The sequence below is a fragment of the Pseudoalteromonas prydzensis genome, from assembly GCF_011050055.1.
GTDB lineage: Bacteria > Pseudomonadota > Gammaproteobacteria > Enterobacterales > Alteromonadaceae > Pseudoalteromonas > Pseudoalteromonas prydzensis_A.
Genome location: NZ_DRGM01000173.1, coordinates 1 through 56,750, shown reverse-complemented (window position 1 = coordinate 56,750; position 56,750 = coordinate 1). Strand labels below are relative to the sequence as shown.

Here is a 56,750-nt window from a genome sequence, read left to right as displayed (position 1 = left end):
TTGCTACGTTGATTACTTCTTCCACTTTAATTGGTGGCAATGCTTTACCGTTTGCGTCTGTTTTTCCTGAAGGCTTGTATTCAATAAATACAGTAGCCATCCGCTTACCAATCGCACGTTTAGTAAAGGCATTCATTTTTGCGCCGCCTTTACTATCAAGGCTAATACTTACTTGCGGGCGTTGGTATTCATCAGCTCCAGATTGCGCGCCAGTAATATGGCTACCTTCTAGAATGATGCGTTTTTTCAGCACCACAGGATAACCATCGCGGCTCATGATCATTTCTGTGCCAGCAGGAATACGCCCCTGTGCCGCAGCTGAAGGATCTGCATTTTCGTCTACTTCACGAAACTCAAGGGTAGCTGTGGCACCTAAGATCTCTTTCGCTCGGGCAGTATCTTGCACACCAGGTAGTTGCACGATAATACGCTCAGCACCTTGGCGCTGCACGTTCGGCTCAGCAACACCTATTTGGTTGATACGGTTACGAATAATGGTTTCGTTTTGCTTGATTGCATAGTCACGAATTTCCTTTAGCTTTTGGTCACTAAGGCTGGCATAAAATGCATTATCGTTTGAGCTATCATCAATGAAGATGTGTAATGGGTAACGTGACTGTAAGAAGCGCTCTGCGGCGTCTTTATCTGCTTCGTTACGCATTTCAACGCGAAGACGTTCAGTGCCGGCTACGCGACGCACGGTACGATAACGCAGTTTTTCTTCACGTAGGTCACTTTTGTAATCTTGATCCATTTGCTCCAGCGCGTTATCAACCGCTGTCACCATGTCGATTTCCATCGTAAAGTGAACACCGCCACTTAAATCCAAGCCCAATTTCATTGGATTGCCACCAAGGGCTTTTAACCAATGAGGTTGCGCCGGGGCCATGTTAATGGCTGAGATGTAATCGTCGTTCAATGAATCACGCAATAAATCTTGCGCTTTAAGTTGCTCTTCAACGTTTTTGAAACGGATCAACACTTGGCCGTTTTCTAAAATTACTGACTTAACGGTAACGTTGTGTTTTTTGAGGGTCGCGTTTACTTTGTCTACGACACTGAGATCGGCATCGGTTCCTTTAGTACCTGAAATTTGTATGGCCGGATCACGGCCATACAAATTAGGTGAGGCATATAAAAGACCTATCGCAATCACAGCTAGAACAAGTAAATACTTCCATACTGGAAACTTGTTTAACACGTGGGCGTCCTTATTTTTATTATTATAGCGACTTCATTGTGCCTTTTGGCAATACTGCTGACACTGCTGATTTTTGTACAGTTACTTCAGCTTGATCGTTAAGTGAGATAACGATGAAGTCTTTATCTTCAGAGATTTTAGCAATTTTACCCACTAAACCACCTTGGGTTAATACTTCATCGCCTTTAGCCATCGCGTTCATTAGCGCTTTATGCTCTTTTACACGCTTAGCTTGCGGGCGGTAAATTAAGAAGTAAAATACTAGACCAAAAATAGCTAGCATAATCAACATCTCATAACCACCACCGGCTGGAGCTGCACCTGCCGCACTTGCGTGGGCGTTTGAAATAAATAAACTCATAACACTTCCTCTTTAATTTTTAAAATTTAATTTGTGGTATCTGCAAGCTCTGGCACTGCTTGGCCGCGGCGTGCATAAAAATCATTTACGAATTCATCTAACTTGCCTTCGCTGATCGCATTACGCAAACCTTCCATAACACGCTGATAATAACGTAAGTTATGAATTGTGTTTAGTCGTGCACCTAAAATTTCGTTACATTTATCAAGATGATGTAGGTACGCACGGGAATAATTCTTACAAGTATGGCAATCACACTCTGGATCCAGTGGACCAGTGTCTGTTTTATGCACTGCATTACGGATTTTCACAATGCCACCGGTTATAAATAAATGACCATTACGAGCATTGCGGGTTGGCATTACACAGTCAAACATATCGATGCCGCGACGAACAGCCTCAACTAAATCTTCTGGTTTACCTACGCCCATCAGGTAACGCGGTTTGTGCTCTGGCATTTTATACGCACAGTGATCAAGAATGTTAATCATCTCATTCTTAGGTTCACCCACAGATAAACCACCCAGTGCATAACCATCAAAACCAATTTCTTCTAATCCGGCTTGTGATTGCGCGCGTAACTCAGGGTACATACCGCCTTGGATAATACCAAATAAAGCGGATGGATTATCACCATGGCCTTCTTTTGAACGTTTCGCCCAACGCAGTGATAACTCCATTGACTCTTTAGCTTCTTTTTCGGTGGCTGGATAAGGCGTACATTCGTCAAAAATCATTACGATGTCTGAGCCTAAATCGCGCTGCACTTGCATCGCTTTTTCTGGCGATAGCATGATTTTTTCACCGTTTACGGGTGAACTAAATAACACACCTTCTTCAGAAATTTTCCGCATTGCACCTAAACTAAAAACTTGGAAACCGCCTGAATCAGTCAGGATAGGGCGATCCCAGTTCATAAAGCCATGTAAACCACCATGCTGTTTGATGATTTCAGTACCAGGGCGTAACATTAAGTGAAACGTATTACCTAAGCAAATATGCGCACCAGTGTCTTTTACTTCATCCGGGGTCATGCCTTTAACCGTGCCGTAAGTACCTACTGGCATAAATGCTGGCGTTTCGACTACGCCTCTATCAAAAATCAAGCGGCCGCGGCGGGCTTTACCGTCTGTACAGTCTAATTCAAACTTCATATCATCCTCAAATGTCAGAAAAACAGTCCAACAAGCTATAATTTAACCGCTCGATTCTATCATTAGTTAACGCAGCAATACTATTAATTGGGCTAAAAGCGATAATTAAAAGTGTAAAAAGTAAAACTAAAAAGCCCAACATCAAGCTGGGCTTTAAAATAATCAGCTGCGGTGCTTATTTGCGGGTTAAGAACATCGCATCGCCGTAGCTAAAAAAGCGGTATTTTTGTGCAATTGCGGTTTGGTATGCACTCATAATATTATCTTGCCCAGCAAACGCGCTAACCAGCATGATCAATGTCGATTCCGATAAGTGAAAATTAGTCACCATGGCATCAACCACATTAAATTGGTAACCCGGATAAATAAAGATATCAGTATCGCCAAAGTAGCTGGCTAATTGGCCGCCGTGTATTTTAGCCGCTGATTCTAATGAACGAACAGACGTCGTGCCTACCGCAATCACTCGCCCGCCGTTAGCTTTAGTTGCTGCAACAGCTGCCACAACATCATCGGGTACTTCAATGTACTCTGAGTGCATTATATGATCATCAACCGAATCTACTCGCACCGGTTGAAATGTCCCCGCGCCAACATGCAAAGTAACAAAGGCCATGTTTACGCCTTTCGCTTTCAATGCCGCCATGAGCGAGTCATCAAAATGCAGGCCTGCGGTCGGTGCTGCAACCGCACCTGGTTTTTCACCATATACGGTTTGATAACGTTTGCGGTCTTCATCGGTGTCTGGGCGATCAATGTACGGCGGTAAAGGCATATGGCCAATATCATTTAAAATCTCCAGCACGTTTTGCTCAGCTGTAAATTCCAATTCAAACAATTCGCCATGACGGCCAACCATAGTCGCTTCTGCTTTGCCTTCGAGAATAATAGTGGTGCCTGGTTTGGGCGATTTACTGGCGCGTACATGGGCAAGCACCCGATGCTCATCCAGCACTCGCTCTACCAGTACTTCAAGTTTGCCGCCAGATGCTTTTTGGCCATACATTCGCGCAGGGATCACTTTAGTATTGTTAAATACCAACAAGTCATTTTCATTTACTAAATCAAGAACATCGCTAAATATTTTATGCTCTACAGTGCCACTTGGGCCATCTAAAGTCAGTAAACGGCTGCTAGTTCGCTCCTGCTTAGGAAAACGAGCAATTAATTCATCAGGTAGGTCAAAGCTAAAATCAGCCACGCGCATAGGATATATCCAGATCAAAAAAGTCGCGCCAAGTTTAACTGTATCGCGCTATTAGCTCAACCAACGGCTTTAATAAAAATACCCTGCAATGTTCTCTTGTGGTTCAGGACAAATGGCATTATTCTACTGAACTGAATTAAAGCTGGGTTGAAAAGAGGTATGACATAATGGCTAAGCAGCTAACTTTGCTGATATTAAATGCCAGTGTCGCTGAGCGTCAGGCAGTTAAGTCAACCTTAAATCGACTCAATGTGTTTACGTTTCTTGAAGTAGCCGATAGCCAGCAAGCCCTCGAAATTCTAAAATCTCAAGCTGTTGATGTCATTATTACTGGGCTCAATGTTGGTAAAATCGACGGTTGGCGGTTCTCGCGCATGATCCGCTCAGGGCTATTAAAAACCCCAAAAAACACCCCCATTGTACTCACCCCCCCTATTTATTGTGAGCGCATAGCAGAGACAACCGCACGTAGTTATGGCATAGATGCGGTGCTGCCTTTTGAACGCCAAGACATGCTGCCGCAAGTGTTAGCCAATGTGTTATCCACGCATTTAGAAAAAAGCAGTCGTTTAGACTTATTGCTGCTTGAAGCCGATAGCGTTAAAGCGGCTAAAATAGCAGAACAATTACAGCTTAACTTTGCCTGCACCCATGTTGCTAATAATAAACAAGCCTTATCTATCTATTTACAGCAAAAGTTTGCCATTGTGCTACTTGATGCAACCGCAGCGTATGCGGGAGCTGCAAGCCAATTAGTTGAAGAAATTTTACAGCATAATCCAAAGCAAGCCATTGTAACTATTATTGATACAAAAGATGCAAACCATGCTGAGCAACTGTTACTTTCTGGCGTCACGGACTTCATTCGCGCGCCCTACGAACATTCATTGCTAACCAAAGTATGCGACCATGCGGCGCGGCGCGAAGATTTTATGGTCAGTTATGCTGAATTTGCACAAAAGGTTGAACAACTAAGTCAAAGTCAGAACCGTTATAAAGAGCTGTTTTCAGCCCATCAGCGGATATTGCTGCATCTTAATACTGTGGTGCTTGAGTTTGATCAACAAGGCCGAATTCGTTTTATCAACCCTGCGTGGGAGGCGCTCAGTGGTTTTGGTATAAAACAAACCTTGAGCAAAGCACTCTCTGACTTTTGTATTAATGACTGTAAAGACAAGCTACTTGATACCATTAGCAGTATTTTGCAAGGCGGCGCTTTGCAACAGCAAGTAGAAGTGCAAATTATTCATAAAGATGGCCGCGCTATCTGGGTTGAATGTCGGTTACAGTTGATCAAAAACAGTAGTAACGCTGCAACGATTACCGCCACTATCGATAATATTCATGAGCGCAAACAAGCTGAATTACAACTGCGCCATTTAGCCTTACATGACACTTTAACCGGTTTACATAATCGCTATTATTTTGATCAGCAACTGAATCGAATTTGCCAATCACAACGCACCTATGGCGACATAGAGCATGCCTTAATTTATATTGACCTTGATCACTTTAAAATAATTAATGACAGTAAAGGCCACCAACAAGGCGATATTGTTCTTAAAGAAGTTGCGCAGCTATTTACCGCCAACATCAGTAATGAACATTTAGTGTGCCGTATTGGTGGTGACGAATTTGCCGTGATCTTAAAAAATATGAATTTGCTTGATGCGCACTTAATCGCAGAAAGCATTTGTATGGCGATTGAAGGTCACCAGTTTAAATCTGCAGAACAAATTTATTCTATCAGCTGCTCAATTGGCTTAACGCAAATAACAGCCGCCAACCACGATCCGAGTGAATGTTTAAAACAAGCCGATATTGCCTTATATGTTGCAAAAAGCTTGGGCCGTAATTTAGTGCATTGTTACTCAAAAGAAGATGCTAACCATAACACCTTGCAAGCTGGCTTAGAGTGGGGACACAGTATTCGTCAAGCACTGCAGCAAAACCAAATTGAATTGCATTACCAGCCAATTTGGGACTTTAAACAAGGTGGCGTTGCTTATTTTGAAGCTTTGTTGCGCTTAAAACTCGACGGCGAACTCATCTACCCCAATCAATTTATTCCGTCATTGGAATTATTAAACGATACTTATTTGATGGATCAATGTGTGATCAGTAATGCAATAGCTGCCATCGCTGCCAATCCTGAACTAAATCAAGTAGCGATTAACCTCTCGGCGCAATCGTTTTTAGATGAACGCTTATTACCGCATATCGAATCCACCCTTGAAAAATGTCAGGTCGTGCCGACTCGGGTTATTTTTGAAATTACCGAATCAGCCAGTATTAATAATCTAGCGGCAACAAGAACAATGATTGAAAAACTCAATCGCTTAGGCTGCCACTTCTCAATTGATGACTTTGGAACTGGCTTTAGTACCTTTAATTATCTTAAGCAACTACCTGCGCAGCACGTTAAAATAGATGGCTCGTTTGTTCGCGATATGCTCAATGATCCTATTGATTTAGCGCTAGTTAAAGCAATTAATGATATTAGTCGCTCGCTGGATAAGCGCTCAGTAGCTGAATATGTGGAAAGCAAAGAGATTTTTTTAGCGCTGAAAGAAATTGGCGTTGATTATGGCCAAGGCTACTTTATTTCTCGTCCAGTGCCGGTAGAAAAAATAAAACATCAATTACAAAAAATTTCTGAAAACAAAACTTTTTACGAACAACCACCTAGCTAAAACGATTACATTTTCACACCATTCAGCGTGTTTTTTTACTTCCATCTTATGATAACTCATCTATACTTTGCCTATCGGCCGATCAATGTCTTGCTATTATGATGATTTTCAAAAAATAACATGACATCACCGAATGACCACAACATACTACGGAACAACTAACATGTTGTTATTAGTATTATTGTCAATTTATGGAGTGAATTATGACGCAACTAATCGTGCTATTACTAGTGGTAAACTTAGGGATAACTTACCAATGCTACCGTTATGCCGAACGTAAAGGCTACCCGGTAACAACATTTACTTGCTTAGGACTGATCCCCTATTTTAATTTAGTGGTGTGGGTGTATTTATTGTTCTTACCCGATATTACGCCTTTCAATAAACAGTTTGAATATGAAGTACATAATGAAAAGCAGCCTTTGTAAACGGCTGCTTTGTTGGTCAGGGATAGTTGTTAATTGAGCGCAGTTAATCAAAATTGATAGCTAATTGCCTTAAGGGCTAAATCACCGGCTTTAATGTCGCCTACTACGCACTTTTTGATATCGGCTTTATTGAATACTTTGATCAAACTTTTGTTTTTATCAGCCAAGCCTTTGAGTACAAAACTGACATGCTCATCGTTTGGTAAACTACGCAAGCCGCTGCCATAGTCACAAAGCGTTAAACTAATACTGTGATTGACCTGTGTGAGCAGCTTTTGCTGCTCTGCGGCTTGCTGTTTTTCACGCTCAGCTTGCTTTGCGTTTATATCTTGGCGTAATTGCTGTTGCTGTTTAGTAAGTGTGGTTTGTTGCTTTTCAAGCTTAGCGATCTCTTTTTCGAGTGTTTTTTTACGTTGTTCAAGCTCTTTGGCTTCGACGCTATTATCATGGCGGCTAGCAAATTCTAAATCTCGTTTTTCACGCTCCAAATCACGTAAGTCACGGCTAACATCACGCTCTTGCTCAGCAATGTCGCGCACTCGCTCTGCACCTTCACGCATAACTTCCATCGCTTGTTGGTAAGCTTCTCTTGATGACTCAACGGCTTGCTCACTTAATACTTCAACATGATCACTAATGAATTCAACATTCACATTTGAAAAATCAATATCGGGTAAAGGTGGCAACGGCGCATTTGGCGCGTGACTAAAAATTGTCTGCCAACGGCTTGCGCCTCGCACATCCAACTCAAATACCACACCTTGATCAACAAAGTAATTAGCTGAAATTGCGCGGATTTTTTTATCCGTGTCCTGCTTTAAGGCGCTGCTTAAAATGTTTTCCATAATACCGACTTCACGCTGGATAGCGGCCAATTCTGCAGGGGTTTTTGCCTGTAGATTGCCAGCGGCACAACCAATAACCGCCATGATAACGCTGCTGATAAGTTTTTTATTCATGCTCTTTGCTCCTAGTTTTTCGCAATCGCGGCCATTGGCTGCTCTTGTACTTGTTCGGCTAAGTCGTTTAGCTGCATCCGCAGATACGCTTGATCTTGAGCACGCTGGGTTTTGATATAGGTAATTAAGCTATTAAGGTCTTCTTGGCGTTCAACGCGCCCAGTCGTTATAGCCTCTTTAGCTAGTTGATACATTTGCTGCTGCTGTAATTCATTTTGCGCCGTGATAATTTTTTGCAGCTGATCAATTTGCTTTTGTTGTGACTCTAATAGCTGCGTTTGTTTCGCGACCTGATCCAGTAATTCTGGTGCCTGTTGCTGCGGCATAACTAAAAAGGCTAGCGCACAAATCATGACTGATGCTGCAACAGCCCACACACTGGCTATACCAAATACGCCCACAGACGCAACCTGTGGCATTGTTGATTGACGATCCCATTGTGGTACTGGTACTGTTTTATATTCGCTGCTATGTTGCTGCCAAGCCTGTGCCTGACTCATCAACGCACGATATTCTGGGTCATTTTCAAGCTGCTGTAATTGCGCATCACTCAAAACGTTACCCTCTAACCATTGCTCAAAAAGTGCCTCTAAATTAGCCATCGACGGCCTCCAAATGAACTTTTAATTTACCTAATGCACTGTATAACCGTGACTTGGCGGTGTTTGTGGAAATATCGAGTTGCTCAGCAATCTCTTCAAAGGTGCAATGTTGAAAAAACTTTAGCTCGACCACTAAACGTTGCTCCCACGGTAAGTTATTTAACATCGTTGTTAATTGTTGATGTTGAACTTGCACTAACTGATTGCTCTCCAGCTCGCTGTGCTCACATGCCTGTTCAGGCACTTCATCAAGACTCTGGAAATGCTTGCGACGACGATAATACTCAACGCTACGACGGTGTACTATTTGGAACACCCAAGTGTTAAAACTCGATTCACCACGAAAACTTGGCAAACTTTTATACACAGAGATAAACACTTCTTGCATTAAATCCATGGCATCATCAGGATTACTGAGCATCCGCAAGCAATAGTTATAAACTTGGCTTTCATGCTGTTGAACCAGCTTAAGCCAGGCGCGTTTATTTCCTTGCTGTGCTTTGCCGATTAATGTTTCTAGTGATTGAAAAAACACGGTTCTCGATGCTTAGTTATATTACTTATTAGGTTAGTCGATAGAGCGAGGAAGATAGTTTGCAAAAGATGAAAATAAATTAAAATAAATGAAAAAGCTCACGCTAATGAGCTATTCCTGCGAAGTTAACCGGCATTGCTGTTTTAAAAAACTCTCTAGCATTTGGCTAAATAAACGAAAGTCGCGAATGCGTCCGGTGGTTTTGCGCCATAAAATACCAATATCACGGTATGCGTCACTTTGCGATGGCGTTGCCAGCATATCCTTGTTCGCTAAAATACCGGCGTTAATTGCCATTTGCGGCAAAAACGTTACTCCTAGCTGATGCTCAACCATACTCAGCAATGTATGCAAACTGGCTGCTTCAAATGGATTGATACAACTCGAACGGTTTAAGTGGCACGCACTGAGCGCATGCCCCGTCATACAATGCTCTCGCTCTAATAAGAACACGCTGGCTTCCGGTAACAAGTTAAAATCTTCGATGTTCTTAGCAGGTAAGTAATCTTTATGATGCACTAAACAAAAATGATCTTGTGCGAGCACTTGAGTATGGAACTTATCGGTGTCGTAAGGTAACGCCAATAATGCCATATCGATATGGCCATGCTCTAACTTATCCAGCAAGCTATCGCTGGTATCTTCTACCAGAACCAGCTCTAAATCAGCAAATTGCTGCTGACAAAGGTGATATAAAGGTGCCGCAATAAAACTAGCAATCGTTGGAATAACACCGAGTGTGAGCTTACCGCTTAGCGGTGTTAAATGGCTTTTGGTCAGCTCTCTAACGCTGAGCGTATCGTCAATAATTTTGCGTGCCCGTGCTACCACTTCTTCGCCGATGGCGGTGAACATCAAGCTGCGATTTTCACGCTCGATGAGTTGGCAACCAAGTGTTTCTTCAAGGGTTTGAATCGCACTACTGAGTGTTGACTGCCCGATGAAACACGCACTTGCTGCGCGGCCAAAATGCTGATGCTGATGAACTGCCAATAAATACTGCAGCTGTTTAATACTTGGTAAGTTCGTCATACTTTCTTTATCCACAAATAAAAAGACCCCAACACCAAGGGCGTTGAGATCTTTTCAAGCTAAAAGTCTGTGATACTCAAAAGCTGCTGGATTTAAACTCCAAAGGCAGTTCTCAGTATGTAGAAAATAACAATAGCAAGGGCAGCGCCAACTGGCAATGTAATTACCCAAGAAACTACAATGTTTCTGATCACACCCATGTTAAGTGCAGCAATACCACGAGCCATACCTACCCCTAACACCGCGCCAACTAAGGTTTGCGTGGTAGAAATTGGTAAACCAGTACCTGATGCAATAACAACTGTAGATGCTGCGGCTAATTCAGCAGCAAAACCACGACTTGGTGTTAAATGCGTAATGCCTTCACCAATGGTCTTGATTACTTTCTTACCTAAAATTGCAAGACCAGCAACAATACCGAAACCACCTAGTGGTAAAATCCACCATGCGATTGTCGCTTGTTTAGCTATTTCGCCATTGTTTTCAACAATGTTTACAACTGCCGCTAGTGGACCAATGGCGTTAGCCACGTCATTCGAACCATGCGCAAAGGCCATACAACATGCAGTTAATACCATTAAGATAGCAAATACTTTCTCAACGTTATTAAATTGCATTTTCTTATCCGCTTTTGGATCAATCTTTAAGCGAGAAATAACGATTTTACCAATAATACCAACAATCACTGCAATACCGATTGCTAATAAGTAACCTTCGACAGCGCCGATATTAATGCCAATGTGCTTTAAGCCTTTTTTGATCGTAACCAAAGACATAATAAAGCCCGCTAAACCCATATAAATAGGTACGAAACGTTTGGCATTTTTAAGTGGTGCATCGGTATCAAAAATCAGTTTTTGCGCACTCATGAAGATCAAATACGCGATAAAGCCTGAAATAGCAGGGGTTACGATCCAACTCCCAACAATGCCAGCCACTCTATTCCATTGAATCGCTTCGCTGCCAACCGCAACTAATGCAAAACCAATAATAGCACCAATAATTGAGTGTGTTGTTGATACCGGCCAACCTAAGAAGGATGCGATTAACAACCAACTACCGGCTGCAAATAATGCCGAGATCATACCCAATACCATCAGTTCAGGAAGCTCTAAAAATGGTGTTGAATCGATAATACCTTTACGAATTGTCGATGTTACTTCACCGCCAGCTAAGTAGGCGCCTGCAAATTCAAAAATCATCGCAATAAAAATTGCTTGCTTAATGGTTAATGCTTTGGAACCTACCGATGTGCCCATCGCATTAGCAACGTCATTCGCGCCAATACCATAAGCCATAAAAAAACCGACTGCTGCGGCAATTAAAATTAATACCGTGCCATAAGATGCAATGATATCCATTGTGTAACCCTAATCTTTCGTTATTGAACTGAGTGTAAATTAACGAGCTAACATCAGCTCAAGACGTGAACCTACGCGCTCTGCAATATCTGCCAGTTCGCCGACCCATTCGATGATTTTGTATAAAAACATTACATCAATTGGATTTAGTCCATCTTCAACGGCGCGTAATTGGCGACGTATTATGATTTGCATATCATCCGTGTCTTGTTCAATTGCATCCAATTCAACGAGCATTTTTTCGACTAAGGTCACCTCGCGACCTTTAAAACCAGTCTCTAATAACTCATCTAGCTCATTAATTGCATTTGATGCTTGTTTAGTGGCATCAACACAACGAGTCACATAAGCTAGAAAATCAGCTTGAATTTCTTTTGGTATGGTCATCTCACGACCAATTACACGACCAGCAATGTCTTTTGCTTTATTAGCAATTTTGTCTTGCTGGGTGACGAGTTCGAGCAGATCTGTACGCTCTACCGGCATGAATAAACCACGCGGCAGTTGTAAACGTATATTTCTTTTCATGTCGTCGGCTTCACGTTCTAAAGTACGAATGTTCAAGCGAATCTCTTCTGCTTGTTGCCACTCTTCTTTAAATACATGATTGAAAAAAGGGATCAAAGCTTTACTTGCTTGATGTACCTTCTTGATGTGATCTTCCATTGGCTTTATAGGAGATTTTGCGAATACTCCTAAAAATGCGTTTGTAGGCATAACTGACCCTTAAATCAAATTAGTATGCTTTGCGGCGTGAATTTTACAGCATTCACCGCGATTGTGAATGCTTTTATTACATCACAGCTGCCGCTACAGCATTATAATTATAACGAAAACATGAAAAGCGGCAATTAGCCGCTTTAATAAAACCAGGCGGTATCAAAAAATCTATAACGATTTTTCTATATCCTCTTGAGATGTATGACGAATATCTTTGCCATTAACAAAGTAAATAATATATTCAGAGATATTTTGGCAACGATCGCCAATCCGTTCCAATGAACGTACCGACCAAACTAAATCCATAATTTTTGGAATTGAACGCGGGTCTTCCATCATATAGGTCATAATTTGGCGAGTAATTGCTTCGTATTCGCGGTCAACCTTGGCATCTTCTTTATGTACTTCAAATGCTTTTTGCACATCCATACGCGCGAAAGCATCGAGTACATCATGCAGCATTTTAGAAACTTGGCGACCCATATTTTCAATATTAACCAATAAATCTTGCTGATCTTTAGTAAATGAATCGAGGGCGACTTTAGCAATCCGCTCAGCTTCATCACCAATACGCTCTAAATCTGCAATGGTTTTTGCGATCGCAACCACTAAGCGTAAATCACTGGCCGCCGGCTGACGACGCGCAATAATACGGGTACATTCTTCATCAATGTTCACTTCCATGGCATTGACTTTATAGTCATTTTCCCGCACTTTTCGGGCTAATTCAGCATCGCCATTACTTACTGCATCAAGTGCGCTGTTTAGTTGCTGCTCAACTAAACCACCCATACTTAATACATGATTACGAACGTTTTCTAGCTCTTGATTAAAGCGGCCAGAAATATGCTTATTAATATTGTGTTCCATTGTCTACCTTCTTATCAAAATCGTTCACGCCACCCGAAAATAGTATGCCTGATCACTAGCCGTAACGACCGGTAATATAATCTTCAGTTTTCTTTTTCGCTGGAGTTGTAAATAATGTATTGGTATTTGAGTACTCGATTAATTCACCCATGTACATAAAGGCCGTTTGATCAGAAACCCGCGCAGCTTGTTGCATGTTGTGGGTAACAATAACAACGGTAAACTTATTTTTTAAATCGTTAATTAGTTCTTCAATTACCAGTGTTGAAATAGGATCCAATGCTGATGTTGGTTCATCAAGTAATAACACTTCTGGTTCAATGGCAATAGAGCGGGCAATCACTAAACGTTGCTGCTGACCACCAGATAAACCAAAAGCACTATCGTGAAGACGGTCTTTTACTTCATCCCATAACGCCGCACCACGTAATGACTGCTCAACGACTTCATCTAATTTACGTTTTTCTTTGATGCCTTGTAAGCGTAGGCCATAAACCACATTTTCGTAGATTGATTTAGGAAATGGATTCGGGCGCTGGAACACCATACCAACATTACGGCGCAGTGCTGCAACATCAACGCTTTTATCATAGATGTTTTGTCCGTGAAGTAATATTTCACCTTCAATGCGACAGCTATCAACCAAATCGTTCATGCGATTAATACAGCGTAGTAATGTTGATTTACCACAACCAGATGGCCCGATAAACGCGGTTACTTGCCCTTTAGGGATGCTCATACTGACTGAGCTAAGCGCTTGTTTATCACCATAGTAAAGATCTAAGTTTTTGATCTCGAGTGCTGTTTGCTCGGTGCTTAAATTGTCTAAATCCAATTTCAAACTGCCGTTTGCTTGGTTTACTTGTGGAGCGACTGTAATCATGTTTGTTACCTATAAAATCTTTACTAATTATTGATCAAGCGATCTAAACTTTTCACGTAAATGGTTACGTATGCCGATTGCGGTAATATTCAGGGTAATAATCACTGATACCAGCAAGAATGCGGTGGCATAAACCAACGGCCGAGCCGCTTCAACATTCGGGCTTTGGAAACCGACGTCGTATATATGAAAGCCTAAGTGCATGAATTTGCGATCTAAGTGAAAATACGGGAAGTTACCATCAAGCGGTAGTGTCGGTGCCATTTTAACTACACCAACTAACATCAATGGCGCTACTTCACCTGCCGCACGGGCAACCGCTAATATTAACCCTGTCATAATCGCTGGACTTGCCATTGGCACTATAATACGCCATAACGTTTCCGCTTGCGTTGCGCCAAGCGCTAAAGAGCCATGACGAACCGTACTTGGAATACGTGATAAACCTTCTTCGGTTGAAACAATCACTACCGGTAATGTTAAAATTGCCAACGTCAATGCTGACCACATTACCCCTGGGGTACCAAATACTGGGCTTGGTGATGCCTCTGGGTAGAATAACTGATCTAAGCTGCCACCTAACACATAAACAAAAAACCCTAAGCCAAATACACCATAAACAATCGATGGCACACCGGCTAAGTTGATCACCGCAATACGGATCATCTTAGTCACGGCATTTTTAGAGGCGTATTCATGTAAGTAAATCGCTGCCACAACCCCAAATGGAGTAACAATCACGGCCATTAGCATAACCATAAACACAGTACCGAATATAGCAGGGAATACGCCGCCTTCGGTATTGGCTTCACGTGGATCATCGGCGACAAACTTACCTAGCTGAACAAAATAGTGACCTAACTTTGCAACAAAGCCCATGTCATTTGGAAACCAAAAATCAAGTACTTGGTATAACGGTAAAGTAACGATTTCACCACGCATATCTTTTACTGTTACTTGGTCACGCTGAGCTTGTTTACGCAGTGCAAATAATTGTTTTTCTAACTCGCCGTATTCAGCTCTTAAATCAGCGCGATCTTGTGCAAGTTCTGCGACGCGCTCATCGGTTAAAGCATCATCAAGTAGATATGACTTCTCTTTTAAGCGTAGGCGCTCTAACTGATAGTTAATATGACCAATGTCGCCGTTTTGTAGATCAAGTGCTTGATCGTTTAATTCAACAGCCCGTTCAACTAACTCTTCAAGTACTGCAGTTTTATTTTCAGTAATGACTTGGCCGTCTTTTATTACATTTTCTACATAACCATAAAAATTACCGTTTTTACTACGCTCAAATACGGCAATAGCGGCAGGTGTGGTGTTTGATTTTATGTCGGTTTCAAGCACCCAACGAAAATCTAAATCAACGTATTCACGGTTACCCGTTTTAATCAAAAAGCGCTCTAGGTGCTCTTTATCAAAACCAGATAAATCAACACCGGTTGCTTCAAGGCGCGATTTAGGCACCATTTCACGATCGTAAACTTCACCGATTACCGTTTGCTGCACAACTGAGCCTTGTAGCTCTAGTTGTACAACTTGTGATGGCCAGAAGAAACTTAATCCTTTCCAAGCGATCATGGCTAATAACCCTAATACGGAAATCAAACTGATACTAACCGCACCACCTGTCATCCATATCCAAGGAGAACCTGACTTAAACCACTGCTTTATCATGTCGTGTCTCCCACTTACATCGAGCTGTATTTATCACGCAACTGCTGACGAACAAACTCAGCAATCGTGTTAAAAATAAAGGTGAATATGAATAATACAAATGCGGCTAAGAACAGAATACGATAGTGCGAACTACCCACTTCTGATTCTGGCATTTCTACTGCGATATTAGCTGCTAAAGTACGCATACCTTGGAAAATACTCCAATCCATTATTGGTGTGTTACCGGTTGCCATTAGTACGATCATGGTTTCACCTACGGCGCGACCGAGTCCCATCATCACGGCAGAGAAAATACCCGGGCTGGCAGTTAATAGCACAACACTTACCAGTGTTTGCCATTGCGTTGCACCCAGCGCTAATGAACCGTTTGATAAATGTTTAGGAACACTAAACACGGCATCTTCTGCAATTGAGAAAATAGTTGGGATAACCGCAAACCCCATCGCAATACCAACAACCAGTGAGTTACGTTGATCGAACGTCATACCTAATTCATTGGTCAGGTATTGGCGCACATTACCGTCAAACATCCAAAGTTCTATTGCGCCACTCATGGCAAACGCTAACCAACCAATAAATAGCAGTACTGGAATTAGTAAAATTGAATGAGCCCCATCAGGGACACGGTGGCGAATGCTTTCAGGTAATTTAGTCCACGCGAATGCGGTCAATAAAATACCCAGCGGTAACATAAACAATAAGCCTACAATTGCCGGTAAGTGCTCTTCAATCAGTGGTGCAAGCCACAGGCCCGCTAAAAATCCTAAGATTACGGTTGGTAATGCTTCCATAATTTCAACCGTTGGTTTAACAACTTTACGTAATGAACCAGACATAAAGTAAGCAGTATAAATTGCCGCAGAAAGCGCAATTGGCACGGCAAATAACATCGCATATAAAGCCGCTTTGATAGTACCGAACGAAATTGGTACTAAAGAAAATTTCGACTCAAAATCATCCCCTGCAGACGTTGATTGCCAAATATAACCAGGCTCAGGGTAACCTTCATACCATACTTCTTGCCATAACGCTGACCACGTTACTTCTGGATGCTCATTATGGATTTCAACCACAGTTAACTTATTATCCGCTAAGATAAGCGCCGCATTTGAGCGAGGTGCAATAGCAAAGTTTTCAATCGGACCGTCACTGATTTTACCTTGCCATAATTTTGCTTCACTGGTGGTGTAATAAACACCCAATTCACCGTTGCTGCTTGTGGTGAAGAAAGTACGACGGTAAAACTCAGTAAATATATCTAACTTAGGTTGCTTTGACGTTTCAAAGGCGCGTATCTTTTGATATTCACGGCCTGTATCTGTGTTTACTTCAAACCATTGTGATACTTCGCCATTATCATTTGCCAGCATCAATGAGTTAGCACCAGCTAATAATTGTGCTGCCACTAGGTTGGCATTTTCTTCATTGGCCGCCAGCATTTGAATTAATTCAACTTCGCTTGGATCGCGAGTATCGTAAACATAGATTTGATTAGCAGAACGAACAAAAGTACGGGTGGTATCTGGCGACATCAACAGTTGGTCAACACGTCCTTCAACATCTAGTTCAGTGCGCTCAACTTGCCATTCAACTTCACCGCTAAACATGTTTTCTTCAGCAACAAAGCTGCTAAAAATGACGCGTTTATCTTCAGTTTGTGCCACAACAGCGGTTTTATCTTCATAATGACTAAAAGCAAATTGTTTAATTGCTGCGCCTTCTGCATCAACTTGTAATGGTTTATCTTCACCCAATGGATAACCCAAGCGCGGGGTTAATTTACGCTCGTTATTAGGAAAGGTGACTAAAAATTTAGGCGCAACCAAAACCACAGAGCCGTTTTCAAGTCCGTATGCATAATGCCCTTGAAAAGGCGCACTAACGGCAAAACTACTCACGTCACTATCGAGTGGCACAGCTAAGCTTTTAAGTTTTTTACCAAAGCCTTGTTTCTCAACGCTATAGAAATCAACATTACCTTGTTTGCTCAGTAAAAAAGCCACTTCGGTTTGTTCTTCAACACCTAAGCCAACAATTTGATCTGCATTGCTGAGTACAAAGCTATCGCGAGTTTCTACTTTCGCTGATTCGAAAATAGGTTGCACAACATACAATAAATAGAAGAATATCAATAGCAAAGCTATCAATACCATAATACCGCCAGCGGTAATGCTAAATTTGGCAAACCGATCTTTAAATAGACGGCTTCTATCCGTATTAAAAGACGGTTTATTCGGATTGGAAGTCATCAAAACACCTATAAATCTTAACGTTGAGTAGATTATATTTCACCAAGATGACAGTATTGTTACAAACGTCATAATTGCTTAGGCTTTGTTGTTATATTCATTATAACCAGTCAAACAGTGTTTATATTCAATAAGTTAAAATTTTATGACATGTTGAAAAACTTTCAACTTAGTAATTTGTTATTGAATAACATAAGTTTAGAAAGTTTATCTCGTTAACTCACACTATATTACTGCTTTTACGTTGAACTAATGGCAAAAAAATTGGACAAATTTGGGGACTGAGTCAATACTCAATTCGGTTCATTTTTAATATAACAACAATTTCATGCCTGAGCATTTATTATTTAATTACGGCAAATTAAAGGGTTTACCATATGAAACAATTAGTTATCACCATTTTAGGGCAAGATCGTCCTGGACTTGTAGAGGATATTTCCTCTGCAGTTTTAAATCATCATGGTAACTGGCTCACCAGTAATTTAAGCCATTTAGCGGGTCATTTTGCTGGCATTATCGAAGTAGCAGTACCAGCGGAGCATCTACAAGAATTACAAGATTCATTACACAACCTGCCGCAGCTTGAAGTACGCATTGAAACTGGCAGCGATGAACTTCCTGACACGCCAGCTGAAGAGCTTAACTTTGTGATCACTGGCAATGATCGTCCTGGCATTATTCAAGAGCTTGCAGGTGTATTACGGCATAAAGGCGCAAATATTACCCACCTAAACTCTAAGCAACAAAGCGCGCCAAACTGGGGAGTGCCTATTTTTAGTGCTGTCGCTACGGTTGCGCTACCTGCAGGTATGAATAAAGACGAAGTAGTCGCTGCACTTGAAGCAATTACCGCTGATTTAATTGTTGATATTGAAGACGCTTAAAGCACCCTAAAATCCAACCCCCAGCATCAATAAGCGTGTCATAAAAGTGACACGCTTGTCATTTTTGTGTCATCTAAGTACTTTATATTTTGTTCAATTGCTATCCAAGGAATAGAAAATGAACGCCTGTGCAGATGCGCCGCAAACGATTAATTATTTTGCTCCAGAGTTAAGTTGGCTGTCTTTTAACGATCGTGTTTTACAAGAAGCGAAAGATAAGAATAACCCAATTATTGAGCGCATTCGTTTTTTGGGGATCTTTTCAAATAACATGGATGAGTTTTTCAGGGTTCGGGTTGCCGATGTGAAACGGCGTATTTTATTAAACAAACTTCCTGATACCAACTTTGATGAAGACGAAATTTTACTTACCCAAATCCAGCAAAAAGTACTGTTGTTAGGCAAAAAATTTAACCTGATCCATGAGCAAATTCTAACCGATCTGATTGCCCATAATATTCATGTCAACCGCCCCGAGCAGCTTAACGAATTTCATATAAACTGGTTGAAAAACTTCTTCCACGATAATGTATTGCAGCATATATCGCCCATTTTATTAGATGAAAACAAAGATTATTCAGATCATATTAACGATACAATGACGTACTTGTTTGTCGAGATGTTTAACGACAAAAGTCATTATGCGATGTTAGAAGTTCCTACTGATCGAGTCCCCCGCTTTGTCATTTTACCACCCGAAAAAACCCGCCGCCATAAAACCATTGTGATGTTAGATGACATTATTTTGTTTTTTTTAAGTGATGTGTTTAGTAGTTTCTTTAGTTTTACCGAGATCCAAGGCTACGCAATCAAGCTGACCCGTGATGCAGAATACAATCTCGATGATGAGCTAGAAGAAGGCATCCTCGACAAAATGTCGAAGGGCCTCAAGCAACGAGTTTATGCAGAGCCTGTGCGTTTAGTTTACGACCAAACCATGCCTGAATCGATGCTCAAAGTAATGAAAAAGCGCTTAGGTGTAACTCATCACGACGCATTGATCCCCGGCGGCCGCTATCGTAATTTTAGAGACTTTATTGGCTTTCCCAATATTGGCCGTCAATATTTAGAAAACAAACCATTACCAGCCTTACAAAGCACCGCCTTTAATAATCACGCTAGTATATTTGCAGCGATCACGCAGCAAGATATTCTACTTTATTATCCATACCATACATTTAATCATCTACTGGAATATGTTCGCCAAGCGGCATTTGACCCTAGAGTGACACAAATTAAAGTAAACATTTACCGTGTTGCGAGTAAGTCACGGCTGATTTCCTCACTTATAAATGCAGCTAAAAATGGCAAAAAAGTCACGGTAATGGTAGAGCTGAAAGCCCGCTTTGACGAGCAAAATAATATTGGCTGGGCTAAAGTACTGAGCGCTGCGGGCATTAAAGTTATTTTTGGTATTCCCGCACTTAAAGTGCACAGTAAGTTATGTATTGTGCATCGCAAAGAGAAAGGCCAAATCGTTAAATACGCTCATATTGGTACCGGTAATTTTCACGAAAAAACCGCCAAAATTTACACTGATTTTAGCTTGTTCACTAAGCATCAAGGTATTTGTGACGAAAGCGATAGCGTATTTAAGTTTATCGAAAGTAGTTATAAACCCTTTGTGTTCGAGCACTTGATGATATCCCCAGTCAATGCTCGACAGCTGTTGCTTGGCTTAATTCACCAAGAAATAGCGCATGTTGAAAATGGTCAAAGCGGTAAAATCACGCTAAAGATAAATAACTTAGTAGATAAAGAGCTGGTTGATTGTTTGTACTTGGCCGCTCGCAGCGGGGTTAAAATTCGCATTATTGTCCGTGGTATGTGTTCCTTAGTGCCAGGGCTCAATAATTTTAGCGACAACATTCGGGTAATTAGTATTGTCGACCGTTTTTTAGAGCACCCACGAGTGATGATTTTTGGCAATAAGGGGGACGAAAAAGTCTATATTTCATCTGCGGATTGGATGACCCGTAATCTTGATCATCGGGTGGAAGTCGGCGTGCCTATTTATGATGAAAAGCTCAAACAACTCATTATTGACCTACTTGAACTGCAATTTAAAGACCGCACCAAAGCGAGAATAATTGATAGCGAGCAGAAAAATCATTATGTTAGACGCGGGAATCGTAAAAAAATACGCTCGCAAATAGCGATTTACGATCACTTAAAAAAATGGGAAAACAATTACAATAATGAATAATTATCACTCAATTGCTGCGGTTGACTTAGGGTCAAACAGCTTTCATTTAGTCGTAGCAAGAGAAGTGGATGGCTCTTTGCAAATCCTGCATAAAGAAAAACAACGCGTTTACTTAGCGGATGGTTTAGACGACAAGTACCAGCTCAGCCAAGCAGCCATCGACCGAGCTTTAAGTATTCTTAAACAATTTGCCATCACATTACAGGATTTCCCTGCCTGTAACGTAAAAATAGCCGCAACCTACACCTTGCGCCGCGCTAAAAACATCAATACCTTTTTAGCACAAGCCAGCAAAGTATTTCCCTTTCATATTGATGTAATTTCAGGCCAAGAAGAAGCGCGCTTAATTTACCAAGGTGTTGCGCATTACATTCATCACGATGAAAACCGCTTAGTGATCGATATTGGCGGCGGCAGTACCGAGTTAATTATTGGCAAGCATTTTAAGCATAAATTACTCTCCAGCCGCAATATGGGCTGCGTAAGCTATACCAAGCAATTTTTTGCCGATGGTATTATCAACGAAAAACGCTTTAACAAGGCACAGATAAAAGCAGAGCAAGAACTTGAAGTCATTTTTGCCAATTATATCAGTACTGGCTGGCAGTCTGTGGTGGGTACCTCAGGAACGATAAAATCAATATTAGCCATGCTCAGCGCCAATGACCCTGACCAAAAAAATATCACACTGGAGCGATTACTCGAACTTAAAACCCAGTTTTTAGCAGCAAAAACCATTGATAATTTACTGATTGAAGGCTTAAGCCCCGAGCGTCAAGTGAGCATTTGTGGTGGGCTGGCTATTTTAATCGCGATTTTTCAATTGTTTGATATTACCGAAATGGATTACAGTGACTTTTCACTGCGTGAAGGTTTGCTGCATGAAATGCAGCAAAAGTTGGCACTTAAAGATATACGCACTAATACCATAGCAAATTTAAGCGAAAGAAACACAATCGATAAAGTTCATGCCCAACGCGTTGCTAATACCGCCGATTGGCTATTCCTACAAGTACAAAAAGAATGGCAACTCGACTCATTAGATAATCATCAATTACTAGTGTGGGCAGCGCAATTACACGAAGTCGGTTTAGGTATTAACTCATCCGGCTTACACAAACACAGTGCGTATGTTGTTGAAAACAGCCAGCTGCCAGGGTTTACTCAGCAGCAGCAAACATTGTTAAGCTGTATGATACGCTTTTACCGTAAACGAATTCGTTTAGAAGAATTTCCAACACTGCTATCTGTACCGCACTTTCAAATACTGCAATTAATAGTATTACTCAGGCTAGCAATATTATTAAACCAAAAACGCCTTAACGATCAACATCAAGAGCTAGCAGTATCCGTTAAAGGCAATAGTATGCTGTTGCAATTTCCGCTAGGTTCGCTTAGTGAACAAACCCTACTGCATGCCGATTTACAGCAAGAGCAAAAGTATTTGAAGAAAGTAGGCTTTTTAATCGACTTTGTATGATTATAGCGATAGCTAAATTTGGATAGCCTTGGCTATCCAAATTAGATTCACTGTAACGCGAGTTACTCTCTACTACATATCCATATGACGATTAGCGCTTTGCATCATTTGCTTTAACCCTTGATGCTCAAGCTCCAATAATTGCGCTAGCTTCTCTTTACCGGCCGGCGTTTCTGCTCGGCTAAATAAATATTGATAAAGATTGATCACTTTTTGGTGCTGATCTGATATATAACCTTGCATGGCTTGCTCATCAACACGCGTATCGCGATTTAAATCAGTAAAATTAATCAGTTCAGAGTTCTCAGCAAAGTACTCGTAACAATAAGTATCTAAGGTATTGATCTCGGTGATGGCTTTAAAACCAACTAAATCCTCAGCCAACTTTTTTTCGTACCTAACAAAATAATCTGCCAGCATTCGGTTATGCTCTGCCAACTCGTCCCTGAGACTAAAAAAGTTTGCCGCCATTTGAGTATGAAATAGTACAGTCCAGTCGTACACTTCTTGTATTGTTTTAACTTGCATGTGCGTTCCTTACTTAATTAAGCCTAGTAACAAGTCTGTTGCTAAAAACATGCCACTAAAAAGTTAAATTAAAACAAATACGTATTAAAACCCTATCACTTGAACTCGTATAAGTTACAAGTAACAGGGTAATTTTTATAGAGTGGTAGTAAAAGAGAGCAATAATCGAACAAAATCAGACTGGGTATTAATTGAACTCAAAAAAACGAAAAAGTTAAGCACATACGTATTATCTGAGCTGCATGGTTTTTCAACTATTTTTCAGTTTCCCTAAAACAGATAAATACTTTAATATATGAAAATATACGCAACTTCTCTCAGTAGGTATTGATATTTAATTCGACGTTAATATCAAATAAAATAACTAAACATAACCACAAATAGGAAATATAATGCATAAAATAAAGATCTTCTCTTTATTAATCTTATTATTTTTTACTCTTTCGGCAAAGGCTAACACCTTAACAACAAAGATTCATAAAATGGGCTGCCATAAACAAACTAACGCTTGTTTCGTTTACGTAGAAGAACCAATAAAAAGTAACTGCCCATCTAATGACAATTCCTTTCGTTGGGATGGCACAACAGATCCAAGCGGGAAGGCTATTTTATCAATATTGCTAACGGCTCATTCCACAGGAAAAAGTGTAACTTTTTGGGAATCTGGTTGTTTTTCTGACTTTCCTACCTTTAGCTTTGCAACGCTAAACAAAATCTAATTAGTTGGTAAGTACTCATCAGTCTAAGGTAAAGCTCCTTTGGCTGATGAGTTTGTAGCAGTACAACAAACATATCACTCTATTTAAAACTACTTCGTCACAAAGCGAGCATGCTATTAAACAAATTAATCAACTCGAGATACGTAAAAAATAAAAGCCGTGGTCCTGCAAGTCAATCCATTCACCTTTTCTACAATCTTTATTATCATCTTTGTTAAACCACAAAGTAACATTTTTGTTTGCCATAGAAGCAGCCAAAACCATACTATGAAGAGCTTTGCATGTATCAACCTCTATCGTACCTACTTTTCTACTTATACTACATACTAAGTTACCTACTCCGATTGTATCCACGGTAATGTGCAATGCTCCATTACTTCCAATATCAACTGTTGTTATTTTTCCTCCACAGGTATGTGCAGCAAACGCGGTATTACTTGATAAAATAAGCGCTGCCAATAATATTTTTAACTTCATAATATCTTTATCCTTAAAAATTTTTAATTATTCTACTATTAACTTTATTTATAAAGCCTAAGCATTTCTGGTTCATTATTGTAATGAGTTTTTAAAAAATCGTAATCATCTGCTAGATATATTAAAATCATAGATTTTGGTTGCTATGGCTTGCTGTAATAAAGATTGATATGAACTAGTTGCAGCATTGCTGTGCGGGCCAATATACTTCCAAATACTAACGCCATCTTTTTTAAAATACGCTAAAACAGTTGTTTTATGTACTTGTATCGCCTCTACTGAATCGTAGTGACACTCGATTGCAAAAGACTTTAACGGTAAAAATACACATAATAATAAAACTTTTTTCATCTATTTCTATAAAAATAAAACCTGATTACTCACTATAATGAACTTCCATTCATTGCATAAAGCTACGTGATATAAAGCATCCATAAACTCTAATTTCAATGGATTTAACAGTTCAAAGCAGTCTTTTCACACTCAGACTGTAGATAAAAGGAGCCTACCCTGCTGATTTAATCTATTATCTTAAATGTAGGGATGCGAATTTATAAGCACCATTATACGGCCATTCCGATACAGGATTATCATAGCCTTGAATCCATACATCATTTTTTGAAATTTTAGCGCTTAATAACATTGCAAAAATAGTATTAGAATAATCATTTTCAGGTTTTAGCCAAAAGCTCTTACAATTACTTGCAGAGCTGCAGATAGTAGCTCTTACTATGCCACCTTCAGCAAAAATACCTGTTACTTGCCCTTGAAATTCTACAGCGGCGCTGACATTAACCGATGCAATAAATACAATAGCAAATAATATTTTTGAATAAATTTCTTGCATAACCAGCACCTAAGCATTTGTTATTTAAAAAGAGATAAAGTATGTACCCACACCTACTTACGCCATAGATAGAAATATAATTTTACTTTGATCAATTTAAGAGCCTGGAGAGTGATTTAAAGTCAATCTGTTACAAGTAAGTACTTAGAACCACGAATTGAGTTATATGTACGACCATCATGAGTAACACAGCCGTCAGAATAACCCTGTACTGATTTACCAGCCGCAAAAGCCATTAATAATAGTGAATAAGCTTTATCATAGTTGGCATCATTAGACTGGAGAACAATAGCATCTGTATGTGAGCAATTATTAGCATTATTCCATGGTTCTTTGGAGTAAAGATAAAAGCCACCAGTTTCAAATGAAACCGTTGATATTTTTTGCTTCGATAACCAGTCCCCTGAAAAGCTACTATGACTATTAAATAACAATAAAAAAACTAAAGCTTTTATAAATAACTTCATTTCAAAAATTCCATTTAAAACTTAAATAACTTCATTTCAAAAATTCCATTTAAAACTTAAATAACAGCATGCTTCATCAAAAAAACTGCTGTTTATGTATAATAAACTACCATCAAGTGTAAAAATTAATCTGCAGAGTCAATTAACCTACTGCAAAAAATTTGTGCCTGTCCTGCATTACTTATCTAATGGTTCACCAAGAGGATAGGAGAATATAGCAAATTTAATTAATAACTCTGCAATCTAAGATGATAAAATCCATGATCACTGTATAAATTAGCCCAGCTACTTTTAGCACACTCTTCGTTAGTATTTTTGTTAAACCAAAGCATGACATTATTTTTAGTGGTCATCGCAACCAATAAAGTACTGTAAACAGTCTTACAAAACTCTACTTCATTTTCTCCATTTTCAGGGGTCAAATCACATAAATATGCATCCCTAGCTATACCTTTGAGATAAGCATAAACACGCCCTGTTTTGTCTACTTGAACATCTAAAACTGTCGCAGAACAATTGAGGTTTTTTGCACTCGAAGAAAAAGCAGCAATTAAGAAACTAAAAAGGATTGTTTTTTTTAACATAACTTAGCCATAAACTCTTACACTAATGATTTTAATCTGTTGTCGATTTTGACCCGAACAGCCTTCGACCCAAAATCTAACTGTTTTGTTTGCAGCATAAGCCATCATTAATGTAGTCGTAATAATGTCATAGCCAGCATCAGTGGGGGTAATAGCTACAAACGGAGAGTTTCTACATTCAGAAGGTAAATTATTCCGACCACCAATAATATCAACTTCTACTTCTGCCATTACCCAATAGGCGTTCACATATAATTGTTTTATCTTAGTAGTCGATGTATCAGAGCCTGCAAAGACGAAACTTGAAAAAAGAAACAGAAAAGGTAACAAATACCGTTCCATGGTAAATTCCATATTAATATAATTTATTAAGCGAATATTTACATACACAAAGAGAAATTTCAACTTTAAAGCATTAAATGTTCCTAATAAATCAATACCATAAATTAATTATTAAACTGTATTTACTATTTAAGCTGTTCTTCACAATTTAAATAAAGTAATTTGCAGAAATTCACAGTGCGCTGATAGATGGTTTCACAAACTACAAAACAGGTTTAGCAATAGTTCTGTGATCTATTACCACAGCTGAAGAGCTATTTTTTCATACTCCAAACCGCAATGGTCAGGTCTTTCTTTTTGCCACTATCTTGCTTACTCGAGAATAATGCAGCTGAAAATAATCGCCAACCTCTTTCAACGTGTACCCACTGGATGCATAAGCAGCTCTTATGGCATCATTACGATTACTACACTGTTGAGCATATTCTGTTAATGATAACGCTGCTCTGCGCCTTTGCTTTTGAGGTACTTCCGATAAATCGCCTTCCTGCTCTTTAAGTAATTCTAAATGCTCCTTTACAAACTCAGCACTACCTAAAAACACCTGATTTGAAATATTTCCCCAAGGATCCACCCCTTTTCCTTGCTCTACAAACTGCGCAAATTTACGTCTGGCTATTGTTTTATACTTTGCAAATTGCAGTAACATTTTATCTACCGCAAGCCATTGGGGAATCGGCTCTTGACCCATTACATAATTCCAGCTACTCCAAGGCCACTCCGATAGGCTATCGGCCATTTTCGCTCTAATTGGGTTTAAAACAATATACCTGTTTAGCTCTAATAAATATGCATCCTTATCAACCAAAATTGCCTTATATCGTCCTTGGAATAAATGCCCCACACGTCGCTGTTTTCTATTAAACCATTGCGTATATACACCATTTAATTGCCGCATCCCTTTGCTTAAATTGGCATCAGGTGTTTCGACTAATAAATGGTAATGATTGGTCATTAAGCAAAAAGAATGGATCACCCAGTTATAACGTTCACATACATCTCCTAGGATTTTTAAAAACCCCTCAAAATCTGATTCATCTAAATAAATAGGTTTTCTTTCATTGCCCCGCGAAGTTATGTGATATAACGCACCCGCAAACTCTAATCTGAGAGGCCTAGCCATCTTTTCACCTATCAATTTGTATAAATTAATATCTAAAAATTAGCCGCAACCAACAAAAAGGCAAGAAGAAAGACCTAACCCTATTATTTTTCTATTATTTCTCTTGCCTTGAAAACAAACCCAAGCCACCAGAGCCATAAAACAAAGCCCCGCGAGTGCAACCTTCAGGTAAACACAGAGCGAGGCTTTGAACTCAAAATCGTAACTAAACTATTAAATTATCTAAATAGCTTCCAAGCTCTTTAATTTGTTTTGCATCACAAAATATCTTAGTACTTTCACCACTGTCTAAATTAATTACTAAGCATTTCCATACCAAATAATTTTTGACTTCAATTGCTTTAATACCAGAAAGTTTTTTATGGTATGACAGCTTCGTAATACCAATAATAATTTCTTTATTCTTAAAGCCCACTTTAGAAAATGAACCTGAGAAATAATTAATTTTTCCTTGGTTGTTATAAGTAAAACAACCAGCACATCTGATCAACTTTTCAAAATTAGTATTTATTCGGTTTCTGGTTACAAGAAGAGCCAAAACACCGAAAAATAAATAATCTGCTATGATCAAACTTATTATTAAAAAAACTATCATTAAACCCCCTACTCAAACCAAGCTCTAACTCCGGTAACTATATCGGCTAATACATCTGTTTTATAAACTTCTCCATAGGTGCCTGTTATTCCTGCTTCTGCGCCTACCCCTAAGGATAAACCGAACTCTCTTATAATGCCTTCGGTAGGCTCTCGCTTTCCATTAAATATATCTCGCGCGGCATCGACACCATGGTGTGATGCTGGTAAACCTATAGAGCCATTTACAATTGAACCTGAACCACTCAATGCTAAACCATACCCACCAAAATCATCGATAGTCACATCATCACTTGTCCAAACTGCGTTCCAGAATAGGCCAACTCCTTTACCTGCACCGCCTCCTAGCTCATTATTTGCGACATAAGCCAACTCTAAAGTATCAGAGTCAAACAATATCATTGAACTGGCACTACCTTTACCAAAGAAAGTGAAACCACCGCCTACATTTATGCCAATTGGCTCTTCACCACTGGGGTCAATAAATTTATGTGGATTATTATTAGCATATGCATAACGATTAAAACCATGCACTGCATTTCCGCTTGCTTGGTGTCCCGAGAAATCAACCGGATCATTCGAGTAGAAACGACCTATGACTGGATCATAGTATCGTGCCTGCATATAACTCAACCCTAAATCGGTGTCGAATTTATGCCCTGTGTACCCTACATCATCTTTAGGTGCTTCTATTGTTTCACCAAATGGGCGGCTGTGTTGACGACTTTCATCTACACTTTGCGGTGTAACGTTACCGTACTTGGCAATCAGTTTTTTACCTAAGTAAATATAGTTTGTACCGTTGCCTGTTATGATGTTTCCTTTTTCTCTATATAGCAGCATGCCATCTTGGCTATACATTGAATAACTGGTGCCATTGCCATCAGTTTGTTTTACTCGGCGGTTATGGCCATCGTAGAGATAACTATTGCCTTTTGCAGTGGTAAGTTGGTTGGCCGCATTAAAATCTAAACTGTATGCACCATTATATTCTATATTTCCGCGGTCATCATACCGAATAGAGCCATAACGACCACTTACGCCTGTTACTTTAGATAAACGGTTTTTAGCGTAGTCATACGTGTAATCAAGTGTTTTACCTTTACTCTGGTAGTAGGTGATATTGCCAAAACCGTCATAACGTAAGCTACTTGAACCAATTCCTGAGCCTCCTGTGGTACTGGTTAAACGGTCTAGGCCATCATACTGTAAATCCGTTAAACTATATGCGCTGTTTTGCCCATCATTAATTGAAGTTACGTTTGCATTATTATCGTAATCATAAGTCAATGACATAACAGTACTAGGTAGATTACTGCCACTTGGGCCTGTATCTTTTAGCTGCTTAGGTAGTAAGCTATCGCTATGTATTGTTGTTTCATGTTTTACGCCGTTACCATATGTAAATGAGTTCAACAAACCATTTGCATAATATGTAGCACTTTTGGCAAAGCTTAATGCAACGGTTGTGCCCTTATAAGTTTGGGCTTCTGTTGGTTCACCGAAACTATTAGGCTTGAAGTTTACAACCGTGCCATCAGGGTAACTTAAATGACTGTTCTGCTGTAGGTCATTATAGGTATACTTCAACGTTAATGGTAATTGAGTGCCAATGTATAGCTGCTCTTCTTCCAACAGGTTTTGGTTATTATACTCGTAGCGATGAATTACATTACCCGCAGTTAACGTTTTAACATTACCATTATTGTCTCGCTCATAAGTCACATCGCCTGAATTATCTGGATAGTCAATTGTTTGAAGTTCGCCTAAATTATCGTAGCTAAAAGAGGTGCTCAAAACTGGTTGAGTTGCGCTACATTTGGTGTTTGTGACTCCTGCTTTACTCCAAACTAGCTTACCTAAAGCATTATGCTTATAAAGTGTATTACGCACATCTGGACGGGTTGTTAAACATAGTTGCTTGTGTTCATCATAATAGCGATTTTCTGTGATTGTTTTAAATGCCCCAGCTTTAGTTAACCCTTCTTGCGCAATCGAGTGAGTTAAGCCAAATACATCAATCTCAATTGTTGTAGTTACACTCTCGGGAGATTTAATTTCAATTGCACGTTCATAACTTGGTGAACCAAATGCTTGATATGTAGTGGTAGTAGTATTATTTTCGGCGTCAGTAAGCTGTATTTTATTACCTTGTAAATAAGCATAATTAGCTTCACCTAAGCCACTTTTCGCCACTTTTAAAACTCTACTTAAACCGTCATAAGTAGTACTTATGCCATTAGAACTTGACCAATATGATTCAAAAATCTGTTTGCCATTTTTATCATACTTATAATTTTTAGATCGAGTTTTATCACCATCGGTTTCTTCAAGTGTTTTTAACCTCATTAATCCATCATAGGTTTCGGTTATGCTATGGACTGAGGTATTATCACATCGGTTGGAGTTTTTATTTAAATTGCAGTATTCAATTATACGTTTTGGACTAGTCGCTGTAGTGAAATCCCATGTATATAATGTATCGTACCAATCATTTCCAGTTATACTATCTTCAGCGTAATTAATACCTTGCAGAGAACCACCATAAGCATATGAAAACTTAGTTGTCACTCCATTAAAGTCTATCTCTTTAGTCACCCTGCCATTATTATCCACTGTCAGTGACTTACTGATTTCGCCAGCAGCATTTCTAGCAGGTACGCTGACTGTTCGTGCAATACCGCGCTTATACCTTGAATATGACGTGAATTGGTTACCTTCACCAGTAGTTTTGGCTATATTGTATTCTTCTCTTGCGAGGTTACCTTTAGAGTCGTATTCAGTAAAACGTTTTACCCAACGACCAAACTCTCTTTGTTCGTAGGGCAATCCCAACCCAGCATAAGCCCCTTCAGAAGTAGAGTCGTTATGATAAATCGTTTCAGAAACAGTTAGATAATTAGAGTCAGTATCGGATACTTGTATCGTAGTCGGTAAACCAAGAAGCCAACTATTCTCTGTTTCATTATGATAACTGAGCTTGGTAAATTTAGATCTCTCATTGAAAGTTTCTTGTACTTTGGTTGGTTTTCCGTATAAATCATGACTTATATATTTTGTAATATAATCATTGCCATCCTGAGTTATTACCTGCTTAGTTAGCTTAACTTTTGAAGTTAACGAGTCAGACACCTCTTCGGGGAAATCCAAAAATGTAAAATCACCAATATTAGCAACTAGTCCGTAGGTATATTCAACTTCTTTAGTCACTGAAAATGTTTTTGAGGTGTCGAAGCTCTTGGTTGTCTCTTGTAATAACCTACCGTGATCGAATGATTTATCATCTGAAAATAATTGAACAGTCTTGTCTAATCCTCTTACTATGGTGGTCTTTATAACGTCTTTAGAATTATAGCTACCATCGTTAGAAGTATAACGGTCATCTTCATAATTAAAAATCCAAGTATCAATGTTAGTTGTACCGTCATTGATCACTTTTTTTTGTAATTTCATATTCTCATTATATGGATCATTCCTCATTTTTTTGAATACTTTATAAGTGTATTCAATAGAACCACCACCAGGGAGAGTGACCTCTGTTAATAATCTAGGACCATTATACACTGGCCATTCAGTACCTTCATCCCTATATGATTTTTTATCTTTTGGTGTACCTTCGCCATATTTATACTTCCACGTTTTATTTCCTTTAAGTACTTTATTCAAATAATAGCGATTGTCTCCGGGATTTGCATAATAGCCATACATGACTCGATCTCCCCCCTGAACTTCTACGGATTTAATACGCTCATTAAAAGATGCAGGAGTAACGACAATATCATGGCACGTCCCGTCCGGCATGCAAGTTCCAGGGATTTTTTCTAGGGTTGTATAGTAGTCAATTAGTATATTAGTATCATCATTACGTCTTATTTTGGTTAATCTTTGTTCTATGTAAGGTACTCTTATATGAGACGCATTTTGACCAATATCATTTTTAGGCATAAAAAATTTGCCAAACGTCTCATAATCATAATTAATTACTGTTCCATGGATGTTTCTGACTTCTGACGCGAATAAAGTGGTGTTGCCTGTGTGATTAAACTTATCTTTTAACCCAACATAGCTATATAAAGCTTGTACTATATCTATTGTATAGCTGATCCCTGTTGGAGATTCAACGATAAACCCATTACCATCATTGGTGCAAGATGCAACCCAGTCATTAGTAGTGACCCATTTTTTTGATGGGTAACGCCTCATGTCTGTGTTCTTAAATAACTGTTGGGCCGCTTGTCCTGGTATTTTTAGTGTCATGCCTGACCAGTATTTTTTAGCAATCTTAATACCTCCACTATTTCGTGTAGAAGCTCTACCATCGCCAGGATAAGGATCATTACATATTCCTGTACGCGTAGTAGCTGTTTTATCAATTAGTTTATCGTACTCAGCTTTATCTGGTGGCAGGTCCCATCCCCTAGTAATACCATATGGAACTGTAGGTATTATTATTCTAGGTACTTCTAGACGCCAATTACTCATACTACCAATTTGACCGTTATAACCCCAAACACGCTCATTTTGGCTAAAACTTCTTGATATTAAAATATCCATCCCATTACTGCCAGGGATTATCATGTCAACTGATTCGTAGCTTAATTGTCCATTTAGAGGGTTAATATTTTCCCCGTTTGATTTATAAGGGTCTACCTTCGAATAGTTTTCACTAGCACCTTTATAATCCTCAGCAGTTAAAGTGTAAGCAGGACTAGAAATAATCAATGTTAAAGTAAATAATATTACATATTTAAAAATCTTCATTACAACTTTATTCCTCATCCTTAGTTTCTACAACTGGACTACCAAGCAAATCCGTGTGTATAAATATTATTTGTTTTTTCAAAGCCACGCTATTACTCCAAAGCCCACTGTTATTACAAGAGGTATAGCTACACGCCATAATCCTAATGCTCGAAATACCAACTGGTAGAGGCGAAAATGTGACTGAATTAGAATCAACTTCCCTTAGCAAAACCCAATTACCGTTACTATCTAATCCTTCAACACGATATTTACTTGCATGCTGAATATCATTCCAAGTTATGGTGACACCATTTGAAAGTTTCACTAGAGTCACGTTATTAGGTTGGCTATATTTATAATTTGGAATAAGTGGAATGATGATAAAATTACCGCCATTACTAATCGGTATCCATGTAGTTTCTGCTTTTAATGTTCCTGTAAAAAGTAACATTAGCATTAATATTATTTTCATAGTCCCTCACGGATGAATTTTGGGTGTTTCATAGTTAATCCTTAAAACGTTATTCGCGTTATTTTTCTGTAAACATTTGGAGTTGCACCCCAAGCATCACAATTATCTACCTCACTGTATGAGATTGATGCTGGTACACCCGCCATTTTTGCAGCTAATAAAGTACTATACATTCTATTGCGCGATTCTTCCGAGTATGAAGCGGGTATTATAAAGTGTTCTTTATTACTACAGGCAGCTACAGGGGCTCCATTGTTATCTTTTAATTTCACTAAAATTTGGTTTTGGCTATATAAAATTAACGTTTCAATTTCGCCAGTTGAATTAAGCCATGCGGCTTTAACTGTATTTGGTAGCAAAAAAAGCCCAGCTACTACTAATAATTTACTTAAAAAACTCATTATAAATATCCCTTAATGATAATTTATTTAAAACTTTCTGCTTTAATGCTGAAGGACGAAATTGGTAAAAAGTTTTTGTTACCACACCAATTACTTAATGGCTCACCCGGAAAAAATCGCGCTGTTTTACTACCTGTTGCCATTGAAAACATCGCCATAGATAAGAAATGATCCTGCTTTTTTTCACCCACTGACTTTAGGACTACATACCAATTTCCTGCATCAGTATGAATTGCAAAATCATCACCACAATAAAATATTTGGTCGACCGTTTGCCCTACTGTTGCTACAGCCTGAGTACTAAAAAAAGTGAATGTCATCAAAATCGCGATTATATTTTTTATCATTTATTCATCTACCTTATTATTAATTAATCACCTAGCTTAAAATGATAGAGGCCATGGTTTTTATAAAGATTGACCCAATCACCTTTACTACAACTTTTATCTGTGTCGATATCAAACCAAAAGGTTACGTTTTGCTGTGTAGTTTGTGCTAAAAGCAAGCTGCTATATAACGCTTTACAAAATTCAGCATCATTTCCATCATCAGCAGGAGAGAGATCACAAAGAAAAGCATTAGATGCTAAATTGTTAATTGTTGCATACACTTCTCCACCACGGTTTAGCTGCACATTTTTTATGGTGCCTGCACAATAATGATTTGCCCAAACTGGTGTACTCAAAATTGAGATTAGAAGTGGCAAGATAATTTTAAATTTCATTCGATAATTTCCGCTGTAATTAATATTTTAATCATTTACCCATATACTGGTAATTCTTTTACTACTTTTATTTTGCCCTGAACAACCCGTAACATAAAAAGAAACACTTTTATTAGCAGCATACGCAAGCATTAACGTACTGGTAATAATTTCGTACCCTGGTTCAGATGGTGTTATAGCAACCCAACTAGAACTTGCACATTGTTCAGGGAAGTTATTACCATTAAGCATTGTTATATCAACTTCAGCCATAACCCAACTTCCATTCACATAAAGTTGTTTTATTTTACTTGATGACGTTTTCCCTGCAGATACAGTAAATGTAGCGAATATTAAAGTGATACAAATTAAAATTTTCATAAGTATCCTTTTAGTTTATATTTTTGATAAGTAATCATTGAGAGTAGAGATGATTAGCTCGTCAGTTACATGATTTTTTGTTTTAAGTTTTTCTAAAGGGCGAGAGGTGTTATTTTCAGTTTTTGTATTTTCAAATACGTAAATTTCACCGTTAATAAAAGTAATGCTGCCATCAATTATGACTGCCGTTGGGTCTTTCTCTCCAGAAACTGATTGAAACTTGAGTTTATTAATTTTCAATAATTGGATTTTTTTGTTTTGTAATTGCAGGGTATTATGCTGAATGATTAATGATGTAAACCGACTTTCAAGGTTTTGATAATTAATAGTTGCTTGAATTTTTTTCCCGATACCGACATCAATTGCGGCTCCAATAGCAATACCAGAAGGCCCCATAGCTGACATGAGTGCAATTCCTGCCCCTGCACCCTTTCCAGTATAAGTAACCTCTGGCGAGAGCATTATTTCAACAGGTGTAGTGGTAAGTGTTTGACACCCTAAAAGCATTAGAAGAGATAAAATTATTATTTTTTTTAAAAAACTCATCTTTATTCGATCCGTGAACTATATTGGAAATCATGCCTATTGAAGGATGAGCCTAACAAAGGGACGGAATTATAAAGAAAGAAATACGATTTGTAAATATTCCAATTTACAATACAGCATTAAGTACTAGTTCATAGTCCACTTTTTCGAACATCGTTTTATATTTAACACTTTCCCAGCATAAAAATAATAAATTAAGGTATTAGAATAAAGGAGTCGGTAGTTAGCCCACTCCTTTTTATTATCTACTTTACAGATCCCGCTTGCGCCATAACAAATACACCGCGGGTAGTACGAGCAAGGTTAATACAATGGCGCTGAACATACCGCCGACCATGGGGGCGGCGATGCGGCTCATTACTTCACTGCCTGTTCCTGTGCCATAAAGTACGGGTAGTAAACCGATGATAATGGTGGCGACTGTCATCATCACTGGGCGTACTCGCAGGCCTGCGCCTTCAATAATGGCTTGTTTAAGCGCTATAAAGCTAAGCGTTGTACCTGCTTGTTGTGCTTGCGAACACTTTTCTTGATAGGCTTGATTTAAGTACACCAGCATGATCACGCCAATCTCTACCGCAACGCCGGCAAGGGCAATAAAGCCAACGCCCACAGCGACTGAGAAGTTAAAACCTTCTAAGTACATGAGCCAGATACCGCCGATCATCGCCAATGGTAGAGTAGCCATAATAATCGCCACTTCCACAAAGCTTCTAAAGTTTAAATACAGCAGCACAATAATAATCGCTAAAGTGAGCGGTAATACATAGGCGAGCTTTTCTTTGGCGCGCTCCATGTATTCATATTGCCCCGCCCAGGTTATTGAGTAACCAGCAGGGAGTACTAGTTTTTTGTCAAGCACTTTGCGCGCATTGTCGACATAACTACCAATATCAATGCCATCAATATCAATAAAGCTCCAGCCGTTTAAACGGGCATTTTCGCTTTTGATCCCCGGCGGGCCATCTTCAATAAAGACATCCGCCACATCGGCAAGGGCAATACGTTGCCCTGCTGGGGTTACAATTGGCAATAGCATCAGTTCTTCGGGTGAATCGCGGTAATCTTGCGGGTAGCGTAAGTTCACCGGATAACGCTCTTGCCCTTCGACCGTTTGCGTGACGTTCATGCCGCCAATGGCAGTGGCAACCACTTGCTGCACATCGGCAATGTTTAAACTATAACGAGCAGCTTTTTCACGGTTGATATCCACCTTGATATAACGCCCACCAGCGACTCGCTCAGAGTAAACAGAGGCAGTGCCGGGTACATCTTTAAGTAACACTTCAATCTGCTGGCCAATTTTTTGAATTTCACTCAAATTTGGCCCCGCGACTTTAATGCCCACCGGCGTTTTGATCCCCGTTGCCAGCATATCAATACGAGTTTTAATCGGCATCACCCATGCATTGGTAAGCCCTGGAAACTTTACTAAGCCGTCGAGTTCTTTTTTCAACTTGTCTAAGGTCATGCCTTCGCGCCACTGATCTTTAGGCTTGAGCTGAATAAAGGTTTCGATCATGGTCAGTGGCGCAGGATCGGTGGCGGTTTCTGCGCGGCCCACTTTCCCAAACACGGTTAACACCTCGGGTACTGTGGCGATGAGTTTATCGGTTTGCTGCAAAATCTCCCGCGCTTTACCAATCGACAACCCAGGGTAAGTGGTTGGCATATACATTAAATCGCCTTCATCCAGCGGGGGGATAAACTCACTACCAATTTTATTGACCGGATAAAAGCCAATAACAGCGACCACCACTGCCAGTACTAAGGTCATTTTCGGGAAGCGTAAAACCAGATTCAGTAATGGCTTATATGCGTTGACCAATAAGCGGTTCACTGGGTTTTTCTGTTCTGAAATCACTTTACCGCGGATAAAATACCCCATCAATACCGGTACTAAGGTGATTGCTAAGCCCGCAGATGCGGCCATGGCATAGGTTTTAGTGTACGCCAGCGGGGCAAACATCCGCCCTTCTTGGGCTTCTAAAATAAACACCGGCATAAAGCTCACGGTAATAATCATTAAGCTAAAGAATAATGCAGGGCCTACTTCACTGGCAGCATCGATGACAATTTGCCAACGGTTTTCATCCGTGAGTGGGGTTTTTTCCATGTGTTTATGCATATTTTCGATCATTACAATCGCGCCATCGGTCATCGCGCCAATGGCAATGGCAATGCCGCCGAGCGACATAATATTGGCGTTAATACCTTGCCAATACATGATAATAAACGCCGTTAAAATCCCCAGCGGCAAAGTGATAATAGCCACCAGTGATGAGCGCACATGGAACAAAAATACCACGCAGATCAGCGCCACCACCGCTAACTCTTCGAGCAGTTTGCTGGTGAGATTATCCACTGCGTTTTTGATCAAATTAGAGCGGTCATACACAGGCACAATTTCAACGCCATCAGGCAGGCCTTTTTTCAGTGATTCGAGTTTTTCCTTCACCAACTCAATGGTTTTTTGTGCGTTTTCGCCAAAGCGCATCACCACCACACCACCAGCCACTTCGCCTTCCCCATTGAGTTCGGCAATGCCACGGCGCATTTGTGGACCAAGGCGAATATCGGCTACATCGCGTAATTGCAGTGCTGTGCCGTTGGCGTTCACCCCCAGTGGAATTGCCTCTAAATCGGCGACACTTTTTATATAACCGGTACTGGTGACCATGTATTCAGCTTCGGCCATTTCGACCACCGAGGCCCCCATTTCTTGGTTGCCTTGTTTAATCGCGGTTTGAATTAAACTCAGCGGAATGCCATAGGCACGCAGTTTATCTGGCTCTACATTGACTTGATATTGCTTCACCATCCCGCCCACTGAGGCCACTTCTGACACCCCTGGTACAGTTTGCAATTCAAACTTTAAAAACCAATCTTGCAAGCTACGTAATTGGCTAATGTCATGTTGATTGGTTTTATCCACCAACGCATATAAATAAATCCAACCCACACCAGTGGCATCTGGGCCCAGCTCTGCAGTTGCGGTGTCGGGCAAGCGACTCGCTACTTGGCTTAAATATTCTTGTACTCGGCTGCGCGCCCAGTAAAGATCAGTGTTTTCATCAAAGATGACATACACGTAGGAGTCACCAAAAAATGAAAAACCCCGCACTGTTTGTGCCCCCGGTACTGAGAGCATCGCGGTGGTAAGCGGGAAGGTCACCTGATCTTGCACCACTTGTGGCGCTTGCCCTGGGTATGAGGTTTTTACAATCACCTGTACATCGGATAAATCAGGTAAAGCATCAACTGGGGTATTTTTTACCGCAAATAAACCACTGCCAATGAGTATTGCTGTGAGCAATAATACAAAAAAGCGGTTAGTAACGGACCATCGAATAACTGCTGCTATCATAATGCCCCCTAGTGACCACTGTGTGATTGCATGCTTGATGCAGCATCAATACGCTGGATCACGAATTCACCGTGTTGCACACTAAAGGTAAATGTCAGCTGTTGCTGCGCCGCAAGAGGGTTTAAATCAATATGTTCAGCAAACATAAAGTCCATAGTGGCCGGATCTCGATTCCATTTTTCAATTGCACCACGACTAATATTGGCTGTGCGCTGGGCTTTATCAATACTGTTAATAGTGCCTATTACGGTCGCCATGTTGTCAGCTTCATTCATCATATGGGTGGAATCCATTATATGAATAGCGCTTATCGTGTAACTGCCATCAGCATTTTTAGTTAGCTCAAAATGCAGTGTTTGCTCGGCTTGTAGCGCTTTAAAATCAACGCTCTCGGCAACCGTAAAGTCCATGGTCATGCTGGGCCAATCCAGCTCTTCAATAGGGTCGTGGTTGATATTCACCTTACGCTGATCTGCCATTACACTATTAACCACCCCTTTGCCCCACACACTAGTGACCGCTGCTGGTGTTTGCATGCGCTTAAAATCAGAGCTTTTGCTGGATTCAGAATCCAATAAGAATTGTGCTGACGTTACCACTTCATCATCGGCTTTAACGCCCGCTAAAATAACCGCATCATGACTATCGCTACGGCCAAGCTCGACTGCCACCGATTTAAAGCGCCCTTCGCCTAAAGCAATAACAACGCGATCTTGGCTGCCTGTACGGATCACTGCTTCTTTAGGTACTATAAGTTGTTGCTCAGCTGCTTTGGCATGAATGCTCACTTGTGCGAACATATTCGGTTTTAGCTGGTGATCTTGGTTATTAAAGCGTAAACGCACCCGCAAAGTACGGTTTTTGGCATCCAGTGTTGGGTAAATATAATCAACCTTACCGCGCCAGCTTTGTCCGGTAATGTAATCAAGCGTCATGGTAACTGGTAAGCCCACTTTAATAAGTTCGACTTGGCGTTCAAACACTTCGGCTTCTACCCACACTTCATCCAATTGAGCGATACTCATCATCGAGGTGCCCGGTTTGACATAAAAACCTTCGCGCACATTAAGCTCATCAACCACTCCACTTTGGCGCGCGTAGAAGGTAATATTTTGCATCACCTTTTTATTAGCTTGTAAGCGCTCGACAAAACCATCCGACACATTCAGTGCTTTTAAGCGCGCTTTTGCCGCACGAATAAGCACGGTATTATTACGGTTTACAGCCAGGACAAATTCTTCTTGAGCATTTACCAGTTGCGGTGAATATAAGGTATACAGCGGTTCCCCTTGTTTTACCTGATCTCCAGCGGCTTTAACGTACAGCGTTTCTATCCAGCCTTCTACACGCGGGTGTATGTGCACTAACTGATCTTGATTATATTGCACGTAGCCAACGGTTTTTACTTCACTTTGCAGTGCTTTGAGCTGTACTTTAGCCGTTCTAACCCCTAAGTTATTAACAACTGCAGGGGAGATTGTAACCGCACCGGGGCCATCTTGATTGTGCTCAGCTCCTTCAGCATACACAGGCACTAAATCCATGCCCATTGGTGAAAGCCCTGGTTCATCGCGACGATAATTACTATCCATAGGCGCAACCCAGTACAGTGGCTTTTGCTCTGTACTAGCATGTACCGATTCAGCTGGTTCATTCATTAAAGTAAAGCCAGTTGCCGCAATTCCTGCGCCTACTAATGCTGCGATAAGCAATTTTAAATTAGTGTTCATTGTGCTCTCCTGCTAATAGCTCAGCCATCACAGCAGCATCTTTGCTGCTAGCGTAATAATTCAAGCGAGCAATAATAATTTGCTGATCAATCTCTATATTTAACGCATCAATTTTGGCGTTAAGTTCGCTGATACGCGCACGCATTACTTCTGAAAAGTTACCATCATCACGGGTATAAGCATTTAACGTGGCTTGTGCTTGCTCAGCCATTTGTGGCAATAACTTAGTTTGATAAAGTGCGTCACGCTGTTGTAGCCGTGCAAGCTGGCTAAACTCTTTGAAGTACATGCCTTTTAGCTTTTGTAATGCGATCAACTTCTCAGTTTTCACTGATTCGGCCATGGCAATGGCTGCATTAACCTGTTGATCTTGACGATTATCGGTAAACAGCGGTAAATCGATGCTGATGCCAACCGAAAACAGATCCGCTCGGGAATCCCCCATTGGCGTATCATCACGATAGCCATAGCCCATATTCACGCCAAGCTGCGGTTTATAGCCTTGCTCAGCCACGGCAACTTCGATTTGTTTGGCAGCCACCGTTTTATCGATAGCAACAATCGCCGGGTGTGCCATTAATAATGGCATCAACTGTGCAAATTCAAGCTGTGCAAAATCAACTAAAGGCGCTACATCATGCCGTTTAGCGCTGACAGGTTGAGTTAACATACTCATCGGTAGCCATTGTGCCATCCGCTTTTTGGCACTTTCAAACTGCTGCTCTAACATCACTAATTTATCTTCAAGGCGGGTTAACTCTAACTGGGCACGAATAATATCTTGTTGGCGGGTTTTACCTACTGAGCTGGCATAACTCGACTCAGTAATGTCGATTAATTGTGTGAACAAGCCTTTATCTTGCTCAATTAACGCAATACTCTGCTGGGCGCGATACGCATTGAGCCAAGATTCAATAACAATGGTTTTAACTTGAGCGAGTCTGTCAGCTCTTAGCCAGGGATATTGCTGCGCTGACTGAGCTAAAGCCTGCTGTTTGAGTTCAAGGCTATCGCCACGGCTAAACATTTGGCTCACGCCAACTTTTAATTGGGTCATGCCTTCTTGGTCAAAAGCAAAACCGTCGGTAGGTAAATTCATTAAGCCCAAAGTTAATACTGGATCCGGCAAAGTACCTGCGGCCAAGCTTTGTGCTTGCACAGCGGCTTGTTGGTATTTATTAGCCGTCAGCCAAGGTTCGTTGTCAAGGGCATAGTTAAGCGCTTGTTCTAGACTCAGTTCGTTACTGTATACTGAGCTTGCCGTTGTTAGCATCAGCGCTAAAAAACTGCTTTTAAGTACTGCGAAGTGATTCATCACTTACTCCACTAAAAATTAAAAAATGATTAATTTAGAGGCAGCAATAGGCGCTTTTAATAAGGTTTAGTAAATTTCAGACACACCTATGCTGCAATTAGGCAGACATAGGAGGGCGATATAGCGAGCTGGCTATATAGTGTTGGTTTTGCGGGGTATAGAGTTGTACTTTTTCAGCACTGAGTAGCACGGCGGTAAATAAGCTACTCATACTCAGCATAGAGTGAGTACTACAGGCGCTCATTGGGCAAGCGCATTCTTGGTTGTTTGTTGCATCATCATCGCAACAATCCATGCTCATCATACCTGCCGACATGCCATGATGCATATCATCGATGTCAGTTGCTTGTGACTGAGATTGGCTCATATGAGGCATTTCACACGACATAGTTACAGACGCGACAGCTTGACCCACTAAGGTGAGTAACAACATGACGGTCAATAAACTAAGGTAAATACGTTGCAAAAAAATGCCTTTTATAAATTAGGTTCTAGGTTCTAGGTTCTAGGTTCTAGGTTCTAGGTTCTAGGTTCTAGGTTCTAGGTTCTAGGTTCTAGGTTCTAGGGAAGTTTATGACAACTAATTGGTTAACACAAACGTTTAACTACTTTTTATATCTGTTTTTATTAAGCTGCTTGCAGCGATGGCAAATAAACAATAGCCGGTGAAATACCAAAAACCGTTGCCAAGTTCGGCGTGCATGTTGATCAGTTCACCCATTTGGCCATCGGCGTTACCGGCAAGATATGCCACTATCAAGGCAATCACAAATACATCAACCATGCTCCACTTACTTAAGCCTTGTATTAATTGACCGAGCATGCGCTTAAATTTATTCACTGGTAAAAAAATATAGAGCAATTGCATCAATAATTTTAAGGTTGGGATCACAATTGAAAACAATGCCACCAACGCTGCCACTAAGTAGTTTTTGTTATTGGCCAGTTCATTAACCGTGCCCCAAATACTGCGTGTTTTTTGGTAGGCACTAATTTCACCTTCAAGCTTATCAAAGCCTAACATGCTAGAAGCCATCATAAGCATATTACGGGTATTGCGGTCGCCCCCATCAGCCAGCATTGCAATGCCAGTTTGTGCTAGTTTTGATTTATCTATTTTACCTTCCAGAGTCAACACAGGCTGAGTAACGCCTGGCAACAATAGTGCTAGCGCAATTAAAATCGTGATGATGGGCAGTACTAAACGCATAATAAATCTTTAAAATAATATGGCTGATGGCGCATCATACTCAAGCCGTTACGCTTGTTCAATAATTGAGGCTAAAACCTCATCCCCATACTGACGCGCTGCAAACATAGCGTTATAGACAATATCAATTTCAGATGCAGGACGAATAGTTTCCAATAATTTAACCGCGAATGGCCAGTTATCATCCTCCACTGCACGAGCTAGTTGTAACGTAGTACCTAGCATGCCATTAAAACTAAGCAGTGCGCTGGATAAATCATCCCCTAAACAAAACTCTTTTGCGATAACATCGAGTTCCATATTTAAAATGGCATCGAGCACTGACATTAAACCAACTAAGTAACCTCGCTCAGCCATTTCTTTACCGCCGGGCTCTAGTATAAGCAACATAAATTGTGCCCGGATTAAACCCAATTTAGTTAACTCACTGGGTTTATCAACCCCTAATTCACTTAGCGCGAGCACTCGCACAAACTGGCGAATTGCGTCTTCACCTAAATAAATAACCGCTTGTGAAATAGAGGTGATCACTAAATTTTGATTACTAGAGCGCGCATTCACTAATTTAAGAATACGAGCAGTTAAACCAACATCTTTAGCAACCCGCTGATGCACTTCGTCAAAGTTAAGATCTTGGCGCGACGTACAACGCAGTAAATCAAACACAGCAAATTTAGATGGCTCAACATTATGGTAAGTGAGCATTTCTGGACGCGCGAAAAAGAAGCCTTGAAAGTAATCACACCCAGCGTTTTTTAAAATCATAAATTGTTCATGGGTTTCAATACGCTCAACTATGATTTTTACATCAGGAAAACGACGTTTTAGCTTTTTTAACAGCATATTGGTTTTAATGATGGGCGCTTCAACTTCAAGCTTTATATAGTCAACTAAATGTAATAATGGCTCCCATTTATCGTCTCCATCATAATCATCGAGAGCAAAAGTATAGCCATCTTTTTTTAGAGCCGTAACTCGATTGGTCACTTTATCGATGTTGCCGGCTCGTTCAACAATTTCTATTACCGCGCTATCTGGTTGCAATAATTTAGGGAAATCGTCTAACAGAGCATCTGAAGAAAGGTTTATAAAAGCGCGTTGGTTCGCAGTAAGTTTACTTATGCCAATAAGCATTAAAGCGTTAAAAAACAACCGCCCAGTCGCTTGACCATCCGTTGTGCCAACAGGGAATGCGTTATTACTCGAATCTCGATAAAGTAATTCGTACGCATAAATGCCTGTGTCAGCATTAAAAATGGGCTGCCTTGCTATATATTGGGTAACAAGGTTTGGTGCATTCGCTATTATCTGCGTATTCAGCATATTATTTCCTGCTAATAATTCTAGCGACTCATGCCAGCTAAATTGTTGTTGTTTTATCGACTCAGTATAGTAAAGTTTTTTCAGCTTACCTAAACTTAACCATCAAGCAATCAAGCTCATTCGGCTATATGTCAGCAAAATCACCTTAACCTAAAACAACCACTATACCCACACATAAATGATGGATATGTTCTAATTTGCTCTACAATTGAGTATAATAACGGCTTACCTTTGAGTTAACCTCCCAAAAAGAGCCCGATATGAGCATAGAACAAGCCTTAGTTGAACGCAGCAATAACCAATGTGAGTTATGCGCTGCGACTGAAAATCTTTCTGTATACGAGGTGCCACCTGTCACTGAAGCTCATTCAGATAAATGCATTTATACCTGCCAAACCTGTAAAGACCAAGTTGAAAACAGCACTGATATTACCCCAATTCATTGGCATTGCTTAAACGACAGCATGTGGAGCCAAACACCTGCGGTGCAAGTGGTTGCTTATCGAATGCTAACCCGTTTAGCTGCTGACAATGGTTGGGCACAAGATGCGCTAGATATGATCTACCTTGAAGAAGATACGCTAGCATGGGCTAAAAAAGTACTTGCCGAAAATGATGACATTAAACATGTTGATAGCAATGGCGTTGTACTGCAAGCCGGCGATACAGTCACACTGATTAAAGATTTAGATGTTAAAGGTAGTAGCTTAACCGCGAAACGTGGTACTGCTGTTCGTAACATTGGCTTAACCAGTAATCCTGAACATATAGAAGGACGTGTTGACGGCCAGCGTATTGTTATTTTAACAAAGTTTGTAAAAAAATAACCGCATATTTGCTTTACAAAAGGTGCATTGATGCGCCTTTTTTTGTGCTTAAATAACAGCTAATACAATTAAGCTGTGATTAAGTAAATACGCTGTACACTTAGCACAGTTCAAACATCCACCGATTCAATTCTGATCAAGGAATAAGCCATGCTATTACATAAACCAAATGCAATGTTAAAATCGATTGTTGGTATTAGTCTATTAGCCAGCAGTGCTGTTGTGCTTTCAGGATGTCAAAACCAACCTGAACCAATCAAACAAACTATTGAAGATGCAGCTATGGCCACTTTAACCACACAAGTTAGCTACCTTGATCGCAGCATGCTACGTCCAGGTTCACAACTCACTGTGACTTTAGCTGACGTGTCAAAAATGGATACTGAAGCAGAAATAATTAGTCAACAAACAATTGATATCAATGGCGCACCACCTTATACGGTAGAGCTTAGCTATGATAAAAGTAAAATGGATCAGCGCCACCGCTACAGTGTGATGGCACGGATCACCAATCAAGACCAACTATTATACGTAAGCACTACACATAACAATCCATTTGAGCAATCACAACAAGCTGCACCTTATGAAGTAATCGTGTCTAAAGTTGCGCCGCAAAAGCCTAATGTCGATTTAGTAAATACCTATTTCAAAGCAATTACCTTAAATGGCGAAAAAGTCACGGTTGACACAAAAGAACCCTTTATTCAATTTAGCGCCGATAACAAAAGCCATGGCTTTTTAGGTTGTAATAACTTTACTGGTAGCTATCAAGTAGAGCAGCAAACACTGAAATTTAGCCCGCAAGCCAGCACAAAGAAAATGTGCTTTAAAGGTATGGAACAAGAAGCGGCGATGTCAGCAGTGTTACAAAATACTGCGCAATGGGAAATTAAGGGTGAATCTCTCAGCTTGAAAGATCAACAAGGAAAAGAGCTTGCTACTTTTAAAGCAACTTACTTTTAAATAAAGCGCTTAGCTATTAATAAAACGCCCAGCTCTGCTGGGCGTTTTAGTTTATTCTTCGACCAATTGTTCGCTACGGTAAAAACCAGACGAGTCACTTAACAGACTTACCAGTTCAGGTAATATTTTATCCATGGTTTGTTTAAGCTTCCACGGCGGGTTAATTACGATCATTCCCGATGCGGTCATACCGTGCACCTCAGTATCCGCCTCCGTTGCCAGTTCAAATAATTGTATATTACGCATGCCTGAGGCTATTAACCCCTGTTCCATCCGCTCAATTCGCTCTCTATCAACCACTGGGTACCAAATCATATAAGTGCCGGTAGAAAAACGCTGATAAGCCTTGGTGAGGGTTTTAACAACGGTATCGTAGTCGTCTTTAATTTCATAAGGAGGGTCAATGAGTACACATGCTCTGCGCGAAGCCGGTGGTAATAACCCCACTAGACCCGCAAAGCCATTCTCACCACGTACTCGTATTGAACGTTTACCGCTCATATTTTCTTGCAGTAATGCTAAATCTCGCGGGTGCAATTCAAAAAACCAGCCCTTGTCTTGGCGACGTAAAAAATGCTCGGCAATTTTTGGTGAACCTGGATAAAAAGCTAGCTGCTCAGTGTCATTAAATGATTTGATCAACTCGATATAATCATTTAGCTCTTGATGTTCGCTGTTATGTTGATAAAGCTTAGCAATACCATCAAGATATTCTTGGGTCTTTTGCGCATCTGCGCCTGCTAATTCGAAAAAGCCAGCCCCTGAATGAGTGTCGATATAGTCCAATGGCTTATCTTTGAGTGTCTGGTAACTTAATACCTGAGCTAGTACCAAATGTTTAACCACATCAGCTGGGTTGCCAGCATGAAATGAGTGTCTATAACTAAGCATAATGTTATTTCGCTATAAATGGTTTATTTAAATAAACCCATTGAAGTTGGCTATATTCTACAACATAAAACCCGCAGGGTCATAAATTGCTGGTCATTAAGTGAATCACTTATGAACAAATAAGCCGCTAGCCTGAACAGCTCATTAACATTAAATAAAAATCAGCTAAAACACACGTAAATGCTGGCATATAAAGCAACTTTGCTTTACATTTGCATGACAATAATCACAGTTTTATGAGCGCCTTAATGAATAACGATACCCTTTCTCAACTAGAACAATTGATCGACCAATTAATTGGTCAAAATTCCCAACTACAAGCTCAGGTTAACGAGCTTAAAGATAAAAATAGTAAGCTAATCGATGAAAATGAAATTCTTCAACTTGAAGTGCTTGAAAGTGAAGAAAAACAAAAAGACACCAGTACAACTTTAACTGGTTTACTCGAGAAGCTACAAAGCGTCCAACAGGCTAGCTAATGTCTGAGCTGCAAAACCAGCGAGTCACCGTTGAGTTGCTTGGTAAAGAGCAGCAATTTGCTTGCCCTGCTGGACAAGAAGATGCCCTCATTGCATCGGCCAAATACTTAAATGACTTGGTTGAACAAATGAAGCAACGCTCAACAGTACGCAATGATCAAAAAGCCTTATTAATGGCCGCCTTGAATATTAGCCACGAGTTACTTGAAGCAAAAACGCAGCAAAACGTTGAACAACAACAACAAGATCAGCTCATTGATAAACTAAGTGCTTACTTAGGACAATCAGCAACTAAATAAAAAAGCGCACAGTGCGCTTTTTTATTATCTCGTTAATTCCAGTATCAATTACAAACAAAATCAGCTAACTTGCCTATTTTATTGTTGGCGACTCAGGCTCTGTCACTATGACCCACTATTTTTATACTCCCGTGAAGTTAATTGCGTTTTTACTGCTAAGTTATCTTGCTTTTGCAGCCAACACCGCTACCGCAACACAATGGCACACTATCTCCGCTAACGTACAATTTTTAGAGCAATCGAGCGCTTTACGCTTTTATGACTCAAACCAAGTGCTTATTCAAGGTGATAAATGCGCGTTAATGTTTGATGCCAGTGGCGACTTTGCCGCTGTTGAAGCCACCGTTACGCAACTAAAAAGCACCTTAAAAACCCCCTTGTGTTACTTAGTTGCCAGTCACTTTCATGATGACCATTTACTGGGCATGGCTATTTTGCAGCATCATTTCCCCAATGCTCAATTAATTGTCCATCAACAGCTTGCTGCTGAGTTTAAGACATTGCAAAAAACCTATACCGATAAACTTGATAATTATGAAAAAAGCATTGAACTGAGCTTGCAGCGCGTATCAGAACAACCAGCAGCGCAACAGCAACAATGGCGCGACAAACTCAACTTAGCAACACAACGATTACTGCGTTGGCGCCAATACCAACTTCAAGCACCTAACATACAAGTCGCGGAACCACTAACGCTGGAACTTGGTAATTACCCCGTGACTATTAACGCCTATCAAGCCCATACTCATGCTGATTTGACTCTCAGCGCCGAAAACAATGGTATTTTGGTTGCTGCGGATATCGTTGACTGGCTGCCATACCCTGGCCATGGTAATTTTGCTAATTGGTTAAAAGTACTCTCTCAATTGCACCATGATAAGCGTATTAAGGTGATTCTTCCCGGCCACGGAGGCGCCCTTAAAGCCGATGATTTACGTCAACCCTTACGTTTTTTACAGGCTATTCAGGCTCATGTGGCAGCCCACCCGCAACAAGATTTATTGCAATTAGAACAAAGCTTTAATCCGCAGTTCGCTAAGGATTATCAAATCGACGAGATCACCCAAAAAGCTTACCCACTGTTCTTGCAGGCTGGACTTAAACGAGCGAAACAGTCAAAATAGCGGCTGCACCTGGATGTGCTAGACTTTTACAAGGATATTAATTTAGTGATTTTTATGCGCAGTTATCTCTTAGCCCTATTAGTGATGTTAGTTTTGCTCTCTGGTTGCCAGAGTACTGAGCAACCGTTACAGCCAAGTGATACGCCGCAAGCTCCGATTATTTTTAATCACTTTAAAGCAACAGCGAATACCCCGCCACCACTGACTGACAGCGAGCAGAATAAACAAAAAATCCAATTAACAGCTCCATCGCAGCAAGCAACCAAGCAATCTCAAGCAAATAATCGCAGCCACGATTTATGGCAACACATTGCTAATAACTTAACCATCGAGGTATATCTAAATAAAGCCCTCAATAAGCGCATTGCGTGGTATAGCAAACAACCTAACTACTTGCAGATTGTCAGTGCTCGTGCCGCCCCTTATCTTTATCATATTGTCAGTAAAATTGAGCAACGTAAGTTACCGATGGAATTAGCTTTGCTGCCCTTTGTGGAAAGCGATTTTCGGCCAACTATTAGCTCATCAGAACAAGCGGTTGGCGTATGGCAACTAGTCGGAGCAACAGCCCATCACTTTGGTATTAAATCAGATCAGTGGTATGACGGGCGCAAAGATGTATTAGCATCAACTGATGCTGCACTAGCCTATTTAGAATACTTACATAAACGTTTTGATGGTAATTGGTTGCATGCATTAGCGGCCTATAATAGTGGCGAAGGACGCGTAAAACGCGCCATTGCCGAAAACAAAAAACGCGGCAAAAGCACCGATTACTGGTCGTTAAAATTACCCAAAGAAACCTCTGAATATGTGCCAAAACTAATGGCACTTAGCTACTTAGTGCAACACCCAAAACACGGATTGATCCGCCCCAAATTAGCGAATAAAGCACTAACCACTGAGCTTAATGTTGGCCAACAATTTGACTTTTCAGTGATCGCTAACTTATCAGGCATTGGTCGCAGCCAGCTGCATAAACTCAACCCTGGCTATTTAAAAAATCAAAGCTCCCCCAATGGTCCGCACACTTTACTGCTGCCACTACAGCAGCAAAGCTTATTAAGCAGCCAATTTTTTAAGAATAATTTTACTGGCGAATATACAGTGAAAAAAAATGATACCTTATATTCGATAGCTCGTCGCTTTGGCTTATCAGTCAAAAAGCTTAAAGCCATCAATAATAAGCATTCCAACTTAATCGGGATTGGCGAAACCCTGTTGGTTGGCCAGCCGCGCACCATGCCAGATTCATTAATGATTGATTATCGGATCAGCCCTTACCTTGAACAAAACGAAGTGGCCATTCCCACTATTGCGATTCAGTACCGAGTAAAACCTGGCGATACTATTTGGGGAATTAGCCAGCTATATGATGTGCCACACAGCGATTTAGCGCAATGGAATAAACTCACCGCCTCGAGTATTTTAACGCCGGGTACGCAACTAGTATTACATTTGCCGCAAGCAACCAAAACCGTTTCCCACATACACAATGATGGTTTACTTTCTGAACTTGAAAAAACCTTAAAACAACCACACTAACCAGCAGTTTCACATCATCTGTATTTAGCGTAAAATTAGCTTTTCATTTTAGTTAAATTAAAGAGATCGGCATGCAAATTAGCAAAAACTCGGCAGTTGAATTTCACTACACATTAAGTGAAGCAGGCGAGCAACTAGAAACAAGTATCGGTAGTGAACCATTATCTTATATCCACGGCCTTGAAGGCATGCTGCCAGGCCTTGAAAAAGCCCTTGAAGGTAAAGCCGCTGGTGACACTTTAAGCGTAACTTTAGCGCCAAGCGAGTCATACGGTGAGCGAGTAGACGACCTAATTCAACGTATTCCGCTTAAACACCTACAAGGTGACACTAAAGTGTGGAAGCCAGGCATGACAGCGATGGTTAGCTCTAATCAAGGTCGTCATCAAGTAACGATCGTAAAAGTAGGTCGTTTTAATGCTGATTGTGATTTAAACCACCCATTTGCTGGCAAAACGCTAACGTTTGATGTGCAAGTACTAAGCGTACGTGAAGCAACCAGCGAAGAATTATCTCATGGTCATGTACATAGCGAAGGCGGCTGTGGCCACAACCACTAAGGAATTACCATGTCAAAGGTTGCTATCGTAACAGGCGGCAGTAAAGGCATTGGCCGTGCTGTTGTTGAGCGTTTTTTAAATAATGGCTATCAAGTACATAACCTGGATCTTGAAGCTGCCGATTTAGGTATTTGGCACCACTGTGATGTCAGTAATGTCAATGCTGTAAAGCAGCTTATTGCAGACATTGCTAGTCATTCAAAACGCATCGATGTACTGGTCTCGAATGCTGGTCGGCATTTAAGCGCCACCATTGAGGATACCGATGAAGCAACCTTTGATAGTTTGTTTGCACTTAATGTAAAAGGGGCTTACGCGGCAATTCAAAGCGTATTACCGAGCATGAAAGCGCAGCAAAATGGGGCGATTATTTTAATCGCCTCAGATCAAGCTATTATTGGCAAAAGCAATTCATTTGCCTATAACCTGACCAAACATGCCTTAGCCTCAATGGCAAAAACCACCGCACTGGATTACGCACAATATAATATTCGCGCTAATGCAGTCTGCCCAGGCACCATAGAAACCCCGCTTTTTCATAATGCTATCGACGCATATTGTGCTCGCAGTGGCGCCGATAAAGCGACCATCGTTGCCGAAGAAGCTGCTTTACAACCGTTAGGTAGACTCGGCCAAGCTGATGAAGTAGCCGCATTAGTTAACTTTTTAGCCAGTGATGATGGCAGTTTTATCACCGGCAGTTTGCAAACCATTGACGGTGGCTACACTGCGCAATGAGTGAACGTATTATAGACCCTCATGTACACTTTTTTAATTTAGTCCAAGGGCAATATGATTGGCTACAAGGCAACAATCCAGTGCCTTGGCCAAATTTAGCGACGATTAAAGCCCCCATCACCGCAGCTCAACTACAGCAACAAACTCAGTTTGAACTTGCGGGGCTTGTACATATTGAAGCAGGCTATGATAACCAACAGCCAATCAACGAGTTATATTGGTTGGCTGAACATTTAGCGGGGCAAAATTATAAAGCCGTCAGCTTTGCCCATATTAATAATCACCCTGCAGATTTTGATGCTGCCATTACTGCGTTAACGCACCCAAGCTTAGTAGGCATTAGAGATATCACCGAAGGCGCTGATGCTGCACGCTTAAAGCATGCTAGATGCTTGGATAACTTAGCACTATTAGCCAGTAAGCAACTGATATTTGAAGCGCAATTTGCAATTGAAAACCTCGCAATTACCCAACAAATGGTGAATTATTGCCAACAGCTCCCACATTTGCAGCTCGTTATAAACCATGCGGGCTTACCTAATGACTTGCCACAGTGGCAACAAGGTATTAGCCAACTAGCAAAAATAACCAATTGCAGGATCAAATTTTCAGGATTTGAACTACTCCCAGCACTGACTCAAACCCAACAGCAACAGTGCTTTGATTTTATTATTAAGCACTTTGGTCTACAACGGGTGATGTTTGCCAGTAACTTTCCTGTGTGCCAAATCAATGCCAGTTATCAACAATGTTGGCAAAGCCATTTTAAGCGTTGCACTAGTGACAATATGTGGTCACAACTTAGCTACAAAAACGCTCAGCACTGCTATCAAGTTTAATTAAAACCCGCTATATTTAAGCTATGTTGTATAAAACAAAATATCAATATGGCTATTTCATCAACAAATAAACTCGCGTTAGGGCTTATTAATTGCTCTTTGCTAGCACTGCTCAGCGGCTGTGGTGGCGGTAGTACAATGACCGACAACAATAACAGCAATGGTGATGGCGACACTGGTAACAGTATCAACTGGACCCAAGGTGTATTTCAACCCTCTAGTAATTTTTATCAACAATGCCAAGCATTAAACGAAAAGCACTGGCTACGCTCATGGAGTAACGAAACCTACCTTTGGTATGACGAAATTATTGATCGCGATCCAGCGCTAACACCAACTGTCAGTGAATACTTTACATTACTAAAAACAGAACAAATTACCGACTCAGGCGCAAACAAAGATAACTTTCATTCCAGCCTGCCAACTGCAGAATGGGAAGCACAAAGCCAGTCTGGGGTAACCTTTGGTTACGGTTTTAAAGTTAAAATAATAAGCTCGAAGGCACCACGTCAAGGGGTGATCAGCTATACAGAGCCCAACTCACCAGCTAGTGCGCAAAATCTTGCTCGTGGCTTTGAAATTTTAGAAGTAGACGGCGTTGATTTTGTTAATGCGACAACTCAAACAGAGGTCGATATCCTCAACGCAGGTTTAAACCCAACTCGCACCGGTAAAAGTACTACTTTCGTATTCAAAGATATTAATACCGATGAAACCCGCGAGGTCACCCTAAACTCGCAAACAATCACTTCACAGCCTGTCACAAATGTGAAAACACTCGCCGATGGTACAGTGGGTTACTTTCAATTTAACAGCCACAATGCAATTGCTGAAAAACCGCTTTATGATGCCTTTAATAATCTCAAAGCAAGTAATGTCACTGACCTGATCATTGATATTCGCTACAACGGCGGCGGTTTTTTACAAATGGCCAGTCAAGTTGCTTATATGATCGCAGGCTCCGCGAACACCAACGGTAAAATTTTTGAAAAAACCATTTTCAACGACCAACACCCAACCTTTAACCCCGTTACTGGGCAGCGCTTAGAGCCGGTGATGTTCACCGATGAATTTGTTGGTTTTGCTGATAATCCAGCTTTAATGCCGGGTACGCCATTACCAAGTCTTAACTTAGAACGCGTTTATTTATTAACCACTAGTAGCACCTGCTCAGCCAGTGAAGCAATTATGAACGGCCTACGCGGTGCGGATATTGAAGTAATTCAAATTGGCTCTGGTACCTGTGGTAAACCTTATGGTTTTTACCCGACAGATAACTGTGATACCACGTATTTTAGTATTCAATTTACCGGTGAAAACAACAAAGGTTTTGGGGAGTACGCAGATGGCTTTGCACCACAAAATACCACTGACAATGCCCGTTTACCTGTTCGTGTAGAGGGTTGTGCTGTAGCAGACGACTTTAGCCACCAGCTAGGTGACCCTGAAGAAGCGATGCTTAAAGCAGCATTGGATTACCGTGCAAACGGCAGTTGCCCGGCAGCCAGTTCAATCGCCAGTAAACAAGGCTTTGCACCCGCTCGCTTTAGCGACACACCAGCCGTACAGGACAGCCGTGCAGCAACCTTGGCTGAACAAAACAAAATATTACCAAGGCAATAAGCTATTAAGGCCACTACAATGCTAAACAAAAAAGTATTATTCATAATAGCGGCATTACTGCTATATGGCTGTACAACGGGAGAAACAGCAACGCCCAAATTACAACATGCACTACTAACCAAACCACAAAGTGAACTCATCGCACAGGGTATTGCTCGCCTGATGCGTACTGAGAATATTGCAGTCGCTGATGATGTATTTATGCAGCGCAGTTTAATGGTAGTCGATAACGTTACTAAAACTGATGAACTTGGTAACCCAATTATGGGCAAACAACTTAATATGCCTGACCGCTATGAGCTGCTGATCAAAAATGATCTTTGTTTTGTTAGGCATTTAGACAGTAAGGCCACAGAGCCATTGCCGGATGTAAAATGTAAGGTGAATTATAAATAGGTTCTAGGTTCTAGGTTCTAGGTTCTAGGAAAATTTTAACGTGTTGAATTCGTAGGAATAACTTTAAGCTTGCCAAAGGTCAAAGTAAATCAACGCTACGAGCAGCGAGCTAAATTTAGCTCGCTGCTCGTAGCCGTAACTTATTTTATTTCAACCCTTTGCGAGCGCATCACGACTTCGTCGTTCAGCTCAATACCAATCCCTGGCTCTTCAGACACTTCAAAGAAACCATTTTTAGGTTGTGGATCTTGTAAGCATAACTCTCGGTTCCACTTTTTAATTGCGTAAGTGTGATGCTCATGAATTAAGAAGTTTGGAATAGCGGTTTCTAAATGTAATGACGCTGCGGTTGCCACTGGGCCACCACAGACATGAGCCTGAATACGCACGTCAAAAATATCGGCGTAATCACACACTTTTTTGGTTTCAGTAAAGCCACCACATAAACCAATATCAGGTTGTAGCACATTAATGCTTTGATCTTCTAAATAAGGGCGAACTCCCCAGCGATTATATAAGCGCTCGCCACCAGCAATTGGCACAGCAACTTTGTCAGCCACTTTTGCATGTAGTGAATGATTTAAGTAATTCACTGGCTCTTCATAGAACATACAATCGAACTCTTTGGCAATTTCACCAATTTGAATTGCAGATGTAACACCCGGTAAGCTGTGGCATTCGAAAATGATGTCTACTTCATCACCCACCGCCTCACGAATTGCTTGCATACGCGCGCGGTATAATTTCATTTCAGCGCGGGAAATGATATTTGTGCGGTCGTAATAAGTATTGCCATCTTTATCATACTGGATCGGATCAACTTTAACGGCATCGTAGCCTTCTGCCACCGCTTTTAATGCCGCTTCAGCGTATTGTTGTGGGTGAACCAGCGCTTTAAACTCAGTGTCCCAGTCAAACTGTAATTGTGATGCATAAGTACGTAGCTTGTCGTTTACCTTACCGCCAAGCAGCTGGTACACAGGTAAACCCAATGCTTTGCCTTTAATATCCCACAGAGCAGTATCTATCGCGCTCATTGCGGCATAAACCACTGGACCGCCGCCTAGCCCCCAGAAGCTTTCACGCAGCATACGTGACCATAACTTTTCGGTTTGAAATGGGTCGTGACCAATTAAAAAGGCGTCAGCCATTTCTTTGATCATTGCAGCGGCGGCACTGTGGCCTAGATCATACGCAAGGCCAGCTTCGCCAACACCACTAATACCTTCGTCAGTATGAATACGGACAAATACAGGCGTCCAAGCTGGTCTGTCTGGACAATGGATATCAAACACTTCAACGCGATTAACTTTCATAAAATTCCTTATTAACCAGAGCTTGGTTATTTTGCAAAATTAGGGTCAAGTCGATAAGCTTTACGTAGCATTGCAGGCCATGCTAATTGCCCGCCGGTGCTGCCACTGTGCACTACATTCGCTTGATTATAAATATTATCTATTATCGCTTGCGGCACTGCTGTAACCGCTTGGCCACTGGCTTGCAGAGCTAACTGAATTTCACAGGCCCGCTGTAAATCATAAAAACGCATAAACGCATCACCCACCGTTGGCCCCACAGTTAAACCACCATGGTTTACTAACAACATATGATTAGTATTAGCGAGATCATCTTGCAAGCGTTTTTTCTCATCGTTATTAACTGCTAAACCTTCATAGCCGTGATATGACAATGACGGCAGTGAAAACATTGAATATTGGCTCAGTGGTAACAAACCATTTTGCTGCGTGGCAACGGCGATGGTTTCTTTAGTGTGTAAATGAATCACACAATGGGCATCTTCACGCACTTCGTGAATCGCGCTATGGATCGTAAAACCAGCTGGGTTAATCGTAAATGGTGTGTCATCTAAAATATTGCCGTCTAAATCCACTTTAACTAAATTAGATGCAGTTACTTCATCAAATGTGAGGCCAAACGCATTTACTAAATAATGATCCGTACCCGGTAAGCGCGCTGATAAATGTGTGTAAATCAAATCACCCCAACGAAAATGCTCAACCAACCGATAACAGGCGGCTAAATCAACTCGCAACTGCCATTCTTGGGCTGATACTTTATTTTTTAAATC

General features: G+C 40.6%; 56 protein-coding genes. 17 read left to right on the top strand and 39 right to left on the bottom strand.

Annotated features, from left to right (window positions below):
• The 4 genes from ENH88_RS17115 to queA all read right to left on the bottom strand — a co-directional run.
• The coding region (locus ENH88_RS17115; protein WP_414704854.1) for a SecDF P1 head subdomain-containing protein at window positions 1-1,201 on the bottom strand (1,201 nt) is incomplete at its 3' end.
• A 22-nt stretch (window positions 1,202-1,223) separates the two neighbouring features.
• Window positions 1,224-1,562, bottom strand: coding sequence for a preprotein translocase subunit YajC (yajC, locus tag ENH88_RS17110; RefSeq protein ID WP_016709184.1), 339 nt, complete (start codon window positions 1,560-1,562; stop codon window positions 1,224-1,226).
• Window positions 1,563-1,588: 26 nt separating this feature from the next.
• Window positions 1,589-2,716 carry a tRNA guanosine(34) transglycosylase Tgt gene (gene tgt, locus ENH88_RS17105; RefSeq protein ID WP_304184061.1) on the bottom strand — a complete coding sequence of 376 codons (1,128 nt, stop codon included), beginning with the start codon at window positions 2,714-2,716 and terminating at the stop codon, window positions 1,589-1,591.
• A 175-nt stretch (window positions 2,717-2,891) separates the two neighbouring features.
• On the bottom strand, window positions 2,892-3,923 hold the full coding sequence (gene queA / locus ENH88_RS17100) for a tRNA preQ1(34) S-adenosylmethionine ribosyltransferase-isomerase QueA (RefSeq protein ID WP_304184060.1): 1,032 nt from the start codon (window positions 3,921-3,923) through the stop codon (window positions 2,892-2,894).
• Window positions 3,924-4,090: 167 nt separating this feature from the next.
• Between queA and ENH88_RS17095 the strand changes: the two genes are divergently transcribed.
• Together ENH88_RS17095 and ENH88_RS17090 are read left to right on the top strand one after the other, a co-directional pair.
• Window positions 4,091-6,616, top strand: a complete 2,526-nt coding sequence (locus tag ENH88_RS17095) for an EAL domain-containing protein (protein WP_304184059.1) — start codon at window positions 4,091-4,093, stop codon at window positions 6,614-6,616.
• Window positions 6,617-6,819: 203 nt separating this feature from the next.
• Complete coding sequence (locus tag ENH88_RS17090; protein ID WP_283709952.1) at window positions 6,820-7,044, top strand: hypothetical protein; 225 nt, start codon at window positions 6,820-6,822, stop codon at window positions 7,042-7,044.
• Between the two features lie 47 nt (window positions 7,045-7,091).
• On the opposite strand, the gene ENH88_RS17085 is transcribed toward ENH88_RS17090, so the two are convergent.
• The 10 genes from ENH88_RS17085 to ENH88_RS17040 all read right to left on the bottom strand — a co-directional run bounded on the left by ENH88_RS17085 (window position 7,092) and on the right by ENH88_RS17040 (window position 17,935).
• On the bottom strand, window positions 7,092-8,003 hold the full coding sequence (locus ENH88_RS17085) for a hypothetical protein (RefSeq protein ID WP_304184057.1): 912 nt from the start codon (window positions 8,001-8,003) through the stop codon (window positions 7,092-7,094).
• An 11-nt stretch (window positions 8,004-8,014) separates the two neighbouring features.
• Window positions 8,015-8,605, bottom strand: a complete 591-nt coding sequence (locus tag ENH88_RS17080) for a hypothetical protein (protein WP_304184055.1) — start codon at window positions 8,603-8,605, stop codon at window positions 8,015-8,017.
• Window positions 8,598-9,140 carry an RNA polymerase sigma factor gene (locus tag ENH88_RS17075; RefSeq protein ID WP_304184053.1) on the bottom strand — a complete coding sequence of 181 codons (543 nt, stop codon included), beginning with the start codon at window positions 9,138-9,140 and terminating at the stop codon, window positions 8,598-8,600. The genes ENH88_RS17080 and ENH88_RS17075 overlap by 8 nt, the downstream gene beginning before the upstream one ends.
• Window positions 9,141-9,251: 111 nt before the next feature.
• The gene (locus tag ENH88_RS17070; RefSeq protein ID WP_304184051.1) at window positions 9,252-10,172 is read right to left on the bottom strand and encodes a hydrogen peroxide-inducible genes activator; all 921 of its coding nucleotides are present in this window, start codon (window positions 10,170-10,172) and stop codon (window positions 9,252-9,254) included.
• 92 nt (window positions 10,173-10,264) lie between these two features.
• Complete coding sequence (locus tag ENH88_RS17065; protein WP_304184048.1) at window positions 10,265-11,533, bottom strand: inorganic phosphate transporter; 1,269 nt, start codon at window positions 11,531-11,533, stop codon at window positions 10,265-10,267.
• Between the two features lie 39 nt (window positions 11,534-11,572).
• Window positions 11,573-12,250 carry a TIGR00153 family protein gene (locus tag ENH88_RS17060; protein ID WP_283709948.1) on the bottom strand — a complete coding sequence of 226 codons (678 nt, stop codon included), beginning with the start codon at window positions 12,248-12,250 and terminating at the stop codon, window positions 11,573-11,575.
• Between the two features lie 171 nt (window positions 12,251-12,421).
• Window positions 12,422-13,123: a phosphate signaling complex protein PhoU gene (phoU, locus tag ENH88_RS17055; protein WP_064668157.1), complete on the bottom strand. Its 702-nt coding sequence runs from the start codon at window positions 13,121-13,123 to the stop codon at window positions 12,422-12,424.
• Window positions 13,124-13,178: 55 nt separating this feature from the next.
• Window positions 13,179-14,006, bottom strand: a complete 828-nt coding sequence (gene pstB / locus ENH88_RS17050; RefSeq protein WP_192542357.1) for a phosphate ABC transporter ATP-binding protein PstB — start codon at window positions 14,004-14,006, stop codon at window positions 13,179-13,181.
• Between the two features lie 27 nt (window positions 14,007-14,033).
• Window positions 14,034-15,683, bottom strand: coding sequence for a phosphate ABC transporter permease PstA (gene pstA / locus ENH88_RS17045; RefSeq protein ID WP_304184046.1), 1,650 nt, complete (start codon window positions 15,681-15,683; stop codon window positions 14,034-14,036).
• Between the two features lie 14 nt (window positions 15,684-15,697).
• Window positions 15,698-17,935, bottom strand: coding sequence for an ABC transporter permease subunit (locus ENH88_RS17040; protein WP_304184043.1), 2,238 nt, complete (start codon window positions 17,933-17,935; stop codon window positions 15,698-15,700).
• Between the two features lie 377 nt (window positions 17,936-18,312).
• On the opposite strand from ENH88_RS17040, the gene ENH88_RS17035 reads away from it, so the two are divergent.
• From ENH88_RS17035 to ENH88_RS17025, 3 genes are all read left to right on the top strand, one after another.
• The gene (locus ENH88_RS17035; RefSeq protein ID WP_304184041.1) at window positions 18,313-18,819 is read left to right on the top strand and encodes a glycine cleavage system protein R; all 507 of its coding nucleotides are present in this window, start codon (window positions 18,313-18,315) and stop codon (window positions 18,817-18,819) included.
• Window positions 18,820-18,937: 118 nt separating this feature from the next.
• On the top strand, window positions 18,938-21,025 hold the full coding sequence (gene ppk1, locus ENH88_RS17030) for a polyphosphate kinase 1 (protein ID WP_304184040.1): 2,088 nt from the start codon (window positions 18,938-18,940) through the stop codon (window positions 21,023-21,025).
• The gene (locus ENH88_RS17025; protein WP_304184038.1) at window positions 21,018-22,505 is read left to right on the top strand and encodes an exopolyphosphatase; all 1,488 of its coding nucleotides are present in this window, start codon (window positions 21,018-21,020) and stop codon (window positions 22,503-22,505) included. The genes ppk1 and ENH88_RS17025 overlap by 8 nt, the downstream gene beginning before the upstream one ends.
• 72 nt (window positions 22,506-22,577) lie before the next feature.
• On the opposite strand, the gene ENH88_RS17020 is transcribed toward ENH88_RS17025, so the two are convergent.
• Window positions 22,578-23,033 carry a hypothetical protein gene (locus ENH88_RS17020; RefSeq protein ID WP_304184036.1) on the bottom strand — a complete coding sequence of 152 codons (456 nt, stop codon included), beginning with the start codon at window positions 23,031-23,033 and terminating at the stop codon, window positions 22,578-22,580.
• Between the two features lie 392 nt (window positions 23,034-23,425).
• Between ENH88_RS17020 and ENH88_RS17015 the strand changes: the two genes are divergently transcribed.
• Complete coding sequence (locus ENH88_RS17015) at window positions 23,426-23,752, top strand: hypothetical protein (RefSeq protein WP_304184035.1); 327 nt, start codon at window positions 23,426-23,428, stop codon at window positions 23,750-23,752.
• 129 nt (window positions 23,753-23,881) lie between these two features.
• Here the strand turns inward: ENH88_RS17015 and ENH88_RS17010 are convergent, their stop codons facing one another.
• From ENH88_RS17010 to ENH88_RS16910, 21 genes are all read right to left on the bottom strand, one after another.
• A complete protein-coding gene (locus ENH88_RS17010) occupies window positions 23,882-24,229 on the bottom strand; it encodes a hypothetical protein (protein ID WP_304184033.1) in 348 nt (115 codons plus the stop codon).
• Between the two features lie 105 nt (window positions 24,230-24,334).
• Window positions 24,335-24,580 (bottom strand): hypothetical protein, encoded by a 246-nt coding sequence (locus ENH88_RS17005; RefSeq protein ID WP_304184032.1) that lies wholly within the window; start codon window positions 24,578-24,580, stop codon window positions 24,335-24,337.
• A 175-nt stretch (window positions 24,581-24,755) separates the two neighbouring features.
• Entirely contained in the window at window positions 24,756-25,076 is a 321-nt protein-coding gene (locus tag ENH88_RS17000) for a hypothetical protein (protein WP_304184030.1), read from the bottom strand.
• A gap of 122 nt (window positions 25,077-25,198) precedes the next feature.
• Complete coding sequence (locus ENH88_RS16995; protein WP_304184028.1) at window positions 25,199-25,543, bottom strand: hypothetical protein; 345 nt, start codon at window positions 25,541-25,543, stop codon at window positions 25,199-25,201.
• Between the two features lie 227 nt (window positions 25,544-25,770).
• On the bottom strand, window positions 25,771-26,127 hold the full coding sequence (locus tag ENH88_RS16990) for a hypothetical protein (RefSeq protein ID WP_304184027.1): 357 nt from the start codon (window positions 26,125-26,127) through the stop codon (window positions 25,771-25,773).
• A 3-nt stretch (window positions 26,128-26,130) separates the two neighbouring features.
• A complete protein-coding gene (locus tag ENH88_RS16985; protein ID WP_304184026.1) occupies window positions 26,131-26,469 on the bottom strand; it encodes a hypothetical protein in 339 nt (112 codons plus the stop codon).
• Window positions 26,470-26,752: 283 nt separating this feature from the next.
• Window positions 26,753-27,607, bottom strand: a complete 855-nt coding sequence (locus ENH88_RS16980; RefSeq protein WP_304184024.1) for a transposase — start codon at window positions 27,605-27,607, stop codon at window positions 26,753-26,755.
• Window positions 27,608-27,797: 190 nt separating this feature from the next.
• Complete coding sequence (locus ENH88_RS16975; RefSeq protein WP_304184022.1) at window positions 27,798-28,187, bottom strand: hypothetical protein; 390 nt, start codon at window positions 28,185-28,187, stop codon at window positions 27,798-27,800.
• Between the two features lie 8 nt (window positions 28,188-28,195).
• Window positions 28,196-32,947 (bottom strand): RHS repeat domain-containing protein, encoded by a 4,752-nt coding sequence (locus ENH88_RS16970; RefSeq protein WP_304184020.1) that lies wholly within the window; start codon window positions 32,945-32,947, stop codon window positions 28,196-28,198.
• 7 nt (window positions 32,948-32,954) lie between these two features.
• Window positions 32,955-33,401 (bottom strand): hypothetical protein, encoded by a 447-nt coding sequence (locus ENH88_RS16965; RefSeq protein ID WP_304184017.1) that lies wholly within the window; start codon window positions 33,399-33,401, stop codon window positions 32,955-32,957.
• A gap of 41 nt (window positions 33,402-33,442) precedes the next feature.
• Window positions 33,443-33,802: a hypothetical protein gene (locus tag ENH88_RS16960; protein WP_304184016.1), complete on the bottom strand. Its 360-nt coding sequence runs from the start codon at window positions 33,800-33,802 to the stop codon at window positions 33,443-33,445.
• A 23-nt stretch (window positions 33,803-33,825) separates the two neighbouring features.
• Window positions 33,826-34,149, bottom strand: a complete 324-nt coding sequence (locus ENH88_RS16955) for a hypothetical protein (protein WP_304184013.1) — start codon at window positions 34,147-34,149, stop codon at window positions 33,826-33,828.
• 23 nt (window positions 34,150-34,172) lie between these two features.
• Window positions 34,173-34,526 (bottom strand): hypothetical protein, encoded by a 354-nt coding sequence (locus ENH88_RS16950; protein ID WP_304184012.1) that lies wholly within the window; start codon window positions 34,524-34,526, stop codon window positions 34,173-34,175.
• A gap of 27 nt (window positions 34,527-34,553) precedes the next feature.
• Window positions 34,554-34,886 carry a hypothetical protein gene (locus tag ENH88_RS16945; protein WP_304184010.1) on the bottom strand — a complete coding sequence of 111 codons (333 nt, stop codon included), beginning with the start codon at window positions 34,884-34,886 and terminating at the stop codon, window positions 34,554-34,556.
• 15 nt (window positions 34,887-34,901) lie between these two features.
• The gene (locus ENH88_RS16940; protein WP_304184009.1) at window positions 34,902-35,432 is read right to left on the bottom strand and encodes a hypothetical protein; all 531 of its coding nucleotides are present in this window, start codon (window positions 35,430-35,432) and stop codon (window positions 34,902-34,904) included.
• Window positions 35,433-35,682: 250 nt separating this feature from the next.
• The gene (locus tag ENH88_RS16935; protein ID WP_304184008.1) at window positions 35,683-38,799 is read right to left on the bottom strand and encodes an efflux RND transporter permease subunit; all 3,117 of its coding nucleotides are present in this window, start codon (window positions 38,797-38,799) and stop codon (window positions 35,683-35,685) included.
• A gap of 8 nt (window positions 38,800-38,807) precedes the next feature.
• Window positions 38,808-40,529 (bottom strand): efflux RND transporter periplasmic adaptor subunit, encoded by a 1,722-nt coding sequence (locus ENH88_RS16930; protein WP_304184006.1) that lies wholly within the window; start codon window positions 40,527-40,529, stop codon window positions 38,808-38,810.
• Window positions 40,519-41,844, bottom strand: coding sequence for a TolC family protein (locus ENH88_RS16925; protein ID WP_304184004.1), 1,326 nt, complete (start codon window positions 41,842-41,844; stop codon window positions 40,519-40,521). The genes ENH88_RS16930 and ENH88_RS16925 overlap by 11 nt, the downstream gene beginning before the upstream one ends.
• A 97-nt stretch (window positions 41,845-41,941) precedes the next feature.
• Window positions 41,942-42,310 (bottom strand): hypothetical protein, encoded by a 369-nt coding sequence (locus tag ENH88_RS16920; protein WP_304184001.1) that lies wholly within the window; start codon window positions 42,308-42,310, stop codon window positions 41,942-41,944.
• Window positions 42,311-42,445: 135 nt separating this feature from the next.
• Window positions 42,446-43,054: a paraquat-inducible protein A gene (locus ENH88_RS16915; RefSeq protein WP_304184000.1), complete on the bottom strand. Its 609-nt coding sequence runs from the start codon at window positions 43,052-43,054 to the stop codon at window positions 42,446-42,448.
• A gap of 48 nt (window positions 43,055-43,102) precedes the next feature.
• Entirely contained in the window at window positions 43,103-44,377 is a 1,275-nt protein-coding gene (locus tag ENH88_RS16910; protein WP_304183998.1) for an EAL and HDOD domain-containing protein, read from the bottom strand.
• 260 nt (window positions 44,378-44,637) lie between these two features.
• Here ENH88_RS16910 and ENH88_RS16905 point away from each other — a divergent pair, with 260 nt between their 5' ends.
• Both ENH88_RS16905 and ENH88_RS16900 read left to right on the top strand, forming a co-directional pair.
• Window positions 44,638-45,204: a PhnA domain-containing protein gene (locus tag ENH88_RS16905; protein WP_304183997.1), complete on the top strand. Its 567-nt coding sequence runs from the start codon at window positions 44,638-44,640 to the stop codon at window positions 45,202-45,204.
• 150 nt (window positions 45,205-45,354) lie between these two features.
• The gene (locus ENH88_RS16900; protein WP_304183996.1) at window positions 45,355-46,167 is read left to right on the top strand and encodes an META domain-containing protein; all 813 of its coding nucleotides are present in this window, start codon (window positions 45,355-45,357) and stop codon (window positions 46,165-46,167) included.
• A gap of 51 nt (window positions 46,168-46,218) precedes the next feature.
• On the opposite strand, the gene ENH88_RS16895 is transcribed toward ENH88_RS16900, so the two are convergent.
• Window positions 46,219-47,058: a 23S rRNA (adenine(2030)-N(6))-methyltransferase RlmJ gene (locus ENH88_RS16895; protein ID WP_304183994.1), complete on the bottom strand. Its 840-nt coding sequence runs from the start codon at window positions 47,056-47,058 to the stop codon at window positions 46,219-46,221.
• A 248-nt stretch (window positions 47,059-47,306) separates the two neighbouring features.
• On the opposite strand from ENH88_RS16895, the gene zapB reads away from it, so the two are divergent.
• From zapB to ENH88_RS16850, 9 genes are all read left to right on the top strand, one after another.
• The gene (gene zapB, locus ENH88_RS16890) at window positions 47,307-47,537 is read left to right on the top strand and encodes a cell division protein ZapB (protein ID WP_304183991.1); all 231 of its coding nucleotides are present in this window, start codon (window positions 47,307-47,309) and stop codon (window positions 47,535-47,537) included.
• Complete coding sequence (locus ENH88_RS16885) at window positions 47,537-47,836, top strand: cell division protein ZapA (protein ID WP_304183990.1); 300 nt, start codon at window positions 47,537-47,539, stop codon at window positions 47,834-47,836. Before zapB ends, ENH88_RS16885 begins: the two co-directional genes overlap by 1 nt.
• Window positions 47,837-47,943: 107 nt before the next feature.
• On the top strand, window positions 47,944-48,960 hold the full coding sequence (locus ENH88_RS16880) for an MBL fold metallo-hydrolase (RefSeq protein ID WP_304183989.1): 1,017 nt from the start codon (window positions 47,944-47,946) through the stop codon (window positions 48,958-48,960).
• 54 nt (window positions 48,961-49,014) lie between these two features.
• On the top strand, window positions 49,015-50,505 hold the full coding sequence (locus tag ENH88_RS16875) for a LysM peptidoglycan-binding domain-containing protein (RefSeq protein ID WP_304183986.1): 1,491 nt from the start codon (window positions 49,015-49,017) through the stop codon (window positions 50,503-50,505).
• 71 nt (window positions 50,506-50,576) lie between these two features.
• The gene (locus tag ENH88_RS16870; RefSeq protein ID WP_304183984.1) at window positions 50,577-51,065 is read left to right on the top strand and encodes an FKBP-type peptidyl-prolyl cis-trans isomerase; all 489 of its coding nucleotides are present in this window, start codon (window positions 50,577-50,579) and stop codon (window positions 51,063-51,065) included.
• A gap of 9 nt (window positions 51,066-51,074) precedes the next feature.
• On the top strand, window positions 51,075-51,803 hold the full coding sequence (locus tag ENH88_RS16865; protein WP_304183983.1) for an SDR family NAD(P)-dependent oxidoreductase: 729 nt from the start codon (window positions 51,075-51,077) through the stop codon (window positions 51,801-51,803).
• Window positions 51,800-52,642: an amidohydrolase family protein gene (locus tag ENH88_RS16860; RefSeq protein WP_304183980.1), complete on the top strand. Its 843-nt coding sequence runs from the start codon at window positions 51,800-51,802 to the stop codon at window positions 52,640-52,642. Before ENH88_RS16865 ends, ENH88_RS16860 begins: the two co-directional genes overlap by 4 nt.
• 48 nt (window positions 52,643-52,690) lie before the next feature.
• Entirely contained in the window at window positions 52,691-54,265 is a 1,575-nt protein-coding gene (locus ENH88_RS16855; protein ID WP_304183978.1) for a S41 family peptidase, read from the top strand.
• Window positions 54,266-54,283: 18 nt separating this feature from the next.
• The gene (locus tag ENH88_RS16850) at window positions 54,284-54,661 is read left to right on the top strand and encodes a hypothetical protein (RefSeq protein WP_304183977.1); all 378 of its coding nucleotides are present in this window, start codon (window positions 54,284-54,286) and stop codon (window positions 54,659-54,661) included.
• A 140-nt stretch (window positions 54,662-54,801) separates the two neighbouring features.
• Here the strand turns inward: ENH88_RS16850 and ENH88_RS16845 are convergent, their stop codons facing one another.
• Window positions 54,802-55,977: a mandelate racemase/muconate lactonizing enzyme family protein gene (locus tag ENH88_RS16845; RefSeq protein WP_304183975.1), complete on the bottom strand. Its 1,176-nt coding sequence runs from the start codon at window positions 55,975-55,977 to the stop codon at window positions 54,802-54,804.
• A gap of 26 nt (window positions 55,978-56,003) precedes the next feature.
• Window positions 56,004-56,750: class II aldolase/adducin family protein (locus tag ENH88_RS16840; protein WP_304183974.1), on the bottom strand; the 747-nt coding region annotated here is incomplete at its 5' end.

What these genes read in the sequence shown, in the direction of transcription:
- ENH88_RS16960 (WP_304184016.1), bottom strand. Translation starts at nt 33,802, where the DNA reads ATGAGTTTTTTAAGTAAATTATTAGTAGTAGCTGGGCTTTTTTTGCTA.
- ENH88_RS16940 (WP_304184009.1), bottom strand. Translation starts at nt 35,432, where the DNA reads ATGAGTTTTTTAAAAAAAATAATAATTTTATCTCTTCTAATGCTTTTA.
- ENH88_RS16975 (WP_304184022.1), bottom strand. Translation starts at nt 28,187, where the DNA reads ATGATAGTTTTTTTAATAATAAGTTTGATCATAGCAGATTATTTATTT.
- ENH88_RS16970 (WP_304184020.1), bottom strand. Translation starts at nt 32,947, where the DNA reads ATGAAGATTTTTAAATATGTAATATTATTTACTTTAACATTGATTATT.
- ENH88_RS16945 (WP_304184010.1), bottom strand. Translation starts at nt 34,886, where the DNA reads ATGAAAATTTTAATTTGTATCACTTTAATATTCGCTACATTTACTGTA.
- ENH88_RS16875 (WP_304183986.1), top strand. Translation starts at nt 49,015, where the DNA reads ATGCGCAGTTATCTCTTAGCCCTATTAGTGATGTTAGTTTTGCTCTCT.
- ENH88_RS16885 (WP_304183990.1), top strand. Translation starts at nt 47,537, where the DNA reads ATGTCTGAGCTGCAAAACCAGCGAGTCACCGTTGAGTTGCTTGGTAAA.
- ENH88_RS17035 (WP_304184041.1), top strand. Translation starts at nt 18,313, where the DNA reads ATGAAACAATTAGTTATCACCATTTTAGGGCAAGATCGTCCTGGACTT.
- ENH88_RS16950 (WP_304184012.1), bottom strand. Translation starts at nt 34,526, where the DNA reads ATGAAATTTAAAATTATCTTGCCACTTCTAATCTCAATTTTGAGTACA.
- ENH88_RS16910 (WP_304183998.1), bottom strand. Translation starts at nt 44,377, where the DNA reads ATGCTGAATACGCAGATAATAGCGAATGCACCAAACCTTGTTACCCAA.
- ENH88_RS17020 (WP_304184036.1), bottom strand. Translation starts at nt 23,033, where the DNA reads ATGCAAGTTAAAACAATACAAGAAGTGTACGACTGGACTGTACTATTT.
- ENH88_RS16895 (WP_304183994.1), bottom strand. Translation starts at nt 47,058, where the DNA reads ATGCTTAGTTATAGACACTCATTTCATGCTGGCAACCCAGCTGATGTG.
- ENH88_RS16930 (WP_304184006.1), bottom strand. Translation starts at nt 40,529, where the DNA reads ATGAACACTAATTTAAAATTGCTTATCGCAGCATTAGTAGGCGCAGGA.
- ENH88_RS17040 (WP_304184043.1), bottom strand. Translation starts at nt 17,935, where the DNA reads ATGACTTCCAATCCGAATAAACCGTCTTTTAATACGGATAGAAGCCGT.
- ENH88_RS16855 (WP_304183978.1), top strand. Translation starts at nt 52,691, where the DNA reads ATGGCTATTTCATCAACAAATAAACTCGCGTTAGGGCTTATTAATTGC.
- ENH88_RS16905 (WP_304183997.1), top strand. Translation starts at nt 44,638, where the DNA reads ATGAGCATAGAACAAGCCTTAGTTGAACGCAGCAATAACCAATGTGAG.
- ENH88_RS17025 (WP_304184038.1), top strand. Translation starts at nt 21,018, where the DNA reads ATGAATAATTATCACTCAATTGCTGCGGTTGACTTAGGGTCAAACAGC.
- ENH88_RS16880 (WP_304183989.1), top strand. Translation starts at nt 47,944, where the DNA reads ATGACCCACTATTTTTATACTCCCGTGAAGTTAATTGCGTTTTTACTG.
- pstB (WP_192542357.1), bottom strand. Translation starts at nt 14,006, where the DNA reads ATGATTACAGTCGCTCCACAAGTAAACCAAGCAAACGGCAGTTTGAAA.
- ENH88_RS17060 (WP_283709948.1), bottom strand. Translation starts at nt 12,250, where the DNA reads ATGCCTACAAACGCATTTTTAGGAGTATTCGCAAAATCTCCTATAAAG.
- ppk1 (WP_304184040.1), top strand. Translation starts at nt 18,938, where the DNA reads ATGAACGCCTGTGCAGATGCGCCGCAAACGATTAATTATTTTGCTCCA.
- ENH88_RS16965 (WP_304184017.1), bottom strand. Translation starts at nt 33,401, where the DNA reads ATGAAAATAATATTAATGCTAATGTTACTTTTTACAGGAACATTAAAA.
- phoU (WP_064668157.1), bottom strand. Translation starts at nt 13,123, where the DNA reads ATGGAACACAATATTAATAAGCATATTTCTGGCCGCTTTAATCAAGAG.
- ENH88_RS16955 (WP_304184013.1), bottom strand. Translation starts at nt 34,149, where the DNA reads ATGATAAAAAATATAATCGCGATTTTGATGACATTCACTTTTTTTAGT.
- ENH88_RS17085 (WP_304184057.1), bottom strand. Translation starts at nt 8,003, where the DNA reads ATGAATAAAAAACTTATCAGCAGCGTTATCATGGCGGTTATTGGTTGT.
- ENH88_RS17000 (WP_304184030.1), bottom strand. Translation starts at nt 25,076, where the DNA reads ATGCAAGAAATTTATTCAAAAATATTATTTGCTATTGTATTTATTGCA.
- ENH88_RS16900 (WP_304183996.1), top strand. Translation starts at nt 45,355, where the DNA reads ATGCTATTACATAAACCAAATGCAATGTTAAAATCGATTGTTGGTATT.
- ENH88_RS17005 (WP_304184032.1), bottom strand. Translation starts at nt 24,580, where the DNA reads ATGAAAAAAGTTTTATTATTATGTGTATTTTTACCGTTAAAGTCTTTT.
- ENH88_RS16995 (WP_304184028.1), bottom strand. Translation starts at nt 25,543, where the DNA reads ATGAAGTTATTTATAAAAGCTTTAGTTTTTTTATTGTTATTTAATAGT.
- ENH88_RS17090 (WP_283709952.1), top strand. Translation starts at nt 6,820, where the DNA reads ATGACGCAACTAATCGTGCTATTACTAGTGGTAAACTTAGGGATAACT.
- ENH88_RS16935 (WP_304184008.1), bottom strand. Translation starts at nt 38,799, where the DNA reads ATGATAGCAGCAGTTATTCGATGGTCCGTTACTAACCGCTTTTTTGTA.
- ENH88_RS17070 (WP_304184051.1), bottom strand. Translation starts at nt 10,172, where the DNA reads ATGACGAACTTACCAAGTATTAAACAGCTGCAGTATTTATTGGCAGTT.
- ENH88_RS16990 (WP_304184027.1), bottom strand. Translation starts at nt 26,127, where the DNA reads ATGTTAAAAAAAACAATCCTTTTTAGTTTCTTAATTGCTGCTTTTTCT.
- tgt (WP_304184061.1), bottom strand. Translation starts at nt 2,716, where the DNA reads ATGAAGTTTGAATTAGACTGTACAGACGGTAAAGCCCGCCGCGGCCGC.
- ENH88_RS16925 (WP_304184004.1), bottom strand. Translation starts at nt 41,844, where the DNA reads ATGAATCACTTCGCAGTACTTAAAAGCAGTTTTTTAGCGCTGATGCTA.
- zapB (WP_304183991.1), top strand. Translation starts at nt 47,307, where the DNA reads ATGAATAACGATACCCTTTCTCAACTAGAACAATTGATCGACCAATTA.
- ENH88_RS16860 (WP_304183980.1), top strand. Translation starts at nt 51,800, where the DNA reads ATGAGTGAACGTATTATAGACCCTCATGTACACTTTTTTAATTTAGTC.
- ENH88_RS16845 (WP_304183975.1), bottom strand. Translation starts at nt 55,977, where the DNA reads ATGAAAGTTAATCGCGTTGAAGTGTTTGATATCCATTGTCCAGACAGA.
- yajC (WP_016709184.1), bottom strand. Translation starts at nt 1,562, where the DNA reads ATGAGTTTATTTATTTCAAACGCCCACGCAAGTGCGGCAGGTGCAGCT.
- ENH88_RS17010 (WP_304184033.1), bottom strand. Translation starts at nt 24,229, where the DNA reads ATGAAGTTAAAAATATTATTGGCAGCGCTTATTTTATCAAGTAATACC.
- ENH88_RS16850 (WP_304183977.1), top strand. Translation starts at nt 54,284, where the DNA reads ATGCTAAACAAAAAAGTATTATTCATAATAGCGGCATTACTGCTATAT.
- ENH88_RS16915 (WP_304184000.1), bottom strand. Translation starts at nt 43,054, where the DNA reads ATGCGTTTAGTACTGCCCATCATCACGATTTTAATTGCGCTAGCACTA.
- ENH88_RS17095 (WP_304184059.1), top strand. Translation starts at nt 4,091, where the DNA reads ATGGCTAAGCAGCTAACTTTGCTGATATTAAATGCCAGTGTCGCTGAG.
- ENH88_RS16865 (WP_304183983.1), top strand. Translation starts at nt 51,075, where the DNA reads ATGTCAAAGGTTGCTATCGTAACAGGCGGCAGTAAAGGCATTGGCCGT.
- ENH88_RS17015 (WP_304184035.1), top strand. Translation starts at nt 23,426, where the DNA reads ATGCATAAAATAAAGATCTTCTCTTTATTAATCTTATTATTTTTTACT.
- ENH88_RS17080 (WP_304184055.1), bottom strand. Translation starts at nt 8,605, where the DNA reads ATGGCTAATTTAGAGGCACTTTTTGAGCAATGGTTAGAGGGTAACGTT.
- ENH88_RS17065 (WP_304184048.1), bottom strand. Translation starts at nt 11,533, where the DNA reads ATGGATATCATTGCATCTTATGGCACGGTATTAATTTTAATTGCCGCA.
- queA (WP_304184060.1), bottom strand. Translation starts at nt 3,923, where the DNA reads ATGCGCGTGGCTGATTTTAGCTTTGACCTACCTGATGAATTAATTGCT.
- ENH88_RS16870 (WP_304183984.1), top strand. Translation starts at nt 50,577, where the DNA reads ATGCAAATTAGCAAAAACTCGGCAGTTGAATTTCACTACACATTAAGT.
- ENH88_RS16985 (WP_304184026.1), bottom strand. Translation starts at nt 26,469, where the DNA reads ATGGAACGGTATTTGTTACCTTTTCTGTTTCTTTTTTCAAGTTTCGTC.
- pstA (WP_304184046.1), bottom strand. Translation starts at nt 15,683, where the DNA reads ATGATAAAGCAGTGGTTTAAGTCAGGTTCTCCTTGGATATGGATGACA.